At 65.0% G+C, this 55,259-nt stretch carries 56 protein-coding genes and 1 tRNA gene (2 of these 57 only partly in view); 29 read left to right on the forward strand and 28 right to left on the reverse strand.

All coding sequences use genetic code 11. The annotated features are described in order from the left end of the window. A protein-coding gene (gene nadB / locus ACUXVH_RS16745) for an L-aspartate oxidase (RefSeq protein ID WP_011059787.1) crosses the window boundary here: on the forward strand, nt 1-150 show its 3' end. Its footprint begins 1,467 nt before the window's first position; only the last 150 of its 1,617 coding nucleotides appear in the window; the start codon falls outside the window, past its left edge; it ends in the stop codon at nt 148-150. Here the strand turns inward: nadB and ACUXVH_RS16750 are convergent. Beyond that, complete coding sequence (locus tag ACUXVH_RS16750) at nt 119-571, reverse strand: protein YgfX (protein WP_065364400.1); 453 nt, start codon at nt 569-571, stop codon at nt 119-121. The genes nadB and ACUXVH_RS16750 overlap by 32 nt on opposite strands. Further along, the gene (locus tag ACUXVH_RS16755; protein WP_011059785.1) at nt 555-809 is read right to left on the reverse strand and encodes an FAD assembly factor SdhE; all 255 of its coding nucleotides are present in this window, start codon (nt 807-809) and stop codon (nt 555-557) included. Before ACUXVH_RS16755 ends, ACUXVH_RS16750 begins: the two co-directional genes overlap by 17 nt. A gap of 149 nt (nt 810-958) precedes the next feature. Between ACUXVH_RS16755 and ygfZ the strand changes: the two genes are divergently transcribed. Next, nucleotides 959-1,900 carry a CAF17-like 4Fe-4S cluster assembly/insertion protein YgfZ gene (gene ygfZ, locus ACUXVH_RS16760; protein ID WP_065364401.1) on the forward strand — a complete coding sequence of 314 codons (942 nt, stop codon included), beginning with the start codon at nt 959-961 and terminating at the stop codon, nt 1,898-1,900. 37 nt (nt 1,901-1,937) lie between these two features. Continuing rightward, on the forward strand, nt 1,938-2,759 hold the full coding sequence (locus ACUXVH_RS16765; protein ID WP_011059783.1) for an HDOD domain-containing protein: 822 nt from the start codon (nt 1,938-1,940) through the stop codon (nt 2,757-2,759). 7 nt (nt 2,760-2,766) lie between these two features. On the opposite strand, the gene ACUXVH_RS16770 is transcribed toward ACUXVH_RS16765, so the two are convergent. Both ACUXVH_RS16770 and ACUXVH_RS16775 read right to left on the reverse strand, forming a co-directional pair. Continuing rightward, nucleotides 2,767-4,152: a sensor histidine kinase gene (locus ACUXVH_RS16770; protein WP_065364402.1), complete on the reverse strand. Its 1,386-nt coding sequence runs from the start codon at nt 4,150-4,152 to the stop codon at nt 2,767-2,769. After that, on the reverse strand, nt 4,145-4,816 hold the full coding sequence (locus ACUXVH_RS16775) for a response regulator (RefSeq protein WP_011059781.1): 672 nt from the start codon (nt 4,814-4,816) through the stop codon (nt 4,145-4,147). Before ACUXVH_RS16775 ends, ACUXVH_RS16770 begins: the two co-directional genes overlap by 8 nt. 236 nt (nt 4,817-5,052) lie before the next feature. Here ACUXVH_RS16775 and ACUXVH_RS16780 point away from each other — a divergent pair, with 236 nt between their 5' ends. From ACUXVH_RS16780 to ACUXVH_RS16800, 5 genes are all read left to right on the forward strand, one after another. Beyond that, complete coding sequence (locus tag ACUXVH_RS16780) at nt 5,053-6,345, forward strand: OprD family porin (RefSeq protein ID WP_015634513.1); 1,293 nt, start codon at nt 5,053-5,055, stop codon at nt 6,343-6,345. A 79-nt stretch (nt 6,346-6,424) separates the two neighbouring features. Continuing rightward, nucleotides 6,425-7,411: a Bug family tripartite tricarboxylate transporter substrate binding protein gene (locus ACUXVH_RS16785; protein ID WP_011059779.1), complete on the forward strand. Its 987-nt coding sequence runs from the start codon at nt 6,425-6,427 to the stop codon at nt 7,409-7,411. A 58-nt stretch (nt 7,412-7,469) separates the two neighbouring features. Further along, nucleotides 7,470-7,928 carry a tripartite tricarboxylate transporter TctB family protein gene (locus tag ACUXVH_RS16790; RefSeq protein WP_065364403.1) on the forward strand — a complete coding sequence of 153 codons (459 nt, stop codon included), beginning with the start codon at nt 7,470-7,472 and terminating at the stop codon, nt 7,926-7,928. Nucleotide 7,929: 1 nt separating this feature from the next. After that, entirely contained in the window at nt 7,930-9,444 is a 1,515-nt protein-coding gene (locus tag ACUXVH_RS16795) for a tripartite tricarboxylate transporter permease (protein ID WP_011059777.1), read from the forward strand. Continuing rightward, on the forward strand, nt 9,437-10,468 hold the full coding sequence (locus ACUXVH_RS16800; RefSeq protein ID WP_053149547.1) for an AbrB family transcriptional regulator: 1,032 nt from the start codon (nt 9,437-9,439) through the stop codon (nt 10,466-10,468). The genes ACUXVH_RS16795 and ACUXVH_RS16800 overlap by 8 nt, the downstream gene beginning before the upstream one ends. Before the next feature lie 154 nt (nt 10,469-10,622). Here the strand turns inward: ACUXVH_RS16800 and ung are convergent, their stop codons facing one another. Further along, nucleotides 10,623-11,315 carry a uracil-DNA glycosylase gene (gene ung / locus ACUXVH_RS16805; protein WP_041120579.1) on the reverse strand — a complete coding sequence of 231 codons (693 nt, stop codon included), beginning with the start codon at nt 11,313-11,315 and terminating at the stop codon, nt 10,623-10,625. Between the two features lie 132 nt (nt 11,316-11,447). Between ung and ACUXVH_RS16810 the strand changes: the two genes are divergently transcribed. Next, nucleotides 11,448-12,560 (forward strand): enoyl-CoA hydratase/isomerase family protein, encoded by a 1,113-nt coding sequence (locus ACUXVH_RS16810; RefSeq protein ID WP_041116463.1) that lies wholly within the window; start codon nt 11,448-11,450, stop codon nt 12,558-12,560. 104 nt (nt 12,561-12,664) lie between these two features. Here the strand turns inward: ACUXVH_RS16810 and ACUXVH_RS16815 are convergent, their stop codons facing one another. Both ACUXVH_RS16815 and ACUXVH_RS16820 read right to left on the reverse strand, forming a co-directional pair. Further along, on the reverse strand, nt 12,665-13,060 hold the full coding sequence (locus ACUXVH_RS16815; protein WP_065364737.1) for a hypothetical protein: 396 nt from the start codon (nt 13,058-13,060) through the stop codon (nt 12,665-12,667). A 274-nt stretch (nt 13,061-13,334) separates the two neighbouring features. Then, nucleotides 13,335-13,544, reverse strand: a complete 210-nt coding sequence (locus ACUXVH_RS16820) for a hypothetical protein (RefSeq protein ID WP_227454106.1) — start codon at nt 13,542-13,544, stop codon at nt 13,335-13,337. A gap of 339 nt (nt 13,545-13,883) precedes the next feature. On the opposite strand from ACUXVH_RS16820, the gene ACUXVH_RS16825 reads away from it, so the two are divergent. The 5 genes from ACUXVH_RS16825 (at nt 13,884) to ACUXVH_RS16845 (ending at nt 17,743) form a co-directional block, all read left to right on the forward strand. Then, nucleotides 13,884-15,371 carry a sensor domain-containing diguanylate cyclase gene (locus tag ACUXVH_RS16825; RefSeq protein WP_065364404.1) on the forward strand — a complete coding sequence of 496 codons (1,488 nt, stop codon included), beginning with the start codon at nt 13,884-13,886 and terminating at the stop codon, nt 15,369-15,371. Next, nucleotides 15,364-15,582 carry a cysteine-rich CWC family protein gene (locus tag ACUXVH_RS16830; RefSeq protein ID WP_065364405.1) on the forward strand — a complete coding sequence of 73 codons (219 nt, stop codon included), beginning with the start codon at nt 15,364-15,366 and terminating at the stop codon, nt 15,580-15,582. Before ACUXVH_RS16825 ends, ACUXVH_RS16830 begins: the two co-directional genes overlap by 8 nt. 29 nt (nt 15,583-15,611) lie before the next feature. Next, complete coding sequence (locus tag ACUXVH_RS16835) at nt 15,612-16,304, forward strand: pseudouridine synthase (RefSeq protein ID WP_011059770.1); 693 nt, start codon at nt 15,612-15,614, stop codon at nt 16,302-16,304. Between the two features lie 325 nt (nt 16,305-16,629). Next, nucleotides 16,630-17,514 carry an alpha/beta fold hydrolase gene (locus ACUXVH_RS16840; RefSeq protein ID WP_015634505.1) on the forward strand — a complete coding sequence of 295 codons (885 nt, stop codon included), beginning with the start codon at nt 16,630-16,632 and terminating at the stop codon, nt 17,512-17,514. 155 nt (nt 17,515-17,669) lie between these two features. Continuing rightward, nucleotides 17,670-17,743, forward strand: a tRNA-Gly gene (locus tag ACUXVH_RS16845). 106 nt (nt 17,744-17,849) lie between these two features. Here the strand turns inward: ACUXVH_RS16845 and ACUXVH_RS16850 are convergent. After that, entirely contained in the window at nt 17,850-18,278 is a 429-nt protein-coding gene (locus ACUXVH_RS16850) for an SMI1/KNR4 family protein (RefSeq protein ID WP_073698945.1), read from the reverse strand. Between the two features lie 272 nt (nt 18,279-18,550). On the opposite strand from ACUXVH_RS16850, the gene ACUXVH_RS16855 reads away from it, so the two are divergent. Further along, nucleotides 18,551-19,279 carry a class I SAM-dependent methyltransferase gene (locus ACUXVH_RS16855; protein WP_019096081.1) on the forward strand — a complete coding sequence of 243 codons (729 nt, stop codon included), beginning with the start codon at nt 18,551-18,553 and terminating at the stop codon, nt 19,277-19,279. 79 nt (nt 19,280-19,358) lie between these two features. Here the strand turns inward: ACUXVH_RS16855 and ACUXVH_RS16860 are convergent, their stop codons facing one another. Continuing rightward, nucleotides 19,359-21,134, reverse strand: coding sequence for a sensor domain-containing diguanylate cyclase (locus ACUXVH_RS16860; protein WP_053149541.1), 1,776 nt, complete (start codon nt 21,132-21,134; stop codon nt 19,359-19,361). 375 nt (nt 21,135-21,509) lie between these two features. On the opposite strand from ACUXVH_RS16860, the gene ACUXVH_RS16865 reads away from it, so the two are divergent. The 4 genes from ACUXVH_RS16865 (at nt 21,510) to ACUXVH_RS16880 (ending at nt 25,620) form a co-directional block, all read left to right on the forward strand. Next, a complete protein-coding gene (locus ACUXVH_RS16865; protein ID WP_065364407.1) occupies nt 21,510-23,048 on the forward strand; it encodes a DUF1800 domain-containing protein in 1,539 nt (512 codons plus the stop codon). Nucleotides 23,049-23,075: 27 nt separating this feature from the next. Further along, on the forward strand, nt 23,076-24,263 hold the full coding sequence (locus ACUXVH_RS16870) for a DUF1501 domain-containing protein (protein WP_065364408.1): 1,188 nt from the start codon (nt 23,076-23,078) through the stop codon (nt 24,261-24,263). A 476-nt stretch (nt 24,264-24,739) separates the two neighbouring features. Then, the gene (locus tag ACUXVH_RS16875; RefSeq protein WP_015634499.1) at nt 24,740-25,027 is read left to right on the forward strand and encodes a hypothetical protein; all 288 of its coding nucleotides are present in this window, start codon (nt 24,740-24,742) and stop codon (nt 25,025-25,027) included. Nucleotides 25,028-25,245: 218 nt separating this feature from the next. Continuing rightward, nucleotides 25,246-25,620 carry a hypothetical protein gene (locus tag ACUXVH_RS16880; RefSeq protein WP_015634498.1) on the forward strand — a complete coding sequence of 125 codons (375 nt, stop codon included), beginning with the start codon at nt 25,246-25,248 and terminating at the stop codon, nt 25,618-25,620. A 58-nt stretch (nt 25,621-25,678) separates the two neighbouring features. Here ACUXVH_RS16880 and ACUXVH_RS16885 read toward each other — a convergent pair whose 3' ends face one another. After that, the gene (locus ACUXVH_RS16885; protein ID WP_065364409.1) at nt 25,679-26,215 is read right to left on the reverse strand and encodes a GNAT family N-acetyltransferase; all 537 of its coding nucleotides are present in this window, start codon (nt 26,213-26,215) and stop codon (nt 25,679-25,681) included. Nucleotides 26,216-26,446: 231 nt separating this feature from the next. Between ACUXVH_RS16885 and ACUXVH_RS16890 the strand changes: the two genes are divergently transcribed. Then, nucleotides 26,447-28,603, forward strand: a complete 2,157-nt coding sequence (locus ACUXVH_RS16890) for a TonB-dependent receptor (protein ID WP_065364410.1) — start codon at nt 26,447-26,449, stop codon at nt 28,601-28,603. A 57-nt stretch (nt 28,604-28,660) separates the two neighbouring features. Here the strand turns inward: ACUXVH_RS16890 and ACUXVH_RS16895 are convergent, their stop codons facing one another. The 4 genes from ACUXVH_RS16895 to ACUXVH_RS16910 all read right to left on the reverse strand — a co-directional run bounded on the left by ACUXVH_RS16895 (nt 28,661) and on the right by ACUXVH_RS16910 (nt 34,045). Further along, nucleotides 28,661-29,671, reverse strand: coding sequence for an Ldh family oxidoreductase (locus tag ACUXVH_RS16895; protein ID WP_065364411.1), 1,011 nt, complete (start codon nt 29,669-29,671; stop codon nt 28,661-28,663). Between the two features lie 115 nt (nt 29,672-29,786). Next, on the reverse strand, nt 29,787-31,361 hold the full coding sequence (locus ACUXVH_RS16900) for an aldehyde dehydrogenase (NADP(+)) (RefSeq protein WP_065364412.1): 1,575 nt from the start codon (nt 31,359-31,361) through the stop codon (nt 29,787-29,789). A gap of 32 nt (nt 31,362-31,393) precedes the next feature. Next, the gene (locus tag ACUXVH_RS16905) at nt 31,394-32,965 is read right to left on the reverse strand and encodes an APC family permease (protein ID WP_065364413.1); all 1,572 of its coding nucleotides are present in this window, start codon (nt 32,963-32,965) and stop codon (nt 31,394-31,396) included. Nucleotides 32,966-33,124: 159 nt separating this feature from the next. Beyond that, nucleotides 33,125-34,045, reverse strand: a complete 921-nt coding sequence (locus ACUXVH_RS16910) for a dihydrodipicolinate synthase family protein (protein ID WP_065364414.1) — start codon at nt 34,043-34,045, stop codon at nt 33,125-33,127. Nucleotides 34,046-34,321: 276 nt separating this feature from the next. Here ACUXVH_RS16910 and ACUXVH_RS16915 point away from each other — a divergent pair, with 276 nt between their 5' ends. From ACUXVH_RS16915 to ACUXVH_RS16935, 5 genes are read left to right on the forward strand one after another with little or no spacing between them, the layout of a single operon-like run. Further along, a complete protein-coding gene (locus ACUXVH_RS16915) occupies nt 34,322-35,254 on the forward strand; it encodes a 4-hydroxyproline epimerase (RefSeq protein ID WP_065364415.1) in 933 nt (310 codons plus the stop codon). Continuing rightward, nucleotides 35,251-36,372 (forward strand): NAD(P)/FAD-dependent oxidoreductase, encoded by a 1,122-nt coding sequence (locus tag ACUXVH_RS16920; RefSeq protein WP_065364416.1) that lies wholly within the window; start codon nt 35,251-35,253, stop codon nt 36,370-36,372. The genes ACUXVH_RS16915 and ACUXVH_RS16920 overlap by 4 nt, the downstream gene beginning before the upstream one ends. Next, nucleotides 36,369-36,602, forward strand: coding sequence for a 2Fe-2S iron-sulfur cluster-binding protein (locus ACUXVH_RS16925; RefSeq protein ID WP_065364417.1), 234 nt, complete (start codon nt 36,369-36,371; stop codon nt 36,600-36,602). The genes ACUXVH_RS16920 and ACUXVH_RS16925 overlap by 4 nt, the downstream gene beginning before the upstream one ends. Then, nucleotides 36,599-37,888 (forward strand): NAD(P)/FAD-dependent oxidoreductase, encoded by a 1,290-nt coding sequence (locus ACUXVH_RS16930; protein WP_065364418.1) that lies wholly within the window; start codon nt 36,599-36,601, stop codon nt 37,886-37,888. Before ACUXVH_RS16925 ends, ACUXVH_RS16930 begins: the two co-directional genes overlap by 4 nt. A 59-nt stretch (nt 37,889-37,947) precedes the next feature. Further along, nucleotides 37,948-38,724 carry an AraC family transcriptional regulator gene (locus tag ACUXVH_RS16935; protein ID WP_011059750.1) on the forward strand — a complete coding sequence of 259 codons (777 nt, stop codon included), beginning with the start codon at nt 37,948-37,950 and terminating at the stop codon, nt 38,722-38,724. A 7-nt stretch (nt 38,725-38,731) separates the two neighbouring features. Here the strand turns inward: ACUXVH_RS16935 and ACUXVH_RS16940 are convergent, their stop codons facing one another. Then, nucleotides 38,732-39,505, reverse strand: coding sequence for a GNAT family N-acetyltransferase (locus tag ACUXVH_RS16940; protein WP_019096079.1), 774 nt, complete (start codon nt 39,503-39,505; stop codon nt 38,732-38,734). Nucleotides 39,506-39,706: 201 nt separating this feature from the next. Here ACUXVH_RS16940 and ACUXVH_RS16945 point away from each other — a divergent pair, with 201 nt between their 5' ends. Beyond that, nucleotides 39,707-40,117, forward strand: a complete 411-nt coding sequence (locus ACUXVH_RS16945; protein ID WP_065364419.1) for a low affinity iron permease family protein — start codon at nt 39,707-39,709, stop codon at nt 40,115-40,117. 38 nt (nt 40,118-40,155) lie between these two features. Here ACUXVH_RS16945 and ACUXVH_RS16950 read toward each other — a convergent pair whose 3' ends face one another. The 7 genes from ACUXVH_RS16950 to yiaY form a co-directional block, all read right to left on the reverse strand. Then, nucleotides 40,156-41,064 carry an SDR family oxidoreductase gene (locus ACUXVH_RS16950; protein WP_065364420.1) on the reverse strand — a complete coding sequence of 303 codons (909 nt, stop codon included), beginning with the start codon at nt 41,062-41,064 and terminating at the stop codon, nt 40,156-40,158. 43 nt (nt 41,065-41,107) lie between these two features. After that, complete coding sequence (locus tag ACUXVH_RS16955; protein ID WP_011059746.1) at nt 41,108-41,638, reverse strand: DUF4142 domain-containing protein; 531 nt, start codon at nt 41,636-41,638, stop codon at nt 41,108-41,110. Nucleotides 41,639-41,797: 159 nt separating this feature from the next. Next, entirely contained in the window at nt 41,798-43,147 is a 1,350-nt protein-coding gene (locus ACUXVH_RS16960) for a sensor domain-containing protein (protein ID WP_011059745.1), read from the reverse strand. 104 nt (nt 43,148-43,251) lie between these two features. Next, entirely contained in the window at nt 43,252-43,890 is a 639-nt protein-coding gene (locus ACUXVH_RS16965) for a LysE family translocator (RefSeq protein WP_065364421.1), read from the reverse strand. A gap of 239 nt (nt 43,891-44,129) precedes the next feature. After that, nucleotides 44,130-44,861 carry a hypothetical protein gene (locus ACUXVH_RS16970; protein WP_065364422.1) on the reverse strand — a complete coding sequence of 244 codons (732 nt, stop codon included), beginning with the start codon at nt 44,859-44,861 and terminating at the stop codon, nt 44,130-44,132. A gap of 25 nt (nt 44,862-44,886) precedes the next feature. Next, a complete protein-coding gene (locus tag ACUXVH_RS16975) occupies nt 44,887-45,624 on the reverse strand; it encodes a hypothetical protein (protein ID WP_019094815.1) in 738 nt (245 codons plus the stop codon). A gap of 158 nt (nt 45,625-45,782) precedes the next feature. After that, on the reverse strand, nt 45,783-46,931 hold the full coding sequence (gene yiaY, locus ACUXVH_RS16980; RefSeq protein ID WP_011059741.1) for an L-threonine dehydrogenase: 1,149 nt from the start codon (nt 46,929-46,931) through the stop codon (nt 45,783-45,785). A gap of 158 nt (nt 46,932-47,089) precedes the next feature. On the opposite strand from yiaY, the gene ACUXVH_RS16985 reads away from it, so the two are divergent. Next, on the forward strand, nt 47,090-48,109 hold the full coding sequence (locus tag ACUXVH_RS16985) for a DUF4917 family protein (protein ID WP_041752724.1): 1,020 nt from the start codon (nt 47,090-47,092) through the stop codon (nt 48,107-48,109). Nucleotides 48,110-48,218: 109 nt separating this feature from the next. On the opposite strand, the gene ACUXVH_RS16990 is transcribed toward ACUXVH_RS16985, so the two are convergent. Then, a complete protein-coding gene (locus ACUXVH_RS16990; protein ID WP_011059739.1) occupies nt 48,219-48,761 on the reverse strand; it encodes a helix-turn-helix domain-containing protein in 543 nt (180 codons plus the stop codon). A 161-nt stretch (nt 48,762-48,922) separates the two neighbouring features. Between ACUXVH_RS16990 and ACUXVH_RS16995 the strand changes: the two genes are divergently transcribed. Together ACUXVH_RS16995 and ACUXVH_RS17000 are read left to right on the forward strand one after the other, a co-directional pair. After that, a complete protein-coding gene (locus tag ACUXVH_RS16995) occupies nt 48,923-49,705 on the forward strand; it encodes an aldolase (RefSeq protein WP_011059738.1) in 783 nt (260 codons plus the stop codon). A 31-nt stretch (nt 49,706-49,736) separates the two neighbouring features. Beyond that, nucleotides 49,737-50,624: a dihydrodipicolinate synthase family protein gene (locus tag ACUXVH_RS17000; protein WP_015634478.1), complete on the forward strand. Its 888-nt coding sequence runs from the start codon at nt 49,737-49,739 to the stop codon at nt 50,622-50,624. 69 nt (nt 50,625-50,693) lie between these two features. Here the strand turns inward: ACUXVH_RS17000 and ACUXVH_RS17005 are convergent, their stop codons facing one another. The 5 genes from ACUXVH_RS17005 to ACUXVH_RS17025 all read right to left on the reverse strand — a co-directional run. Further along, a complete protein-coding gene (locus ACUXVH_RS17005) occupies nt 50,694-51,227 on the reverse strand; it encodes a hypothetical protein (protein ID WP_041116411.1) in 534 nt (177 codons plus the stop codon). After that, a complete protein-coding gene (locus tag ACUXVH_RS17010; protein WP_053156731.1) occupies nt 51,227-51,871 on the reverse strand; it encodes a hypothetical protein in 645 nt (214 codons plus the stop codon). The genes ACUXVH_RS17005 and ACUXVH_RS17010 overlap by 1 nt, the downstream gene beginning before the upstream one ends. Nucleotides 51,872-52,143: 272 nt before the next feature. Then, on the reverse strand, nt 52,144-52,482 hold the full coding sequence (locus ACUXVH_RS17015; RefSeq protein WP_011059734.1) for a YegP family protein: 339 nt from the start codon (nt 52,480-52,482) through the stop codon (nt 52,144-52,146). A 62-nt stretch (nt 52,483-52,544) separates the two neighbouring features. Continuing rightward, entirely contained in the window at nt 52,545-53,876 is a 1,332-nt protein-coding gene (locus ACUXVH_RS17020; protein ID WP_019094811.1) for an LLM class flavin-dependent oxidoreductase, read from the reverse strand. A gap of 13 nt (nt 53,877-53,889) precedes the next feature. Beyond that, on the reverse strand, nt 53,890-55,259 hold the 3' portion of the coding sequence (locus tag ACUXVH_RS17025; RefSeq protein ID WP_026020181.1) for an MFS transporter. 58 nt of this gene lie beyond the right edge of the window; 1,370 of the gene's 1,428 nt are visible here — the last part of the coding sequence; its start codon lies off the right edge, out of view; the stop codon is at nt 53,890-53,892.

Consider the following 55,259-nt stretch of genomic DNA (forward strand, 5'->3'; position numbering starts at 1 on the left):
CTGCGCAACCTGGCCCAGGTGGCCGAGCTGATGATTCTCTCGGCCATGGAGCGCAAGGAGAGCCGCGGCCTGCACTACACCCTGGACTACCCGCAGATGCTGCCCGAGGCCCGGGACACTATTCTGGTGCCGCCCACCTACGCCGGCTGAACTTGAGCCGCAGCCGCAGGCGTCGATGCTGGTCGGCGGCCTGCGCGTCCCGCGGTACACAGAGGGAGCGCACCCAGCGCTCCCCCCGCAGCCGAAAACGCAGCACCACGATCAATGGCAGCGCCAGGCTGTCGGGGCGCAACTGCACGGCCTGCCACCCCTCGGATCGACTCCACAGCTGCCAGCCGTCGGGCGAATGGCGCAACCCGGTGAAGGCCCGTGGATGGCTCAAGAGAACCTGCCGCGGCAACACCCAGCCGGCATGCAGCAGGCACAACCCTAGCCCCACGAACCTGGCGACAGACGGAAGATCCAGCAGGAAAAACGCGCCCAGGGCGAACGCCTGGGCCAGCAGGTAGGCCGCCAGCAGTTGCCGTGAGGCACGCCAGCGGCATTCGAACAACCTACTTGGGTTGGACACGGTCCAGAATCATGCGGACCATGCGCTGCAGCTCGGGGTCCTCGGACTCGCTGCGCTCCATGAACCAGCCAAACATGTCCTGATCCTCGCACTCCAGCAGCTTGCGATAGCACTCGCGGTCGGTCTCATTGAGATGCGGGTACACCTCCCTGACGAACGGCACCAGCAATACGTCCAGCTCAAGCATGCCGCGGCGGCTGTGCCAGTAGAGGCGATTCAGTTCAACATCTTCAACCATGGAGCGCTCCTCAAATAGAGCGCAAGTATACAGCCCGGGGAAGACGAGAACAGTCGGCTTTGGTCGATGGCCACCCATCCTTTGTGAACTATCCATTTCAGGGGCGCCCCCTTATGATGTGCTCCAGACTTTTTACCCTGCGATGAACCATGGCTGACTCCGCATTTTTCTGCCCCCTCTCCCACGAAGGCGTGCTCGCTGTCCGCGGGCCTGACGCCAGCAAATTCCTTCAGGGTCAGTTGACCTGCAACCTCAATTACCTCAGTGACAGCCAGTCCAGCCTCGGCGCCCGCTGCAATCAGAAAGGCCGCATGCAATCGAGCTTCCGCATCCTTCTGGAAGGCGACGGCTGCCTACTGGCCATGGCCCGCGAGCTGATCGAGCCGCAACTGGCGGACCTGAAGAAGTACGCGGTGTTCTCCAAGGCCAAGCTTGCCGACGAAAGCGCCAGTTGGGCGCGTTTCGGCCTGGCCGATGCCCAGGTCGCCCTGAGCGGTCTGGGCCTTGAGCTGCCCGAGGAAGACGGCTCCGTGGCCCGCGCCGATGGCCTGATCGCCTTGCGCGTATCCAGCCAGCGCGCCGAACTCTGGGTGCCGGCCGAGCGCGCCGCCAGCCTGCGCCAGCAACTGGCCGCGCAACTGCCCGAGGGCGAGCTGAACCAGTGGCTGCTGGGGCAAGTCCGCGCCGGCCTCGGCCAAGTCATGCCCGAGACCCGTGAACTGTTCATTCCACAGATGCTCAACCTGCAGGCCGTTGGCGGCGTCAGCTTCAAGAAAGGCTGCTACACCGGCCAGGAAATCGTCGCCCGCATGCAGTACCTAGGCAAGCTCAAGCGTCGCCTGTACCGCCTTGCCCTGCCTGGAGACGCCCTCCCCGCTCCAGGCACTGCGCTGTTCGCTCCCAGCCACAACAGCGCCATTGGCGAAGTGGTCCTGGCCGCCCGGGCGCAGCAGGGCGTGGAACTGCTGGCCGTGTTGCAGGCCGAAGCGGTGGAAGGGGGCGAACTGCACCTGGAAACACTCGAAGGGCCAACCCTGCAACTGCTGGACCTGCCGTACCAGCTGGATCGCGACCGCGAGATCCAGCGCTGATTGCCTGCCTTTTCTTGCAACACCCTAGAGAACTTACATGACTGAGCTGGCGCAAAAGGTCCAACAGGATTTGCTGGAGGCCATCGGCAACGATGACCTGGTTCTGCCAACCCTGCCGGAGGTGGCCCTGCAGATTCGCCAGGCAGCCGAAGACCCGGAAATCAGCGTAAGTACCCTGAGCAAGGTGATAGGCCGCGATACCGCGCTGTCGGCGCGGCTGATCAAGGTGGTCAACAGCCCTTTGCTAAGGGCGGCCCAGGAAGTCACCGACCTGCACACGGCAATCACCCGCCTGGGGGTCAACTACAGCAGCAACCTGGCCATCGGCCTGGTGATGGAGCAGATCTTCAACGCCCGCTCCGAAGTGGTGGAACAGAAAATGCGCGATGTCTGGCGCCGCAGCCTGGAGGTGGCCGGGGTCAGTTATGCGCTGTGCCGCAGCTACAGCCAGCTCAAGCCGGACCAGGCGGCCCTGGGCGGCCTGGTGCACCAGATTGGCGTGCTGCCGATTCTTACCTACGCCGAAGACCACTACGAACTGCTCTCCGACCCGGTCAGCCTCAATCACGTGATCGAGCGCATCCACCCGTTGCTGGGAGACAAGCTGCTGCGGGTCTGGGAGTTCCCCGAGCAACTGGTGGAGATCCCCGGGCAATACCTGGACTTCAGCCGCCAGTCGAGCCGGATCGACTACGTCGACCTGGTCCAGGTGGCGACCCTGTACTGCCACAAGGACACCGAGCACCCGCTGTCGCGGATCGACGCCTTCAGCGTGCCGGCCTTCAAGAAGCTGGGGATAGACCCGGACAACAAGGCCATGTGCCTGGACCTGGAAGAATCCCGCTCCATGCTCTATTGAGCATCCCCTAGCCGGCTGTAAAGCTCACCCGCACCTTCAACCCCGACGGCTCGCCATCGTGCAGGCTGATCTGTGCCAGGTGCGCGCGACAGATCTCACCGACGATCGCCAGCCCCAGGCCCGAACCCGCACCCTGCTGATTGCGCCGGTAGAAGCGCTCGAAGACCCGGTCACGGTCTTCCAGGGGAATGCCCGGCCCATCGTCCTCCACCTCCAGCACCCCGGGCGGTGACACCCGCAGCACCACATTGCCACCCGGCGGAGTATGAGCCAGGGCGTTGTCCACCAGGTTGCTGAGCAGTTCATTGAGCAGGGTCGGTTCGCCCCTGAGCCACACCGGTTCGTCGGCCTCCAGGGCCAGGGCCACGCCCCGGGCATGGGCCAGAGGCGCCATGGCCATGCCCAGTTCCCGGGCCAGCTGGCTGAGATCGAGCAACTGCGCCCCGCCCTCGGCGATCGCCCGGGCGCCGTTTTCCACCCGGGCCAGGGACAGCAACTGATTGGCCAGGTGGGTCAGGCGGTCGGTGCCCTGGGCAGCACTTTCCAGAGTGGCGCGCCAGGTACCCGGCTCACTCGCGCGCAAGCCCAGTTCCAGGCGGGCCTTGAGCGCAGCCAGCGGGGTGCGCAACTCATGGGCAGCCTCGGCGATGAACTGCGCCTGGCGCTCGAACTGCCCGCGCAGGCGCTCGGTGAAATGGTTCAAGGCGCGTACCAGCGGCCACAGTTCGCGCTGCACCGAGACCAGGGGCAGCGGCCGCAGGTCGTCCGGCTGGCGCTCTTCCACCGCCCCGCGCAGGCGTTCCAGGGGGCGCAAGGCCGCACTCACCGCAAACCACACCAGCACCAGGGCGCCGATGGCCAGCATGCCCAGGCGCAGCAGGGTATCGGCCATCAGGCTGCGGGCCATGGCCACCCGCGCCTCGTCGGTCTCCGCCACGCGGATTTCCGCCATGCCGTTCATGTTCGGCTCGCTGACCGCCTTGAGCAGGCTCACCACCCGTACGTTCTGGCCCTGGTAGCGGGCGTCGTAGAAGCGCGCCAGGGCCGGGTAATCATCGGTTCGCGGCGTGCCGGGCGGCGGCCCGGGCAGGTTCTCATAACCGGAAATCAGTGTCTGATGGATGTCGTTGACCTGGTAGTAGATGCGCCCGGCGCTGTCGTAGGCAAAGGTGTCCAGGGCCACATAGGGCACGTTGGCACTCAGGCTGCCATCGCGCTGGGACAAGCCGGCGGCGATGGTTCGCGCCGAAGCCAGCAAGGTCCGGTCATAGGCGGTATCGGCGGCCTCACGGCCGTTCCAGTAGGCGCTCAGGCCGCTGGCCAGCATCAGCACCACCAGCAGCAGTGCGAGGTTCCACAGCAAGCGCCAGCGCAGGCTGCTGGGCTTATGCATCGCGGCTTTCCAGCAGGTAGCCCAGGCCGCGGAAGGTGACGATGGCGACCGCATGGCCGTCGAGCTTCTTGCGCAGGCGGTGCACGTAGATCTCGATGGCGTCGGGGCTGGCCTCTTCGTCCAGGCCGAACACCTGGGAGGCCAGTTGCTCCTTGCTCATGACCCGGCCGGGGCGGGCGATCAAGGCTTCGAGCACCGCCTGTTCGCGGGAAGTCAGGGTCAGCAACTCCTCGCCCAGGGTGAAACGCCGGGTGTCCAGGTCATAGGCCAGCACTCCGCAACGCTGCTGGCGCTCGCCCCCCAGCACGCTGCGGCGCAACAGGGCCTTGACCCGGGCCTCCAGCTCGGTCAGCTCGAAGGGCTTGGCCAGGTAATCGTCAGCCCCCAGGTTCAGGCCGTGGACCCGGTCCTTGACGTCGCTGCGGGCGGTCAGCATCAGCACCGGCAGGTTCTTGCCGCGGGCCCGCAGGCGCGCCAGCACTTCGAAACCATCCATGCGCGGCAGGCCGACATCAAGGATCGCCACGGCGTATTCCTCGCTGCCCAGGGCCAGGTCGGCCGCCACCCCATCGTGCAGCACATCCACGGTCAGGCCGGTGCTCTTGAGCGCCTGGGCGATACTTTCGGCCAGTTGCAGATGGTCTTCCACGAGCAGGACTCGCATGGCTGTTTACCTCGTTTCAGGGGGGATCGACGCCGCTCTTTGGCGCGGAGTGTACCGCCGCAACCGCCGCTGTGAAGCCCGAAAGCCACGAAAGTGCACTGAAAGGTTAGCGAAAGGTTGGCCCTTTAGAGTCCCGCCACGGACAGTCTCGACTGCCCTGGCCGTGAAGGCCGCTGACCCGCAAAACGCCTCGAAGCGTTTTCGTCAAAATAAGAACAATAACGGAGTACTCCAGGATGCCATCCACGCACCCTCAGGCTGTCCAGCCCGCGCGTTTTTCCCGTCTGACCCCGACTGCTCTTGCCAGCGCCGCCACCCTTGCCGGTTTCGCGCCCTTGAGCCAGGCCGCCTTTATCGAAGACAGCAGCGCCACCTTCGAAACCCGCAACATGTACTTCAACCGCGACTTTCGCGACGGCACCAGCGCCCAGCAGTCCAAGCGCGACGAATGGGCCCAGGGGTTCATGCTCAACCTGCAGTCGGGCTACACCGAAGGTACCGTGGGCTTCGGCCTGGACGCCCTGGGCATGCTCGGGGTCAAGCTCGACTCCAGCCCCGACCGCACCGGTACCGGCCTGCTGCCGACCCACGATGACGGGCGCGCGGCCAACGAGTACTCCAAGCTCGGCCTGACCGGCAAGGTGAAGATTTCCGCCACCGAACTGAAAATCGGCAGCCTGATTCCGGAACTGCCGATCCTCAAGCCCAATGACGGGCGCATCCTGCCGCAGACCTTCGAGGGCGGCTTGCTGACCTCCAGGGAGATCAAGAACCTGACCTTCACCGGTGGTCGCCTGGACAAGGCCAAGGACCGCGATGACAGCAACTACGAGGATATCCGCCTCAACAACAAGAACAGCCGCTTCGCCGGCACCGTGGCCGGCAAGCACTTCAATTTCGGCGGCCTGGACTACAAGTTCACCGACAAGATCACCGGCAGCTACCACTTCGCCCAACTGGACGATGTCTACAACCAGCACTTTCTCGGCCTGGTAGCCTCCCAGCCCATGGGCCCGGGCACCTTCGGCACCGACCTGCGCCTGGCCATCAGCGACGACCAGGGCCAGGCCCGGGGCGGCAAGATCGACAACAAATCCCTCAACGGCCTGGTGAGCTACGCCCTCAACGGGCATAAACTCAGCGCCGGCTACCAGCACATGTCCGGCGACAGCGCTTTCCCCTACGTCGATGGCAGCGACCCATACCTGGTGAACTTCGTGCAGATCAACGACTTCGCCGGGGCCGAGGAGCGCTCCTGGCAAGCCCGTTACGACTTCGACTTCGCCAAGCTGGGAGTGCCCGGCCTGAGCTTCATGACCCGCTATCTCAGCGGCGACAACATTGCCCTGAAGAACGGCGACACCGGCAAAGAGTGGGAACGTAACACCGAGGTCAAATACGTAGTGCAAAGCGGCACCTTCAAGGACGTCGCCGTGCGCCTGCGCAACGCCACCTACCGTTCCAACTATTCGGCACGCGATGCGGATGAAGTACGCCTGCTGGTGAGCTACAGCGTAGCGCTGTGGTAAGCCCCCCCTATCACGCTCCTACGAAAAACGGGTCGGGGATGACCCGGACATACCTACAACAACTCCTGTGGAGACGCTCATGGACCTTTCACTGCGCAAACTCGCCCTCGCCGCCGGCTGCATGTTGTTCGCCGGCCAGTTGCTGGCAGCCTCCGCCGAGCCCAAGCGCCCGGAATGCATCGCCCCGGCCTCCCCTGGCGGCGGCTTCGACCTGACCTGCAAGCTGGCACAAAGCGCCCTGGTCAACGAGAAACTCCTCTCCAAGCCGATGCGCGTGACCTACATGCCCGGCGGTGTCGGGGCCGTAGCCTACAACGCGGTGGTGGCCCAGCGTCCGGCCGATGCCGGGACCCTGGTGGCCTGGTCCAGTGGTTCGCTGCTGAACCTGGCCCAGGGCAAGTTCGGCCGCTTCGATGAAAGCGCGGTGCGCTGGCTGGCGGCGGTGGGCACCAGCTACGGCGCCATCGCGGTGAAAAGCGATTCGCCCTACAAGAACCTCGACGATCTGGTCCAGGCCCTGAAGAAAGACCCGAGCAAAGTGGTAATCGGCTCCGGTGGCACCGTCGGCAGCCAGGACTGGATGCAGACCGCGCTGATCGCCAAGGCCGCCGGGATCAACCCGCGGGACCTGCGCTATGTCGCCCTGGAAGGCGGCGGCGAGATCGCCACTGCCCTGCTGGGCGGGCATATCCAGGTCGGCAGTACCGACATCTCCGACTCCATGCCGCATATCCTGGCCGGCGACATGCGCCTGCTGGCGGTGTTCTCCGAGCAGCGCCTGGACGAGCCGGAAATGAAAGACATCCCCACCGCCAAGGAGCAGGGCTACGACATCGTCTGGCCGGTGGTACGCGGCTTCTACCTCGGGCCTAAGGTCAGCGATGCGGAGTACGCCTGGTGGAAAGAGGCCTTCGACAAGCTGCTGGCCTCCGAAGAGTTCGCCAAGCTGCGCGACCAGCGCGAGCTGTTCCCCTTCGCCATGACCGGCCCGGAACTGGATACCTACGTGAAGAAACAGGTAGCCGACTACAAGACCCTGGCCAAAGAGTTCGGCCTGATCCAGTGACCGTCCCTTTCTGACGGCCCGGCCCTCGCGCATCGGGGGCCGGGCCCGGGAGTTAGCCATGCTCGTTCAACGTCTCTTCGCCGCGGTGTTGCTGCTGGCCTGTGCCGGCCTGGCACTGATGGCCTGGCCCTACCAGGCGGCCTTTTCCTACGAACCGGTGGGCCCGCGGGCCTTCCCCCTGCTGATGCTCGGGCTGATGGGCCTGGCCCTGCTGTACATGCTGTTTCGCCCGGCACCGATCAAGCACAGCGAAGAAGAACCGCCCCTGGACCGGCAGACCCTGACCAAGATCGCCCTCTGCGTGGCCTTGCTGCTGGTCTTCGCCGGGGCCTTCGAGCCCTTGGGTTTCATCGTCGCCAGCGTTCTCATCGGCGTGCCCATGGCCCGCCTGTACGGCGGCCGCTGGCTGCCCAGCCTGGTGATCATCTGCCTGCTCAGTGTCGGCCTCTACTGGCTGTTCGACCGGGTCATGGACGTCCCCCTGCCCCTCGGCCTGCTCGACGTTCTGGAGAATTGATATGGATACCCTCAGCTATCTGGGCCAGGGCTTCGGCGTTGCACTGACCCCCTACAACCTGGTCACCGCCCTGTCCGGCACCCTGATCGGCACCGTGGTCGGGCTGCTGCCGGGCCTGGGCCCGATCAACGGCGTGGCGCTGCTGATCCCCATCGCCTTCGCCCTGGGCCTGCCGCCGGAATCGGCGCTGATCCTCTTGGCGGCGGTGTACCTGGGCTGCGAATACGGCGGCCGGATCAGCTCGATCCTGCTGAACATTCCCGGCGAAGCCTCCACCGTGATGACCACCCTCGACGGCTACCCCATGGCACGCAAGGGCCTGGCCGGCGTGGCCCTGTCGTTGTCGGCCTGGAGTTCGTTCATCGGTGCCTTCATCGCCACCTGCGGCATGGTGCTGTTCGCCCCGCTGCTGGCCAAGTGGGCGATCGCCTTCGGCCCGGCGGAGTACTTCGTGCTGATGGTGTTCGCCATCGTCTGCCTGGGCGGCATGGCCGGCGACCGGCCGCTGAAGACCTTCATTGCCGCCTTGATCGGCCTGTTCCTGTCGGCGGTGGGCATCGACGCCAACAGCGGTGTGTACCGCTTCACCGGGGACAATATCCACCTCACCGACGGCATCCAGTTCGTGGTGCTGGTGCTGGGCCTGTTCTCCATCAGCGAGATTCTCCTGCTGCTGGAAAAGACCCATCGCGGCCAGGAAGCGGTGAAGGCCACCGGGCGCATGATGTTCAACTTCAAGGAAGCGGCCTCGGTGTTCGTGGTGAACATCCGCTGCGGCCTGCTGGGCTTCATCATGGGCGTGCTGCCCGGAGCCGGCGCGACCCTGGCCAGCGCTGTGGCCTACATGACCGAGAAACGCATCGCCGGTGCCAGCGGCACCTTTGGCCAGGGCGACAAGCGCGGCCTGGCAGCCCCGGAAACCGCCATCGGCGCCTCGGCCTGTGGCGCCCTGGTACCAATGCTGACCCTCGGCGTGCCCGGTTCCGGCACCACCGCGGTGATGATCGGCGCCCTGTCGCTGTACAACATCACCCCCGGCCCGCTGCTGTTCCAGCAACAGCCGGATATCGTCTGGGGCCTGATCGCCTCGCTGTTCATCGCCAACATCATGCTGGTGATCCTCAACATTCCGATGATCCGTATCTTCACCCGCATCCTTGCGGTGCCGAACTGGGCCCTGGTGCCGGTGATCGCCATCATTACCGGGATCGGCGTCTATGCGGTACACGCCACCACCTTCGACCTGTTCCTGATGGTGGGCATCGGCATCTTCGGCTACATCCTGCGCAAGCTGGACTTCCCGCTGTCGCCAGTGCTGCTGGGCTTCATCCTCGGTGGCCTGATGGAGCAGAACCTGCGCCGGGCGCTGTCGATTTCCAACGGCGCCATGGAGATCCTCTGGTCGAGCCCGATCACCGTCGGGGTCTGGGTGCTGACCGTGATCATGCTGCTGATGCCGCTGCTGCGTATCTGGCGCAAGCGCGCGGCCCAGCAACGTGCCGTGGCCGATGTCTGAATCCACTTGGAAACAGTGGTGGGGCACGCCCCTGGTGGGCCTGGCTGGCGGCTACCTCGCCAGCCAGATCGGCTGGCCGCTGCCGTGGATGGTCGGCTCGTTGCTGGCGATCATCCTGGTGCGCTGCCTGACGCCCTGGCAACTGGCGGAAATCCCCGGCGGGCGCAAATGCGGGCAATGGGTAGTGGGCATCGGCATCGGCCTGCACTTCACCCCGCAGGTGATGGAGCAGGTGCTGAGCCATTTCGGCCTGATCTTCTTCGGTGCCCTGGTCACCAGCCTGTCCAGCGTGGTCGGGGTCTGGCTCTTGCGGCGCACCGGCGAGGACCGGGCCACCGCGTTCTTCTCCAGCATGCCCGGCGGCTCCGGGGAGATGGTCAACCTCGGCGCGCGCAACGGCGCGGTGCTCAGCCGGGTAGCGGCCGGGCAGAGCCTGCGGGTACTGACGGTGGTGCTCTGTGTGCCGGCGGCGTTCAAGTACCTGCTGGGGGAAGGCACGCCCGCCCTGCATGCCGCTACGGTGGACTGGCGCTGGCTGGCCCTGCTGTTTCCGGCCGGTGCCATGCTGGCCTGGCTCTGGCAGCGCCTGCGCCAGCCCAACCCCTGGCTGTTCGGCCCCCTGCTGCTCAGCGCGACACTGAGCATCGCCTGGGACCTGCACATCGGCCTGCCCGACGGCGCTAGCCAGATGGGCCAGTGGCTGATTGGCAGCGGCCTGGGCTGCCACTTCAACCGCCAGTTCTTTCGCCGGGCCCCTTCGTTCATGGGCCGCACCCTGATCGGCACCGCCCTGACCATGCTGATCGCCGGCCTCGCAGCCCTAGGCCTGAGCGCCCTGACCCGCCTGGACCTGCGTTCGCTGACCCTCGGCATGATGCCCGGCGGCATTGCGGAAATGAGCCTGACGGCCGAGGTCCTGCAACTGTCGGTGCCATTGGTAACGGCGATGCAGGTCATGAGGTTGCTGTTCGTGCTGTTTCTCGCCGAGCCCCTGTTCCGCCACTGGAACAAAGGCCCCCTGTAGCCGCAGGCTGCGACAAGGTCCGCAGGACCTTCAGTGGCCGAACCACCGCTGCGTCCCCACGGGCCGTTCGCAGCCTGCGGCAGCGGCTACAGATATGCCTTGGTTCAAGTCGCGAGCGGGGTGGCCGCCAAGCAGCCTCCCCATCGAGCACTGGTTACAACGGCGGCAGGCGCCACTCGATCGGCGTCTCGCCGTTCTGCTCGAGGTATTTGTTGGTGCGGCTGAAGTGCCCGCAACCAAGAAACCCGCGATAGGCCGACAAGGGCGAAGGGTGCACCGAGGTCAGCACCAGGTGCTTGGTGGCGTCGATCAGCTTCTGCTTGCTCTGGGCATGGGCGCCCCACAGCAGGAACACCAGGTGCGGCTGATGCTCGCTGACCACTTCGATGATCCGGTCGGTGAAGAACTGCCAGCCCTTGCCCGCATGGGAAGCGGCGTTCGCCCGTTCCACGGTCATGGTGGTGTTGAGCATCAGCACGCCCTGGTCGGCCCAGCTCTGCAGGTAGCCATGGTTGGGGATGTCGATGTTCAGGTCGCGCTTGAGCTCTTTATAGATATTCACCAGCGACGGTGGCGCGGGCACCCCGGGCTGCACCGAGAAGCACAACCCATGGGCCTGACCCGGCCCGTGGTAGGGGTCCTGGCCGAGGATCACCACCTTGACCTTGTCAAGCGGCGTGGAGTTCAAGGCGTTGAAGATCATCGGCCCCGGCGGGTAGATTTCCTTGCCGGCGGCATGTTCCTGGCGCAGGAACTCCCGCAGTTCGCTCATGTAGGGCTGGTCGAATTCGGCACGCAGGGCCTCCTTCCAGCTCGGTTCGAGTTTGATACGATCGTCAGCAGTCATGGCCATGCCCGTGAAAAAACAATGGCCGCACCCTAGGAAAGCCCACTTCGCTTGTCAATTGATCTGACACAGAACCGGCACTTTCCCTTACAGCGATCATACTGACCGCTTAAATTTCCCATCGAGGTCACGATGAACCTGCACGTCGAAGAACTCACCGGCACCGATGGTGCACGCATCGCCATTGCCACCCTGGACGCGGAAAAATCCCTGAACGCCCTGTCCCTGCCCATGATCCAGCAGTTGAGCGAACACCTCGACACCTGGGCCAAGGACCCGCAGGTAGTGTGCGTGCTGTTGCGGGGCAACGGCGCCAAGGCTTTCTGCGCCGGCGGCGAAGTGCGCAGCCTGGCCCAGGCCTGCCTGGCCCATCCCGGCGAAGTGCCGCCGCTGGCCGGGCACTTCTTCGCCGCGGAATACCGCCTCGACTATCGCTTGCACACCTACCCCAAACCACTGATCTGCTGGGGCCACGGTTATGTCCTGGGTGGCGGCATGGGGCTGCTGCAAGGTGCTGGCATTCGTATCGTCACCCCCAGCAGCCGCCTGGCGATGCCGGAAATCAGCATTGGCCTGTACCCGGATGTGGGCGCCAGTTGGTTCCTGTCGCGCATGCCCGGCAAGCTCGGGCTGTTCCTGGGCCTTACCGGCGCCCATATGAACGGCCGCGACGCTCTGGACCTGAACCTTGCCGACCGTTTCCTGCTCGATGAGCAACAGGAAGCGCTGATCGAGGGCCTGCTGCAACTGAACTGGCAGGAACAGACCCCAAGGCAGCTCAACAGCCTGCTCAAGGCCCTGCAACAGGAAGCCCTGGAGCAGATGCCCGACGCTCAATGGCTGCCGCGCCGGCAACAGATCGACAGCTGGCTGGATGTCAGTGACGTGGCCTGTGCCTGGCGGGCTATCAGCCAATTGCACAACCACAGCGATGCCCTCTACAGCCGTGCAGCCAAGACCCTTGTCGAAGGCTGCCCGCTGACTGCACACCTGGTGTGGGAACAGATCCGCCGCGCCCGCTACCTGTCCCTGGCCGAGGTGTTCCAGATGGAGTACACCCTGAGCCTGAACTGCTGCCGGCATCCGGAATTTGCCGAAGGCGTGCGCGCGCGGCTGATCGACAAGGATCATCAGCCGCACTGGCACTGGGCGGATATCAACAGCGTGCCCGAGGCCGTGGTGGAGGCGCATTTCCACAAGGCCTGGGAAGGTCGCCATCCCCTGGCGGACCTGACGGATTACTAGATCGTCACAGGCTGCGCACTGCCCGAAGGGACCCGGCGACAGTGGACTCGGCGAAGGTCCTGCGGACCTTGTCGCAGCCTGCGGCAGCGGCTACAGGGTTCGGCTCAATGACCGCGGCCCCCATGGCCATGGTCGCCGCGCCCGTGATCGCCGCGCCCGCCATTGTCACGCCCGCCGTGGCCGCCCCAGTCCTGGTTGCTCCAGTTGTTCGGCCGGCCATGCCCACCCCAACCCTGGTTCGGATAAGGCCGGTATACCGCGCGCGGCGGCTGGTAGTAACGCGGGGCCGGTTGGTAATAGCGCGGCGCCGGCTGGTAGTAGCGCGGTGGGTAGTAACTGCGCCCCGTGGAATAGTAGGAAGACCCGCCACCGTAGTAATAGGCCGGCGCGGGAGCGCTGTAGACCTCCGAGCTGTAGTAGCCGGAGCCTCCACCGTAATAAGGGGCACACGCAGCAAGGCTCGAACCCAGTAAGGCAATCAGTAGAAGTCGACGATACATGGCGGCCTCCTGGACCGCGAAGAAGCCTCGCCAGCGACGCTGGCAGGCGGCAATCAGCAACAGGCTGACTGACGCAATATCTGACCGCGAAAAGCGCTTGTGGTGCGATTTGCGCAACACTTTGAAACAAGTGCTGCTGACGTCCTTTCCCGCGGTTTTCCACGCCCACGAAAAAGCGCTGCCTCAGGCAAAGGCAGCGCTGTGGGCAACGACTCTCGGCCCTTGGCCTCTTGTCATCCGAGGCGGTGGCCTGTTGTACGGGCCTTGGTGCCGGCTAGTGGTGCCAACGTCGGTAGCCGCCGTAGTAGTGCGGCCCGTAGCCCCCGTGATAGTAGGGCCGGTAATAGTAGTGAGGCCTGTAGCCGCCTCCATAGTAGGGGTAGCCACCGTAGTAATAGGGGCCTGGAACCGCATACACGTCAGTGCGGTAGTACCCCGGCTCGACGTAATAGGGCACACAGGCGGACAGACTCAAACCAAGCACAACACCGAGCAAGATTCGACGGAACATGGCGGCCTCCCGGACCGCGTGCAAGCCGTACCAGCGACGCTGGACGACGCCAATCGAAACGGCAGGACTGGCATTGCATAGGACCGCAAAAAGCCTTTGTGGTGCGCCGCGCAGCAGTGCCCCGATGGCTTCACCGACCAGTGGCGGGGCCTGCTCGGCGGCCTTGCAGGCTCCAGTTGCAACGAGCCCCCCGCTGGCCTTCCAGCGCCTGGCAAACGTATCGAAGTCGAGACAATTCAGGCGCGTGATGAACGAGTTATTTGCGCGCCGTGCCACTAGAATGCGTCATCGGGCCACTATCACGGAATCACCATGCCGCGCCGCTCTCCCCTGTATTCCCAGCGCTCGCTGGTTCTGGTCCTGATCGCCCTGCTGGGCAGCGGTTTTCTCGCCACCTCGCTGCTCAGCTACTACGCCTCGCGGGATTCGATCCGCGACAGCATCGTCAATACCGAACTGCCCCTGACCTCCGATACCGTGTACTCGGAAATCCAGAAGGACCTGGTGCGGCCGGTGCTGATCTCCTCGATGATGGCCCGCGATACCTTCATGCGCGACTGGGTGGTGGCCGGCGAGCGCGACCCGAGCCAGATGACCCGCTACCTCAACGAGGTCATGACCCACTACGACGCCTACACCGCGTTCTTCGTCTCCAACACCAGCCTCACCTACTACCAGGCCAAGGGCGTGCTGAAGAAGGTCAAGGCCGATGAGCCCCGGGACGCCTGGTACTTTCGCGTACGCGACATGAGCACGCCCTACGAGATCAACGTCGACCCGGACCTGGCCAACCAGGACAAGCTGACCTTCTTCATCAACTACAAGGTCTACGACTACCAGGACCGCTTCATCGGCGCCGCCGGGGTCGGCCTGACCGTGGATGCGGTGATCAAGCTGATCGACAAGTACCAGCAGCGTTACCAGCGCAGCGTGTACTTCGTCGACGCCTTCGGCCGCATCGTCCTCACCGGTGCCGACGGTGGCCCCCAGGGCGCCCGCAGCGGCCAGTCGCTGCATGAGCTGGACAGCCTCAAGGAGCTGCTGAGCCAATTGCCCAAGCCCCACAGCGGCAGCTATGAATACAATTCCCAGGGCCAGGGGCACTTTCTCAATGTGCGCTTCATTCCCGAGCTGAACTGGTACCTGTTCGTCGACAAACGCGAAGACGGCGCCCTCAACAGCATCCGCCAGTCGCTGTACCTGAACCTGCTGATCTGCCTGGTGATTACCGCCATCGTGCTGGTCCTGCTCAGCGCCGTGGTGCGCCGCTATCAGCGCAAGATCGAAGCCCAGGCCACCCTCGACAGCCTTACCCGTCTGCCCAACCGCCGCGGGTTCGACCTGCTGGCGGCCCAGGCCCTGCAAGAGGCCTGGCGCGACCTGACGCCGCTGTGCGCCGTGCTGCTGGACCTGGACCACTTCAAGCGCCTCAACGACACCTACGGCCACCTGGCCGGGGACCAGGTGCTCAGTGGCTTCGCCCGGGACCTGCAGGGCTGCCTGCGCCAGTCCGACATCGTCTGCCGCTGGGGCGGCGAAGAATTCATCGTCCTGCTCAAGGACACCGACAGCAGCGTGGCCCTGGGCATCGCCGAGAAGATCCGCCTGCTCACCGAACAGCAGCGCTATCACTATGAAGGGCAGCCGCTGCAACTGACCGTCAGCATCGGCTTGACCAGCCTGCAAGCCCAGGACACCCTGCACAGCCTGCTGTCCCGTGCCGACCACGCGATGTACCGTGCCAAGCACACCGGACGCAATCGAACCTGCGTGGAAATGCCTCACTCCAGCCATGAATGAACCTGAACTCTGCCCCGCCTGCGGTGCCCGCAACGACTGCACCCTGGCTGACCCGCGCCGCGCCGGCCAGGCCTGTTGGTGCTACAGCGTGGACATCGACCCGGCGATCATCGAAGCCCTGGCGCCGGAGCTGCGCAACCAGGCCTGCCTGTGCCCGCGCTGTGCCGGGATCGACGCGCAGCTGCGCGCCGCTACCCTGCCCCGTCCCTGAGCCCCTCCAGCCGATAGCCACCGATCACCATGCGCATTGACCGTTTTCTCAGCAACCTGCCCCGTTTCAACCGCCAGCAAGTGCGCGTGCTGCTGGTGCAACGACGCATTCGCATCGATGGGCAGCCGGTCAGCGACCCCAAGGCCGAGGTCCGCGAGTTCAGCCGGGTGGAGCTGGACGACGAAGTGCTGCAGGCCGGCAAGCCGGCGCGCTACTTCATGCTGCACAAGCCCATGGGCTGCGTCAGCGCCACCCGCGACCCCGAGCACAAGACCGTGCTCGAACTGATCCATGAGCCGGACCCGCAGGATCTGCATATCGCCGGGCGCCTGGACTACAACACCACCGGGCTGATGCTGATCACCAACGATGGCAACTGGTCGCGGCGCCTGACCCAGCCCCAGACCAAACTGCCCAAGCTCTATTACGTGGAAACCGAGCAGGAGATCGGCCCCGAGTACGTCGAGACTTTCGCCCATGGTCTGTATTTCGCCTTCGAGGACCTGACCACCCTGCCCGCTCAACTGCAGATCCTCGGCCCCCGCAGCGCCCGGCTGAGCATCGTCGAAGGGCGCTATCACCAGGTCAAGCGCATGTTCGGCCACTTCAACAACAAGGTGCTGCGCCTGCACCGCGAACGCATGGGCCCGCTGCTGCTGGACGAACGCCTGGCCCCCGGTGAATACCGTGCTCTGAGCGACGCCGAAATACGCCTGATCTGAGCGTTGCGCCGCGCCACACGACCGCTGGGCAGAAGCTGTCGAACAATTTGCCCAATGACCTTGCAGGTTCCCGGTTGCCCTGCTTGAATCTGTCCGTCGGCCGAATTGTGACCGACGAGTCACAACCACACATCTAAGAAACCCTTTGCCGGCCTGAGCCCTGCCTGCTCTGCCTTCCCCCCGGCAAATCGCCCGCCTATAACAACACCCGTCGACCTGCCTTACCGGATCGACATGGGCTCCGATTCCAGGCGTATGCCTACCTGTCACATTGCCCGTGCACACTCACGTTGCGCGCATACCCGCTTGCCAGGAGTCTTATGACATGAGGCCAGAAATCGCTGTGCTGGATATACAGGGTCAGTATCGGGTTTACACGGAGTTCTATCGCGCAGATGCCGCAGACAAGACCATCATTCTGGTCAACGGCTCACTGGCCACCACTGCGTCCTTTGCCCAGACCGTGAAGAACCTCCACCCGCAGTTCAATGTGGTGCTCTACGACCAGCCCTACGCGGGTCGCTCCAAGGCCCACAACAGGCACGAACGGATGCTCACCAAGGAAGTCGAGGGGCAGATCCTGCTGGAGTTGATCGAGCACTTCGCCGCCGAACATGTGCTGTCGTTTTCCTGGGGCGGCGCCGCCGCCCTGCAAGCGCTCTCCCAGCGCCCGCGACGCATCGAGAAGGCGGTGATCAGCTCGTTCTCGCCGGTGATCAACGAGCCGATGCGCGACTACCTGGAACGCGGTGTCGACTACCTCGGCAGCCGCGATGGCCATCGCGTCGGCGACCTGGTCAACAACACCATCGGCAAGCACCTGCCGTCGCTGTTCAAGCGTTTCAATTATCGCCACGTCAGCAGCCTGGCGGAACATGAGTACGGGCAGATGCACTTCCACATCAGCCATGTGCTCCATGGTGATCGCCAGTGCTACCTCAGGGCCGCACGCAACATCCAGGTCCCGGTGCTGTTCATCAACGGCGAATGGGACGAGTACACCTCAGCCAACGATGCCCGGCTGTTCGCCAACCATGTGCAGCAGTCGAGCTTCAGCACCATCCAGGCCACCGGGCACTTTCTCGACATGGAGCACAAGGCCGCCTGCCGCGACACTCGCCAGGCCCTGATGGGGTTCCTCAAACCGGGCCAATACGACAACCGTTCGCGTGCCCCGCATGTCCAGGAGCAGCATGTACGAGCCCTCTGAAAAGCCCTCCTCGCAAGCCGCCTGCATACCGTGACAACCCCGGTTTTCACGGTATGGGGCGGGCTGGCGATGAAGGTCAGCGGCGCGCAAGCGCAAGTCAGCTAAAGAAAAACTTCAAATCCACGGCCACATCTGGTACAAAGTCAGCCGTTCGAGCGGGTGTCGTATAATGGCATTACTCCAGCTTCCCAAGCTGATAACGAGGGTTCGATTCCCTTCACCCGCTCCACTTCCCCAATCTGCGTACCCACGCAGAAGCTCCAAGCAGTTTCCCAGTCGTTGAACCGCAACGATCTCTCCCTCCAGACCTGACCATTCAAGCCCAAGCCTTGTGCCTACCCGGGCCGATCGGTGCAGGCCAGAAAAGCTGCATAGCCATCGGCAACCACGGACGTGGCGCCAGTCTCATGGGACCAGAGCACCACCACCGGCTCACCGGCCTCCCCCAGCACGGCGTAATCGAAGCAGTAGTAGTCGCCCGTGCCGAACTGGGCGAACGGCAGCAGGTTGGAGAAACCCGCCGGGTCAGCGCAGACGTTGTCCTGCCAGGCCCGCCAGCCGCCTTCGAAATGGCGGACTATCGACTCCCAGGTCTTGCGCGGATCCCGGGCATCGAAGACCGGAAACACCTCCAGCGCCCCCAGGGCCTTGCCGTTGTGCTCCAGCAACCAGCGCGCGAACGAGCAGGGCAAGGTACGCCCCAATGCCATCTCTGCCGCGCGGATCGCCTCGATCGTCGTGCCTGTCACTCTCGCTTTGCCCATGATGCCTCTCTTGGGGTACGAATTCGGGGCCGGGGACACTCGGTGTTCCCGGCCGGCGATTGTGCCGATGAAGATCCTGGCGTGCAAAGCATCCGGCGATGGCCCGGCCCGCAAAACTGGCTAAGATATCCGACCTGTTTTGCTGCACCACCTGCCCGGCCATCGACGATACCTGCGTCGCGCCCTGCGAGGGAGAAGCCCCTCAGCTGTTTCAACTGCATGACATTCCCTGCCCACCAGGGCTGCACACGAACCTGATAGAGCCTCCCGACATGACTCAGAACATCTACGACGACCCGATTTTTTTCCAGGCCTACAGCCAGATGGGCCGCTCCCTCGGCGGCCTCGACGCCGCGCCGGAATGGCCGGCCCTGCAAGCCCTGCTGCCACCGATGAACGGCCTGCGGGTGCTGGACCTGGGCTGCGGCTATGGCTGGTTCAGCCGCTGGGCCAGCGAGCACGGTGCCCGCCAAGTAGTCGGCCTGGACGTTTCGCAGAAGATGCTGGCCACCGCCCGCGCCACCACCTCGGCACCCAACGTGCAGTATCAGCAAGAGGACCTGGAGCAACTGCGCCTGCCCGCCTGCAGCTTCGACCTGGCCTATAGCTCACTGGCCCTGCACTACATAAAGGATTTGCCCGGCCTGTTCGCCCAGGTCTATGCGGCCCTGGTACCGGGGGCGCGCCTGGTGTTCTCCATCGAGCACCCGATCTTCATGGCACCGCGCAACCCGGGCTGGCAGGTGGACGCGCAGGGCCGCCAGTCCTGGCCGGTGGACAGCTACCAGCAGGAAGGCGAGCGGGTGACCCACTGGCTGGCCGAAGGGGTGATCAAGCAACACCGTACCCTGGGCACGCTGCTCAACACGCTGATCGATACCGGCTTCAACCTGCGCCATGTGCAGGAGTGGGGCCCCACGGCGCAGCAGATCGAGGACCTTCCGGCGCTGGCAGAGGAGCGGGAGCGGCCGATGCTGTTGCTGGTGGCAGCGCAGCGGTGAGGAGGTGCGGCGCCCTCAAGGTTTTTTAACGCCCCTTCGGGCCGCTCGCAGCCTGCGACAGCGGCTACAGAAGCCGCAGTCAGTAGCCTTGCTGTAGTGGAAAGCGCTGGGCCGCGCTGCGGGCCAGGAATTTTTCCTGGACCATGGGCCGGGCCAGGAAATAACCCTGGGCCTCATCGCAGCCGAAGGTGCGCAGCATCTGCAGGCACTTGAAGCTTTCAATGCCCTCGGCCACGGTGCGGTAGCCCAGTTCCCGGGCCAGGGCGATGACCGAGCGGGTGATCTTCTGGTGCTGGGCACTGCTCTCAAGGTCGGTGACCATGGATTTGTCGAGCTTCACCACATTGGCCGGAATCTGATGCAGATAGGCGAAGTTACTGTAGCCGGTACCGAAATCGTCGATGGCCACATCCATGCCCAGGGCGCGGATCTTGCTCAACTGGTCCAGCACCCGCGGGTTGGAACGCAACCAGGCACCCTCGGTGATTTCCACTTCCAGGCGATGGGGTTCGATGCCGTGGCGGCGACAGGCCGCCTTGAGCACATCAGCGATGTCCTGGTCCTCGAAATCCTGGGGCGAGAGGTTGATCGACAGGCGCTGCACTTCACCGTCGCTCCAGGCCTGCAGCTTGCCGAGCACCGCATTGATCACCCAGTGGGTTACCCGGTGGATCAACGCATTGCGCTCCATCACCGGAATGAACTCCGCCGGTGAAATCGGCCCCAGCCAGGGGTGATCCCAGCGGATCAGCGCCTCGGCGCTGACCTGGGCGCCGTCGGGCAGGGCGAAACGCGGCTGGAACATCAGGTAGATCTGCCCACTGTCCAGGGCTTCGCTAATATCCGAGGCAAGGTTGAAGGCTCGCCGGTAGGCCTGGTCCCGCACCACGTCGTAAGGCGCCCAGGTGCTGCGGTTGAGGGTCGCCAGTTCCAGGGCGAACATGGCCTTGCGCAACACGTCGGGCACGGCGTCGCGGTCCGTGGAGAACTCCACCGTGCCCGCGCACACCCCGGGAATCATCGGCAGTTCCAGCCCTGGCGGCTGACGCCGCAGGCGCCGCACCAGGCCTTCCAGGAAGCGCTCGATCCCGGGAGCCGCCGGCAGCAGGAAGCCGAAGCGCTTGACCGATACGTGATACACCCGCACATGGCGCCCCAGGTAGGCGAGCAGTTGCTGGGCCAGGAACCGCACGATGGTCTCGAACGGCGCCAGGCCCATGGCCAGGGTCAGCTCGTGGGCCACGGTCATGTCCACCGCGTCCACCAGCACCAGCACGCGCCGTTCTCCCGGGTTCTCATCCGCCAGGTCGTACAGGTCGCTCTGAAATTGCTCACGGTTGGGCAGCCTGCTCACCGGGTCGCGCCGGGTCAGGCGCTGACGCTGCTCCACCTGCTCCATCACCAGGGATGCCAGGTCGCGCAGTTGCTGACGCTCGGCAGCGTTCAGGCGCTGGGGCTGGCGATCGATGACGCACAGGCTGCCGATCGCATGCCCGGTGGAGGTAATCAGCGGCGCGCCGGCATAAAAACCGATGCCCGGGTCTTGGGTCACCAGTGGGTTGGCGTGGAAACGCACATCCTGGCGGGCGTTTTCCACCTCGAATACATCACCGGACTTGATGGTATAGGCGCAGAACGATTGCTCGATGGGGGTCTGCTCGGGCGCAAAGCCCACCCGCGACTTGAACCACTGCCGATCACGGTCCACCAGGGTGATCAGGGCCGTGGGCACCTTGAAGTACTCTGCGGCCAGCCGGCAGATGCGGTCAAAACGCTCGCACCGGGCCGTATCCAGCAGTTCCAGGGCATACAGGGCAGCCAGGCGCTGCTCCTCGGCCAGCGCCTTATCGGGCATATTGCGCCTCGGGCAGGATCAACACACTCATCACCAATCTATCTCACCAACGCAGGGATGGAACGACACCCGGAAACCGGGTCGGGCCTTGAAGTAGTGGCACTACGACATCCATCGACAGCATGACGCAGTGACTAGTGCTTGCCAATTCCATCCGTCGGACGAACGGTCGACGGCAAGCCCCCCAACCCTGCGTTGAAACACTTGTCCTAGAGCATTGCCGACTGAAAGCCGGAACAACCCTCTGGTAGCCTGCGACGCTATACCGCTGTGCTGCCCAGGGAGCCGGGACAGGCTTCACGCCCTGCCCTGAACCTGGCGACGGACGGCGAAAATCCCCATCGGCCGCGACCTCTCACTTCGGACCAACCGCCCATGCCAAGGCTTTCCCCGTTGCCCCGCTGCCTGTACCTGTCGACTGCCCTGGCTGTGCTGCTGCCAATCCTGGCCCACGCCGCACAACCTCAAGCGCCCAGTGCCGCCGACATCGCCTGGCTGCGGCGTGACGGCTTCGACCTGGACGCGGCGCAACTCCAGCGCCTGCGCACCCTGGGGCGCAATGAGCTGCTGAGGGCGCAACTGGACGATCGCCTGCACGATCCGTTGCCACCGGCCATCGACACCCTGCTGCGCAGTTATCCGGCCCTGAACGATTCGCCCCGCTCCCTGCTGGAGGAGTTCCGGCAGCGCCAGGAACAGATCAAGGCAATGCCCGAGGGCGAAGCGCGCAACCAGGCGCAAAAAGACCTGCGCCAGTACGCCGCCCAACTGGCTGAACAGACCCAGTCCAGTGTGCTGTTGCAAGCTGTCTACGGCCCCAACCAGCTCAAGGAACAACTGGTGCTGTTCTGGCTCAACCATTTCAGCGTGTTCCAGGGCAAGGGCAGGGTGCGGCTGCTGACCGCCGATTACCTTGAAAACACCCTCCGCCCCCACGCCCTGGGCAAGTTCAAGGACCTGCTGCTGGCCACCCTGCAAAGCCCGGCCATGCTCGAATACCTGGACAACAGCAGTAACGCCAGGGGCAAGGTCAACGAGAACTACGCCCGTGAACTGATGGAACTGCACAGCCTGGGCGTCGACGCCGGCTACAGCCAGGAAGACGTGCAACAGCTGGCGCTGATCCTCACCGGAGCCGGGCTGGCGCCCCTGGACGGTCGCGAGCAGCGCTTTCCCCGCAACCTGCAGCCCCTGGTGGTGCAACAGGGCCTGTTCCAGTTCAACCCCAAACGTCACGACTTCAGCGACAAGCACCTGCTGGGCCATACCATCAAGGGCAGCGGGTATGACGAGATCACCCAGGCCGTGGACCTCATCACCCGGCAACCGGCCTGCGCGCGGTTCATCTCGCGCAAGCTGGCCCAGTACTTCGTCGCGGACGAGCCGCCGCCGGCGCTGGTGGCGCGCATGGCCAAGAGCTTCAGTGACAGCGATGGCGACATCGCCCAGGTCATGGCCACCCTGATGCAATCGCCGGAGCTGCTGCACGCGGCCGGCAGGAAATTCAAGGACCCGCAACAGTTCGTGGTCTCGGCGCTGCGCCTGACCTATGACGGCAAGCCCCTGGCCAACCCGCGACCACTGCTCAACTGGCTGAATCAGATGGGCCAGCCGCTGTTCGGGCGCATCACTCCCGACGGCTGGCCGCTGGTAGCCAGTGGCTGGTCGAGTTCCGGGCAGATGGCCAAGCGCTTTGAAATCGCCCGGGCCATGAGCTCGGGCAACAACCGGCTGTTCACCGCCGAGGGCAGCCAGGTCCCGGGGCCGGGGTTTCCCATGATCACCACGCCGATGTATTACCAGGCGATCGCCCCCTACCTCTCCAGCACCACCCGCAACGCCCTGGAGCAGGCCGTTTCCCCCCAGGAATGGAACACCTTCCTGCTGTCCTCGCCGGATTTCAACAATCGCTGAGAGCGCCCCACCTGACCAGGAGCCGTCATGAATCGTCGCCAATTGTTGATCGCAGCCGCCGCCCTGCCCAGCCTGACGTTTTATGCCCGGCTGTTCGCCGCACCGGCCTCGGCGCCGCGCACCCTGCTGGTGTTCCTGCGCGGCGGCTATGACTGCAATAACCTGCTGGTGCCCTACAGCAGCGACTTCTACTACGAGTCGCGCCCGACCCTGGCGATAGCCCGGCCCGATGGGCACAACCCACAGAGCGCCATCGCGCTGGACAGCCACTGGGGCCTGAACCCGCTGCTGCGCGATTCGCTGTACCCGCTGTGGCAGCGCCAGGAACTCGCCTTCGTGCCCTTTGCCGGCACCGACGACCTGTCCCGCAGCCACTTCCAGACCCAGGACACTATCGAGGCCGGCCAGCCGAGCCAGCAGCCCCGGCGCTACGACTCGGGGTTCCTCGCACGCCTGGCGCGGCAGGTGCCCGACAGCGCGCCTATCGCCTTTACCGACGCCCTGCCCCTGAGCTTCCAGGGCGGCCAGGAGATTCCCAACCTGTCCTTGCGCAGCGCCGGCAAGACGCCCTTCGATGAGCGCCAGGCAGCGATTCTGGCCTCCATGTACCAGCACACGCCCTATGCCGCCGCGGCCAGCGATGGACTGGCCCTGCGCCAGAAGGTCTCCCGGGACCTGCAGCAAGAGATGCTCGCGGCCAATCGCGGGGCCGCCAATGCACAGAGCTTCGCCGCCCAGACCCGGCGCATGGCCGGCCTGATGCGCGAGCAGTATCGCCTGGGCTTCGTCGATGTCGGCGGCTGGGATACCCACGTCAACCAGGGCAGCACCCAGGGCCAACTGGCCAGCAACCTGGCCAACCTCGGGCAAGGGCTGGCGGCCTATGCCGAGGCCATGGGCGAGCACTGGAAGGACAGCCTGGTGGTCGTGGTCTCCGAATTCGGCCGGACCTTTCGCGAGAACGGCGCCCGGGGCACCGACCACGGCCATGGCACGGTGTACTGGGTGTTGGGCGGCAGCATTCGCGGCGGGCGCCTGGCCGGCGAGCAAGTGACGGTGAACGCGCAAAGCCTGCTGCAGAACCGCGACTACCCGGTGCTCAACAACTACCGGGATCTGCTCGGCGGCCTGCTGGGCGCTACCTGGGGGCTTTCCCGCGCTCAGGTGCAGGCGGTGTTCCCCGGTTCCCGGCCCGCGACCCTGGGCCTGGTCTGATGCCGTTGCTGAAACGCCCGGATGCAGGCAAAAAAAGAGCGATCCCAGGGTCTGTACGAAAACTCGCCGAGCAAAGATCAGGCAAGGCAAAAACAGGCGAGGAAGCGGAGTTTAGGAACCTAAATGAGCATTCCGAGCCTGTTTTTAACGCAGTCTGATCGAAGCGCAGGTAGTTTTCGTACAGAGCCCACGATCGCTCTGCGGTTCGCAAACGGATGCACCGGGCCATTCGCCCCGGCAGACTCTTGGCAACCTGCCGTGAATCCGCTTGAAACCATTTGCCCCCTGTCACCGCCCGGCTCCTGCCCGGCGTGCCGATATTTTTACCAGTGCGCAACTGTCTGCTTGCTGAACCTGAAGCCAATCCCGCCATCGATGCTGTCCCCCCTCCTGCCCGAGCGCTTGCCAAGCCGGGGAAAAACCTGAAGCATTCGCAGCCCGCGCCCCTGGCGCCCCCCCACGGAAGGAGCCGTGCCTTGAAAACACTGCTGTTGCTGCTCTCCCTCATCCTGCTGATGGTGCTCAACCTCGGTTACTACACCGAGCTTGAAGAGGCTGAAACCCATACCCGCTGGTTTATCAAGACATCCCCGACCCTGCGCCTGGAATTCTTCAACATCCACGCCAATGACGGCGACTACCGGCGCGTGGAAAAGCTCACCGATGAACAGCGCCAGATGATCATCGACTATTGCAAATACCGCCTGGGCATCGACACCCAGGTCACCACCCAGGCCGATGTGGAGCGTTGCGCCAAGCTCTAGGGCCGCCCTGCCCCCCCTCTCTCCCAGCCTCCGACCAGGGCTACGACCGCGCTAAACAGCCCTGATGCGGTGCTCATTGGCCCCTGGGTACCGGAGCACCTGCGCCCGACACGGCTCCCAAAGTGCTATGGTGGCCGGCTGCCCTGCGTGCCAGGGCTCACTGGAGGAGCAATACGCTGAGCGCGTGGTCGCCACCTTGAGGAGGTCACTGAAGAGATATGTGTAACGCAAAAGATATCTATACCGCGGGTTGGGTCCTGGTGGTCATGGCCGGGCTGGTGTCCCTGGCGATCCAGGTCTACCTGGGCTATTTCAGGCTTGATGACATGGTCAAGCACCTGTCGCGCTGCCGGGTCATTGCCATCCGCATGCCGCTCCTGGGCAAGGACCCCCTTAGCCGTTTCTTCATGCTGCTGTGCATCGGCGCACTGTTCGCCATGCCCCACCTGTTCCTGCGCAACGGCGGCCTGAACGTGAAGGACTACAGGAAATTCCCCCTGGGCCTGAAGTGGCTGATCAATCTGTTCCAGTTCGCGGCCCTGGTGGCCGTCATTGCCTTCCTGGTGCTGTGGTGGGTCAGCCGCCACCTCTGACGGCAGGCATGGACCATACGGGGCGCCGCCAACGGCGCCCCACGCTTGCCCCCCCGCCTCAGCCAGCCGACCGTTGCTGGCAAAAATCCTCACGGGTCATTGCAAAGAAGCGGCAGGGCAAGCCTTCGAAATCGGCATTGTGGGTGAAGCGAAAACCGACCTTGCGCGCCACCGCCAACGACGCCTCGTTGTCGACATGGGCATCGGCGACTATGCGCTGCACCGCCGGGTCGGCAAACGCATGCTCGACGATCCGCCGCGCGGCCTCGCTGGCAAAACCCCGCCCCCAGGCCCGCCGCACCAGGCGCCAGCCCATTTCCAGCTCGGGGCCCACAGCATCGAAGGGAATGAAGGAAACCCAGCCCAGCAACTCATCCGGCGCGTCCTTGGCGAAGATCGCCCAATACCCGCAGCGCGAGCCGAAATCCTGGGTCATGCGCCCCTGTAAAAAGTCCCTGTGCCACTGCCCGCCATCCCAGGTCCCGGGGATGAAGCGCGTGACTTCGGGATCCTGATCCATACCCAGGCACGCCTGGAAGTGCTCAAGGGTACGGGGGCGCAGCAACAGGCGGGCGGTTTCGAAATGCAGGTTCATCCGTGAGCTTCCTGAAAGGGGGCGCTCATGAAACCGCAACGCCGGAAAAAAAAGAACCCTCCGGTTCAGCAACAGGCCACGGCCCCTTGGTAGCGGTCCTGAGGAGGGGCCGGCTATCGCGCATACAACGACGCATACACTTTTCGACATGATTGTTCAGATAGTTCTGATTGAATGACATAAATTCGCATATGAGAATCGCTTCCAAATAAAACGGAGGCTTTATCTGAAATGTCCAGTCCTGCCCGCCCACACCCATGGAAGTTGTGGTCCACATCCCTCGGTTTGATGGCCCTTAGCGAAGCCAGCCTCGGCGCCACCGAGCAATCCACCGAACGCCCATCCGACACGGCATCCGTCACCCTCGGCACCACCCACGTCAAGGGCGAACACAAGCCGGGATACAAGCGCGAAACATCGGATTCGGTGAAGTTCACCGCACCGCTGCGCGAAACCCCGAAGTCGGTGACCATCATCACCGAATCCCTGATGCAGGAGCGTGCGGTGTCGACCCTGGCCGATGCCCTGCGCACCACGCCGGGAATCACCTTCGGCGCGGGCGAAGGCGGCACGCCGCTGGGCGACCGGCCCTTCATCCGTGGTTTCGAAGCCAGCACCGACATCATGATCGACGGCATTCGCGATGTCGGGCGCATGACCCACGAAGCCTTCAACGTCGAGCAGATCGAGATCGTCAAGGGCCCGGGCTCGGCCTACGCGGGGCGCGGTTCCACCGGCGGCACCATCAACCTGGTCAGCAAAGTGCCGCAGCAGGAAACCTTCGCCGCCGGCAGCCTGACCCTGGGCACCGATCAACTGCGCCGCACCACCGTCGACCTCAACCAGTACCTGCCCGAACAGAACATGGCGCTGCGCCTGAACGCCATGAAGCATGAAGCCGATACCCCCGGGCGCGACGATGTGGAAGTCACCCGCTGGGGCCTGGCGCCGAGCTTTTCCTTCGGCCTGAACACCGATACCCGCGGCACCCTCAGCTACTACCACATGCAGAGCGACGACATTCCCGACCAGGGTGTTCCGGTATCGGCCATCAGCGGCAAGCCGGTCAAGGTTGACCGGGACAATTTCTACGGCTTCAGCAAACGCGACTTCCGCAAGACCTCGGCCGACCTGTTCACCCTGCAACTGGAACACGACTTCAATGACCAGCTGACCCTGCGCAACACCACACGCCAGGGGCGCAGCATGCAGGACTACATCATGAGCCGGCCGATTGCGACACCGGCCCAGGAGCGCAACAACCTCGCACAACGCACCGCTCGCCCACGTAACGTGGTCAATACCTCGCTGATCAACCAGACCGATATTTTCGGCAAGTTCGACACCGGCTCCATCGGCCACAGCTACAGCGCCGGCCTGGAATTCTCCCGGGAACGGATCGACGAGAAAAACCGCTATGGCAGCGCGGGCAGCGCCGACCTCGGTGACCTGAACTCCCCCAACCCCAAGGATCCCTTCACCCCGGTGCCACGCGGCGATGGCCAGCATCGCGTCACCAAGCACAACAACCGCGCTCTGTACGTGATGGACACCCTGGCCCTGCATGAACAGTGGGACCTGAACCTGGGGGCACGCTTCGACAACTACCACGTGCGCGATGACGCCCAGAGCAACCGCAGCAACCTCTGGACCTACCAGAGCGGCATCGTCTTCAAGCCGCTGCCGTACGGCAGCATCTACCTGTCCTACGGCACTTCGTTCAACCCATCGGGGGAAACCGCCGGGCAATCCGGGGGGGCCGACGGCGCCGCGGGCGGGCGGTTGAGCAACCTGGATCCGGAAAAGAGCCGCAGCATCGAGCTGGGCACCAAGTGGGACCTGCTGAACGAACGCCTGTCCCTGACCGCGGCCCTGTTCAAGACCGAGAAGACCAACGCCCGGACCTACGACCCGATCAGCAACGAGGTCACGCTGGACGGCGACGTCGAGGTGAAGGGGTTTGAAGTGGGAGCCACCGGCCATCTCACCGAGCAGTGGGAAGTGATGGCGGGCTACACCTACCTGGATGCCAAGACGGTCAAGTATGCGTCCGGAAAAAACACCAACTTCGATGGCAACCAGGCCAAGTTCATCGCCCCCAACAGCGGCTCGGTCTGGACCACCTACGCCCTCACCGACCGCTGGAAGGTCGGCGGCGGCGCCAACTATGTGGACAAGCGCTATACCAACGATGAAAACACCCGCAGCCTCGATTCCTACTGGCGCTACGACGCCATGCTCGCCTACCGGGTGAACAAGAACCTGGACCTGCAACTCAACGTGCTCAACCTCACCGACGAGACTTACTACGACGCCTCCCACGTGGGGATGTTCGCCACCGTCGCGCCGGGGCGCTCCGCCGAGCTGGCGGCCAACGTACGCTTCTGATGCCGTAAAGCCGGCTCCTGCACTCATCCGCAGGAGCCGTCTGCCGGTGAACAGGCCTCAGAGCAACCCGCGAATATCCTCCAGCAGCCCTCGGGGAATCTGCACTCCGTGCTCCAGGCTGCGGGCCCGGGCCGCAAAACGCCGCTGTGACGGCAGCCGTGCGCCCTGTCGGGCAATCGCCGCGAACAACCCTTCCGCCCGTTCCAGCCCCTGCGCATAGCCCTCCCCCAAAAACACCCTGGGATCGAACGCCAGCACCAGTTCCCCATGGCAGGGCGTAGCCCCCACGCCTCCATCGAAGGCCATGGACTCGGCACTGGTCAGGTCGCCGATCAGGGCACCGGCCAGCAACTCGATCATCGCCGCCAGGGCCGAACCCTTGTGCCCGCCGAACGTCTGCATGGCGCCCTGCAACGCCGCCTTGGCATCAGTGGTGGGCTGGCCATCGGCGTCGATGGCCCAGTGCTCGGGAATCGGCTTGCCCTGGCGTGCATGCAGTTCGATATCCCCCCGGGCAATGGCACTGGTGGCGAAGTCAAAGACAAAAGGCTGGCCCCCCGGGCGCGGCCAGGCAAAGGCCAGGGGGTTGGTGCCGAACACCGGATGACGCCCGCCCGCCGGGGCCACCCAGCTATGGCTGGGGTTCATCGCCATCCCCACAAGGCCGTAGTCGGCAATCGCCTCGACCTCCGGCCACAGCGCGGAAAAGTGGAAGCAGCGCTTGATCACCATGGCGGCGATGCCCTGGCTGCGGGCCTTTTCCGCAAGGATCGGCAAACCGGTATGAAAACCCAGCAGGGAGTAGCCGTAATGGGCATCCACCTCCAGCACCCCGGGAGAAACATGCCGCAGGCTGGGTTCGGCCCGGGGGTCTATCCGGCCCTCGCGCACCGAACGTACGCAGCCCAGCAGACGATACACCCCATGGGAGTGGCACTCGTCACGCTGGCCCTGGGTGATGACTTCGGCGATCGCCCGGGCATGGGCGTCGGACAGGCCGTGGCGAGTGAGGACCTGATAGGACAGGGCACAGACTTCATCCAGTGACAGGGTGATGTATTCAGACATGCAGGAACCTCTATGGCAGGTGGGGAACGCTCCTGTGGGAGAGTTTGCGGATAGGTAAGGCAAGAAGGATGAGCAGGCGCGCCGGCACTCCCGAGGAGAGCAGGCGCGCCTCGGGTCAGCCCGGGCCCTGGCCGTCGAGCAGCTGCGGCACTTGCAACGGATTGGCGCTGTGCAGTTCAGCCGGCAACAGCGACTCGGGCAGGTCCTGGTAGGACACCGGGCGCAGGAAGCGCTGGATCGCCAGGCTGCCCACGGAAGTGCTGCGGCTGTCGGAAGTGGCCGGGAACGGCCCGCCATGGACCATGGCATGGGCCACTTCGACACCGGTGCCGAAACCGTTGGCCAGCAGGCGCCCGGCCTTGCTCTCCAGCAGCGGCAGCAGCGCCCGCACCTGCGGCTGATCGCCCTCGCCCAGGTGAATGGCAATGGTCAGCTGGCCCTCCAGGCTGCGCAGTACCTGTTGCAGGACAGTCAAGTCGGCGCAGCGGACAATCAGCGAGGCCGGGCCAAAGATCTCCCCGCGCAACTCGGGGCACGCCATGAACGCCGCGGCCGAGGTGGCGAACAATGCCCCGCGCGCCTGCTGGCCCTGCCCTTCCGGGCCCTGGGCCAGGAGCTGCACCCGGGCATGCGCCGCGAGGCTGGCCACGCCTTGGCAGTAGCTGCGGTAAATGCCCGGCGTGAGCATGGTCTGCGCCGCCACGTGGCCGAGGGCCTCGGCGGCGGCCCGCTCAAAACGCTGCAACGCCGGCCCATCGACGGCCAGGATCAACCCCGGGTTGGTGCAGAACTGCCCGGCGCCCTGGGTCAGCGAGGCGACAAACGCCGGGGCGATCTGCTCGCCGCGCTCCTCAAGGGCATGGGGCAACAGCAGCACTGGATTGATCGAACTCATCTCCGCATACACCGGGATCGGCTCGGCGCGCGCTGCGGCGATCTGCATCAGGGCCATCCCGCCGCTGCGCGAGCCGGTGAAACCCACGGCCTTGATCCGCGAGTCCGCCACCAACCCCTGGCCGATATCCCGGCCACTGTCGAACAACAGTGAAAACACCCCTTCGGGCATTCCCTGCTGCCGTGCCGCCCGGGCGATGGCCTGGGCCACCAGCTCCGAGGTGCCGGGGTGGGCCGAGTGCGCCTTGACGATCACCGGGCAGCCCGCCGCCAGGGCCGATGCGGTATCGCCGCCAGCCACGGAAAAGGCCAAAGGAAAGTTCGACGCACCGAACACCACCACCGGCCCCAGACCAATCTGCCGCAAGCGCAGGTCGACCCTGGGCAAAGGCTGGCGCCCGGGCTGCGCCGGGTCGATCCGCACCCCGAGAAACCCGCCCTTGCGCACCACCGCGGCAAACAGCCGCAACTGGCCAACAGTGCGCCCGCGCTCGCCTTCCAGGCGGGCACGGGGCAGGCCGGTTTCCAGCAGGCAACGCTCGATCAGTTCATCCCCCAGCTCAAGAATCTGGCTGGCGATACTCTCCAGAAACGCCGCCCGCCGCTCCAGCGGCAACAGCCGATAAGGCTCGAACGCCGCCTGGGCCAGGGCACAGGCACGCTCCAGGTCGGCCGGTGCGGCCCCGCCAAAAGCCGGTTGCAGCACCTGGCCGGTGGCCGCGTTCAGCCCATGGATATGCCCGTGGGTGCCCAAGGTAGCTTGCTGGCCGATCAGCATCTGTCCAGTAACAGTCATGGTTTGCCTCGTCTGCTTGAAAGTGGGCACCCTCATTCCACCTCATCGCCGTCCAGCACCAGCTTGGCGCCGGGCACGCCGGTGTTGGCGCCCCAGTAGTAGATACACAGGGCCATGAGGGTGACGGTCAGGGTGTCGAAGGGGTGAGCCAGGGCGCCGATGCCGCCGAAGCTGCCCAGGTAGGAAATGACGATGGTCAGGGCATAGAACGCGATCAGCCACAGGGACGAACGCACCTGTTCGCCAAGGCTCAAGTGATCGGTGGGCACCAGGCGCTTGCACAACAGGTAGATCACGAACATCAGGATCTGCAGCCCCAGCAGCCAGGACACCGTGCCCCAGCCCGACCAGTAGACGATCAGCGCCGCGATCACGAAGGACACCGGCCCCAGCAGGGTAAAACCACGCACGCGGAACGGCCGCGCCAACTCCGGCGCGCTCTTGCGCAAGGCCGCGACACTGATGGGCGCCACTGCATAGCTCAGTACCAGGGCTGCCGAGACCACATTGATCAGGGCTTCCCAGGAAGGGAACGGCAAGGTCCAGAACACCGACAGGCCGAAGGTCAGCCACAGCGCCGGACGCGGAATGCCGGACTCTTCGTCGATGCGGGTGAAGATCTTGAAAAAGGTCCCGGTGCGGGCCCAGCCGTAGACCACCCGCGGTGTGGCATTCATGTAGATGTTGCCGCAGCCGCTGGGGGAGATCACCGCGTCGGCTACCACCAGGTAGGCCAGCCAGCCGACCCCGAGCGTCAGGGCGATATCGCGGTACGGCAGAGAGAACTCCTTGCTGATGCCGCTCCAGCCGTTGGCCAGCATTTCCGTGGGAATACTGCCCAGGAACGCCAGTTGCAGCAGGCCATAGATCAGGGTCGAGAGCAGCACCGAAAGGATCAGGGCAATGGGAATGGTGCGCTGCGGATTGCGCACTTCGCTGGCCACGGAAATGATCGGGGTCAGCCCCAGGTAGGCAAAGATGATGCCCCCCGCCGAGACCGCCATCTCGATCCCCGAGAGACCGAACGGCGCAAAGCCCTGGACATGGAAGTTATCGGGCTTGAAGAAGGTGAACAGCACCCCGATCACCAGCAGCGGCACGATGAACTTGAACAGGCTGATGAAGTTGTTGGATTTGGCGAAGGTCTTGACGCTGTAGTAGTTGAGCCAGAAGAACAGGCACAACAGGGCGAACTGCACCAGCCAGCCGATGATCGTCGGGTTGCTCGAGCCCTCGTGGGTCAGCGCCGGGAACCAGGCCGCGGCGTACTGCCGGGCCGCCACCACTTCAATCGCCACCAGGCTGGAAAAGGCGATCAGGGTGATGAACCCCATCAGGTAGCCCAGCAGCGGCCCGTGGGAAAACACCGGATAGCGCACTACCCCGCCGGCCCGGGGCAGGGCTGCCCCCAGCTCGCAGTAGACGATGCCCAGCAGCAGTACGGCAAAGCCGCCCAGCAGCCAGGAAAAGATCCCCGCCGGCCCGGCAATCGCCGAAACGTGGCTGGCAGCGAACAGCCAGCCGGAACCGAAAATCGCACCCAGACCGATAAAGGTCAGGTCCACCAGAGAGAGTTGTTTCTTGAATTTGCCTTTGCCTGACATGGGGCTGCGCCTGTTTTGGATTATTGGAATGGGCAGATGGAATGTCACGTCGGCGGGGCCGTCCGACGCTTGCAGCACTGCACCCGGGCTGTGCCTCGTGGCCTCCCGGAGCTGTTGTTTGGAAGCGGGCGCCCTTCACCCTGGGCGCCCGTGAACGCCTTACAAGCCGACGTTGGGCAGGCTCGGGCGCGTGGCCAGGGCCTTGGCGACAATCGCCTTGACCTCGGCCAGGGTCTCGCCTTGCAGTGGCAAGCGCGGCGGCCGGGTAATGGACGAACCACGCCCTACCAGTTCCTCGCAGAGCTTGATGCACTGCACCAGGTCCGGACGGGCATCCAGGTGCAGCAGCGGCATGAACCAGCGGTACAGGGCCAGGGCTTCCTCGAAGCGCTTTTCCTTGGCCAGGCGGAACAGCGTCTCGCCCTCCTTGGGGAAGGCCACGGACATCCCGGAGACCCAGCCCTCGGCGCCCACCGCAACGCTTTCCACCACCACGTCATCGAGCCCGGCGAACAGCACGAAGCGGTCGCCGACGGCATTGCGCAGGTCGATGAAGCGCCGGGTATCGCCGGAGGAATCCTTGAAGCAGACGATGTTCTCGCAGTCCTGCAGGGCGATCAGTACGTCGGGGGTGACGTCGTTCTTGTAGATGGGCGGGTTGTTGTAGACCATCACCGGCAGGTCGGTGCCGGTGGCCACGGCGCGAAAATGCGCGGCGGTCTCATGGGGCTTGGCCGAGTACACCAGGGCGGGCATCACCATCACCCCGTCGGCCCCGGCCCTGGCGGCCTCGCGCACAGTGTTGCGGGCAAACTCGGTGGTGAATTCGGCCACCCCGGCAATCACCGGCACCCGGCCGCCGGCGGCGTCCTTGGCCACTTCGATCACCGCGAGTTTTTCCGCGGTGGTCAACGAGGTGTTCTCCCCCACGGTGCCGCACACCACCAGCCCCGAGACGCCATCGTCCACCAGGCTGCGCATGACCTTGTGGGTGGCTTGCAGGTTCAGGGAAAAATCGGCGTTGAACTGAGTGGTCACTGCGGGGAACACACCGCTCCACTGGATGGTTTTACGGCTCATGGTCTTGTCCTTGTATGAGGTCGGCCGGGCCGACAGGCGTTGGATACGAAATCCAGAGTCGCCTTTTATCCCCGTCGCAGCTTGAGACTTTTCACCCCCGAAGGAGACGAAATCGGCACACTTGCCCGGCGCTCGCGGCTCACCGGCATGTTCCTCGCACACCGCCTCTACAGCCGAACGGACTGTGCCGATTTCGTCATCCACGACAGCGAAAACCCACAAGCGGCAGCGCCCCTGCCAAGGCCACTCTGTAGCTCTTTGCCCTCAGGTGCCCTCATGAAAAAAATAACCGTGATCGACTCCCACACCGGGGGTGAACCCACCCGCCTGGTCATCGACGGCTTTCCCGACCTGGGCCGTGGCTCCATGGCCGAACGCTTGCAGATCCTGGAGCGCGAGCACGACCAGTGGCGCCGGGCCTGCGTCCTCGAACCCAGGGGCAGCGACGTGCTGGTGGGGGCCCTGCTGTGCCAGCCGCAGGCCAGCGACGCCTGTGCCGGAGTGATCTTCTTCAACAACAGCGGCTACCTGGGCATGTGCGGCCACGGCACCATTGGCCTGGTGCGCTCGCTGTATCACCTGGGGCGCATCGACCAGGGCGTGCACCGTATCGAAACCCCGGTGGGCACCGTCGAGGCCACCCTGCACGAGGACCTGTCGGTGAGCGTGCGCAACGTCCCCGCCTACCGCTACCGCACCCAGGTGATGCTGCAACTGCCCGGCCACGGCAAGGTGCACGGCGACATCGCCTGGGGCGGCAACTGGTTCTTCCTGATCAGCGACCACGGCCAGCGCATTGCCCTGGACAATGTCGAAGCCCTGACCCACTACACCTGGGACGTGCGCCAGGCCCTCGAAGCCGCCGGCATCACCGGCGCCGAGGGCGGGGTCATCGACCACATCGAACTGTTCGCCGACGACCCGCAGGCCGACAGCCGCAACTTCGTGCTCTGCCCCGGCAAGGCCTACGACCGTTCGCCCTGCGGCACCGGCACCAGCGCCAAGCTGGCGTGCCTGGCGGCGGACGGCAAGCTCGCCCCGGGCCAGGCCTGGCGCCAGGCCAGTGTCATCGGCAGCCAGTTCAGCGCCCACTATGAGAAGGTCGGCGAGCAACTGATTCCGATCCTTCGCGGCAATGCCCACATCAGCGCCGAAGCCACTCTGCTGCTGGACGACAGCGATCCGTTCGCCTGGGGCATCGGCTCGTGACGCCGGTGGCCGAGGCCGAGGTGATAGTGGTGGGCGCTGGCATCATCGGTGCCGCCTGCGCCCATGAGCTGGCCCGGCGCGGCCTGCGGGTGCAGGTGCTCGACGATGGTCGTGGCGGTGCCACCGGGGCCGGCATGGGCCATCTGGTGGTGATGGACGACAACCCGGCGGAACTGGCCTTGAGTCACTACTCCCTCGGCCTCTGGCGGCAGCTGCGCGAACGCCTGCCCGAGGCCTGCGCCTACCGGAACTGCGGCACCTTGTGGTTGGCCGCCGACCACCACGAGAGGGACCTGGCGCGGGCCAAGCAGCAGGCCCTGGCCGACCACGGCATCAGCGGCGAGCTGCTGGACAGCACCCGGCTGGCGAGCCTGGAACCGATGTTGCGCAAAGGCCTGGCCGGTGCGCTGAAGATCCCCGGCGACGCGATCCTCTACGCCCCGGCCACTGCCCACTGGCTGCTCGGCAACGCTTCGCTGATCAGGCGCCAGGCAGCCCGGGTGCGCAGCGTCGCCGGGGACCAGGTGGAGCTCGCCGACGGTCGCGTGCTGAGGGCACAACGGGTGCTGCTGGCCAACGGCTTCGCTGCCCGGGAACTGTTGCCGGCCCTGCCCCTGCGCCCGAAGAAGGGCCATCTGCTGATCAGCGACCGCTACCCGCAACAGGTCGGCCACCAACTGGTGGAGCTGGGTTACGCCGCCAGCGCCCACGCCAGCCACGGCACCTCGGTGGCGTTCAATGTCCAGCCGCGGCCCACCGGCCAGTTGCTGATCGGCTCGTCCCGACAGTTCGACACCCTCGATCCGGCCATCGAACCCAGCGTACTGGCGCCCATGCTGCGGCGCGCCGTGGACTACCTGCCGGCGCTCGCCGAGCTCAACGGCATCCGCGCCTGGACCGGCTTTCGCGCCGCCACGCCGGATGGCCTGCCGATCCTCGGCGAACACCCGCGGCAACCGGGCCTGTGGCTGGCGGTCGGGCATGAAGGCCTGGGAGTCACCACCGCCCCCGGCAGCGCGCGACTGCTGGTGGACCTGATGCTGGGCGAATGCCCGGCGCTCGACCCGCGCCCCTATCTGCCCGGGCGCTTCGCCGCCCTGACTGGAGACTTGCCATGATCATCTACCTGGACCAGCAGGCCCTGCAGGTGGCCGACGGCCTCAGCGTGGGCGCCGCCGTGGCCGGCAGTGCCGACCCGCGCACCCGCACCTCCTGCGGTGGCCAGCCGCGGACCATGTTCTGCGGCATGGGCATCTGCCAGGAATGCCGGATGACCATCGATGGCCGCCGCCAGCTGGCCTGCCAGACCCTGTGCCGGGACGGCATGCAGGTGGAGCGCAGCCAATGACCGCCAGCCACCTGCAGTGCCAGATCCTCATCGTCGGCAGCGGCCCGGCGGGGCTGGCCGCCGCCCAGGCCGCCAGCCACAGCGCCAGCTCGATCCTGATCGTCGATGACAACCCGCGCCCCGGCGGCCAGATCTGGCGTCACGGCCCCCAGCATCCGCCCAGCGCCGCCCAGGCCGAGCACTTCAAGGTGCTGCAGCACCCGGCGGTGCGCTACCTCAGTGCCACCCGCATCATCTCGACCCTGGGCACCCACAGCCTGTTGCTCGAAGATGCCCGGCAGGCCTGGCACGTGGAATTCGAACAACTGATCCTGTGCTGTGGCGCCCAGGAACTGCTGCTGCCCTTCCCCGGCTGGACCCTGCCCGGGGTGACCGGGGCCGGCGGCCTGCAAGCGCTGCTCAAGAACGGCCTGGCGGTGGCAGGAAAGACCCTGGTGATCGCCGGCAGCGGTCCCTTGCTGCTGGCCAGCGCCGCCACCGCGCGCCGCGCCGGCGGCCGGGTGGTGCGGGTGCTGGAACAGGCCCCGGCGGCCTCGCTGCTGGGCTTTGCCGCCCAGTTGTGGCGCTGGCCGAACAAGCTGGCCCAGGCCCTGAGCCTGGCCACCCCGAGCTATCGCTGCAACGCCCACGTGGTCGAGGCGCTGGGCGAGCAGCACCTGCAGGCCGTGCGCATCCGCCAGGGCCGGCGCACCCTGGAAATCCCCTGCGACTACCTGGCCTGCGGCTTCGGCCTGGTGCCCAATGTGCGCCTGGCCAACCACCTGGGCTGCCGCCTGGAACAGGGCGCCATCGCGGTCGATCAGCAACAGCGCAGCAGCCTGCCCCAGGTCCTGGCCGCCGGCGAGTGCACGGGCATCGGTGGCAGCGAACTGGCGCTGATCGAAGGCCGGATCGCCGGCTGTGTGGCCAGCGGGCAGGCAGACCGGGCCGCCGAACTGATCCAGCAGCGCCGTCACTGGCAGCATTTTGCCGAGCGCCTGCTGCGGCATTTCGAGCTGCAACCGCAGGTCCTGCAACTGGCCCGAGCTGATACTCTGCTGTGCCGGTGCGAGGATGTGCCCTACGCCGCCGTGGCCGCAGCCCCCGACTGGGCCCAGGCCAAGCTGCAGAGCCGCTGCGGCATGGGCGCCTGCCAGGGCCGGGTCTGTGCCAGCGCGGCCCACCGCCTGTTCGGCTGGGCACCCATCCCGCCACGGGCACCCCTGGTGCCGGCGCGGATCGCCACGCTGCTGCTCGACAGCCAGCAGGCACGCCCCGGCGCCGACAATGCAACCGGCGGCCCCTGAACCCCTTGGCTTTATCGACCCAGATCCATCCCCCAAGCCCCCATAGAGAGAGGCAGACGATGATCGATGGCGCACAGCTGCACCACTTGCCCCGGGCCATCGCCGCCCATGCACCCCGGGACCTCAATGGCCTGCTGGCCAATATGGCGCCGATCACCCCGCTGCTGGACTGCATCCCCAGCGCGGTGTTCTTCATCAAGGACCTGCAGGCCCGCTACCGAGTGGCGAACCTGACCCTGGCCCAGCGCTGCGGTTTCAAGAATGTGCGGCCCCTGCTGGGCAAGACCTCCGCCGAAGTCTTCCCGGCGGTGCTCGGCCCGGTCTACACCGAGCAGGACCAGCGCGTGCTACGCCAGGGCATCACCATCAAGGGCCAGCTGGAACTGCATCTGTATGGCAGCCGCGAGCCCGGCTGGTGCCTGACCCACAAACTGCCGCTGTACGGGCGTGACGGGCAGATCATCGGCATGGCCGGGATCTCCCTGGACCTGCAGGCCGCCCATGACACCCATCCGGCCTATGAACGCCTGGCAGCGGTGGACCGGCATATCCGCGAGCACTACAGCGAGGCCATCCGCCTGGACGACCTGACCCGCATCGCCAGCCTGTCCACTGCCCAGCTGGAGCGCTACTGCAAGCGCATCTTCCACCTCACGCCACGGCAGATGATCCACAAGGTCCGCCTGGAACACGCTTCGCAGTTGCTGCTCACCGAAGAACCCATCACCGAGGTGGCGCTGCAATGCGGCTACACCGACCACAGCGCCTTCAGCCGCCAGTTCAAGGCCCTGACCGGGCTCAGCCCGCGCCAGTTCCGGCAGAACGCTGCCCGCTAGGGCGGGCTCATTCCTGGCAGAAGGTGCGGTAGTCGAACAGCGGTTCGAAGCCGGCCTTGCGGTAGATCGACAGGCCATCGAGGGAGGCTTCCAGCACGCAGGTCCTGGCGCCCCTGGCCCGGGCGAACGCCAGCACCGCTTGAATCAGCGCCGTGGCATAGCCCTGGCCCTGGCAATCCTGCACGGTGCCGATGTCATCCAGGCGCGCCAGCCCCGGCAGCAGCGAGAGGGTCAGGGCACTCACCGGGCGCTCCTCGACATACAGGGTGAAATGGCTCAGGGCCCGGCCCGCCGACAGCGCCGCTCGATGCCGGGCCAGGTACTGCTCGATCCCCCCCTCGCCGGACTCGAATGCACTCTGCACGGGCTGCGCCCAATCCTCCAGGCGCAGGTCGCTACAGCGCACCTGGGCCTGCGCCGCAAGCGCTTGCCGGGGCTCATGGCGCGTCAGATCGAGCACCATGCAGGTGGTCTTGTCCGCCGCCAGCAGATGCTGCTGGTGCAATTGCCCGCTGACCCGGGGCACCAGCGCCTCGGGCACCACCACACAGAACGGCATGCCCGTGCGCTGCAGGAACGCCACGCCTTCGGCCAACGCCCCCGGCTCGTCGACGGCGCAGACATTCATCATCAACAGGTTCAGGCTGCTGGCTTCGACCCCGGTGCAATAGGCACTCAGGCCACTGCCGAAACGTCGATAGAACTGGGAGATGGAAACGAAGAAATAGTCTTGCGCCTGGTGATACAGGTCGATGACCGAAGCACCGGTACTGGCCGACATAAGCTGCCTCCTTGAGCGTCGTGGCGCCCCATGGGGCACCTGGCCCGGGCCACGTTAAGCCCAGCGCCCCGACAGCTCCAGCACAATCCTGTTTTATTGTGCGAAGGAGTGTTGTGAGGTGTAAGCGGGCACTGGAAAAAAGCACTTTCGCCGGAGCCCTGCTGTCACACCTTCAGACACCTCCCCATAAGGAACACGGCCATGAAGTTCTCGAAGATCTCGCAAGCGCTGTCGATGTGGGCCGGCAGCCCGAAAACCTTTCTCGGCGCGCTGTTGCTGATTCTGATCTGGGGGCTCAGCGGGCCGGTGTTTCACTTCAACGACACCTGGCAGTTGATCATCAATACCTCCACCACCATCATCACCTTCCTCATGGTGTTCCTGATCCAGAACACCCAGAACCGCGACAACGACATTCTGCACTTGAAGATCGACGAGCTGCTGCGGGCCACCAAGGCGGCCCACAACGCCATGCTCAACCTGGACGGGCTGGACCTCAAGCAGCTGGAGCAGATGCGCCGCGAATACCGCGAGATCGGCCAGGGCGTCGATTCCGAGCTGTCCGTCAGCACCTCCAGCCAGCAGGACAAGACCGATCTCAACCAGTGCTGAGATCGGCTCGGCGAAGGCAGGCCCCTGCGCCGATCATCCTAGGGCAGAGGGTTGCCGCCGGTGACCCCGAACACTTCGCCGGTGATGTAGCTCGATTCCTGCGACGCCAATAGCACGTACAGGGGAGCGCATTCGGCCGGCTGCCCCGGACGCTTCATGGGGGTTTGCAGGCCGAACTGCGGGATCTTTTCCCGAGGCTGGCCACCACTGGGTTGCAGTACGGTCCAGATCGGCCCCGGCGCCACGGCGTTGACCCGGATCCCCCGCCCGATCACCTGTTTGGCCAGGGCCTTGGTGAAAGCCACGATCGCCGCCTTGGTGGTGGCGTAATCCAGGAGGCTGGCCGAAGGCTGGTAGGACTGGATCGACGCGGTGTTGATCACCGTGGTGCCAGCCGGCATCAGCGGCAAGGCCGCCTGACAGATCCAGAACAAGGCATACACGTTGGTCTTCAAGGTGGCGTCGAACTGAGCGGTGCTGATGTCGGCGATGTCCTCCTGCGCCACCTGCTTGCCCGCCACGTTGACCAGGATGTCCAGCCCACCCAGTTGCTCATGGGCACGGCGCACCAGGTCGCGGCAGAAACGTTCGTCGCTGATATCGCCGGGAAGCGCAACGGCCTTGCGCCCGGCGGCCTTGATCAGCTCTATCACCTGGCGGGCGTCGCGCTCCTCCTCGGGCAGGTAGTTGATGGCGACGTCCGCGCCTTCACGGGCATAGGCAATGGCCGCCGCGCGGCCGATACCCGAATCGCCGCCGGTGATCAGGGCCTTGCGCCCCAGCAACCGGCCAAAACCGTGATAGCTGTGCTCGCCGTGGTCGGGACGGGGAATCATGTCCTGGTCGATGCCCGGCGCCGTTTGCGGCTGGTCGGGAAATTCCGGCTGGGGGTACTGGGTCAGGGGATCCTGCATCGCGTACTGATTGGATACGGGTTGAGTCGACATGGTGCTCTCCAACTAAAGGGCAAGGATGGGGCAACGGCGGGGCTCAACCGTCCAGCCGGTCGGACCGGCGCCCGGCCTGCAGGGCCTTGGCCATCTGCAGGTGGTTTTCCAGCTTGGGCAGGGTCTCTTCGGCAAATGCCTTGAGCTCCGGCACCTCGCTGGTCTGCGCCTGCTGCTGGATCTGCTCGATGGCTTCTTCGGTGGCCTTGACCTGGCTGGCGGCGTAGGCGCGGTCGAAGTCCTCGCCCTCGGCTTCAGGTACGCGGGGCATCAGGCGCTTGGCCTGGTCCATCACCTGTTCCCGGGGGGCGACCGGCAAGTCCAGCTGCTTGGCGATCTTGGCCAGGTGCTGGTTGGCGGTGGTGCGGTCGTTGATCACTTGGATGGTGTATTCCTTGACCGCCTTGGATGAGGTCTGCTGGTGGGCCAGGCGGCTGGCTTCGATATCGGCCATGCCCTTGGCCGAGGCGTCGTCGATGAAATCCGCGGGGGACTGGGCCAGGGCGCTGGTGGCGCCAAGGCCCAGGAGCAGTGCCAGTCCGGCACCGCGCATGACTGTGGCCATGGGGTTCATGAGGTGGCTCTCCGCTTGCAAATTGATCTGCCGGAAGCCATGGCTCCCGTCTGCATAGGGAAAGGTGGGGGGCGCAAAGGTTTAGAAAAACCCTCGCTTGCACGACGAACGGTGAACCCCGGCACGGCCGGGCCAGGGCTTCATCCGGTGCTTGCCGGCTCAGGCGTTGGAGCGGCTTTTCTGTGCCCGCTTGACCGCGTACATGGCTTCGTCGGCGTGCTTGAACAGCTGTTTTTCCTCCAGGCCATGCTCGGGATACAGGCCGATGCCGATGCTCGGCAGGATGTTCAACGAGTGGCCGTCCAGGCGCAGCGGCTCGCCCAGCGTCCGCCGGATCTTCTCCGCTACCCGCTGGGCGTCCTCGCTGTGCTGCACGCTCTCCAGCAGGATCACGAACTCGTCGCCGCCGATCCGCGCCACGGTGTCGGTTTCCCGCACGCAGCCCTTGAGCCGGTTGGCCACCGCTTGCAGCAGCATGTCCCCCACCGCGTGCCCGCAGGTGTCGTTGACCTCCTTGAACTTGTCCAGGTCGACATACAGCAGGGCCATGCGCCCCGACTCGCGCCGGGCCCGGGCCAGGGCTGAACGCAGGCGCTCGCGCAGCAGTTCGCGGTTGGGCAGGTGAGTCAATTGATCGTATTCGGCCATGTAGTGCAGGCGTGCATGCAGCTGCTTGCGTTCGATGGCCGCGGCCAGCTGCGCGCTGACGTACTGCAAGAGTTCCTGGTCCTGTTCGCTGTAGCTTTCGGTGCCCGGGGCGCTCTTGACCATCAGCACGCCGATGGTGCCCTTTTGCGAATTCAGCGGTACGCCCAGCCAGCAGCGCGAACCCTGGATAGCCGCGAACTCGCTCCAGAGCACCCGGTTCACCGGGCACTCCGGCGCCAGCAGCAAGGGCTGGCCGCATTGCAGCACCTCGACGCAGAAGCGTTCGATCAAGGTGCCCGGCAGTTCCGGGCTGCCCTCGCAGTCATCGACGTGATAGGGAAAACTCAGGCTGGCGCTGCGCTCGTCGTAGAGCGCCAGGGAACAGTTCAGCGCCGGCAGCCATTCGCCGATGATCCGATGCACATGCCGGAACAGCACCAGCAGGTCTTCGGTGGCATGGGCCGCCTCGGAAATCGCGTACAGCGCCGCCTGCCGGGATTCCGCCTGCTTGCGCTCGGTGATGTCGCGGGCCACGGCGATGCGCAACTGATCCACTTCCGACCAGCGCGCCGACCAGAGAATATGCGCCACCCGCCCGTCCTTGCGCACGTAGCGGTTCTCGAAATTCGGCTTGGGCACCCCGCCCATGATTTCCCGGGCGGCCTGCAAGGTACGTTCACGATCGGCCGGGTGCACCAGCTCGATCATCGGGCGGCCGATCAGCTCGTCGGCGGTGTAGCCGAAGACCCGCTCACAAGCGGCGCTGACGAACACGAAGCGACCCTCGACATCCACGGCGCACACGGCGTCCAGGAGCAGGTCGATGAAACTGGCCAGAGGCGCGGAGTTCTTGGTTGCCATCAGAGAAAGCTACTACCCATGAAAAATGCACTGAGTACCCATCCCTTGAGCCCGGTCGCAGGCCGAAGCCTGCAACTGCACACCGTCGCAACCCGCGCGGCGCGTCACGCCTTGTTGCCGACCAACCCCGGCACTGCGTGCAGCAGGGCATTGATCGCGAAACCGATGAACATCACCCCGCAGACCCGGGTGATCGCCAGCTCGTGGCGCTGGTACCAATTGCGTACCTTACGCGCGCCGACGATGCCGATGAGGATAGCGTATGCGCCAAGGCCGCCAAGGAAACTCAGGGCAATCAGCCCCGGCAGCATCGACCAGGTCAACAGCTCCGCGCGGCTGGAGAGCAGCGCGGTGAAGGTTGCCACCGCCACCGGATAAGCCTTGGGATTGGTCAGGCCGAACAGGATCCCGTGCCAGAACGGGTTGCGCGCCGGGCCCTGGGGTTCGTCGCCATCGCGCGGTTTACTGCGGATGGCCCGCAGGCCGAGCCAGAACAGGTACAGGCCGCTGAGCACGCCGAGGATATTGAACGCATCGCTGCCGATCTCCCGGGCCCCGACAATGGCGATCAGCGCCGTGCTGCACCAGACCACGTCGCCCAGCATGTGCCCGCAAAGAAACCCGACCCCCGCCTGCCGCCCGCGGGCCGCGCCGATGCCGAACACCGCCAGCACTCCGGGCCCGGGGGTGATCGCATAAATGAAACCCGAGGCGATAACGGCCAGCAACAGCGATGAGGTCATCAGCAAGACTCCAGGACGATGCGCCTGACAAAAACGCCAGGCACAGGGGGAATGTGGCGGATTCTGCACGATCAAGGCACCTTGCCACCAGCCGCTTTCGTCAGCTGCCCCTGTGGAACAGTCTCTCAATCGGCGGAGTAAAAGCGCATTCCCGGGTAAGGATGATCGCGCCAGGCCAGCAATCGCGAGGCCAGATCGCTGACGGCCAGGCTCAGGTGGTTGAGCCCCTTGAGCATGGTTCACGCTCCCGTCAAGGTTTTCGCCAAGGGATAGCGCTGGCCGTCGTAGTGCAAGGTGACACGGCTGTCCCTGGGCGCCAGGTCGCGGCTTTCGCAACCGGCCGGCCCCTTGAAATGCTCGGTGTCGACGATTCGCGTACGCACCAGCAGGTCGGCATGGCCGTTGCGCTGGCCGTTGCCCAGTTCCAGGGTCCGGTGCAGGGTCCGGCTGCGCCCGACACACTCACCGCCCCGGCCGAGCTCAGCGCGGCGCTCATCCACCACCAGCCCTTCGAGCCTCGGCGGAAGGCCCTTGCCATCACGCACGAACAGGGTCAGCACGGTTTTCTCATGAGGGTGGGTGCTTGAGGCGCGGCGGTAGGTGGCCCGCAGGCCAAAGGCCCGCTCCTCCTCGCTCAACTGGTAACGCCCGGTATCGATCTGCAACCCCTGCAAGGCCAAGCCATCGGAACGCCGGGCCAGGTCATTGTTGTAGCTGGCCACGGCCCAGCCGCTGTCGTCGAGCAGCAGCGCCACATCCAGGTTGTAGCGAGGTACCTTGGCGTTTTCGGCCCCTTGCACCGGCGTTGCTCGAACCCCGATGTTGATGCCGTCTTCCGCCGGCCAGGGTTTGCAGACATGGAGTTCTCCCGGGGAATTGGGGCTGTTGTCGCACTCGGCCAGCGCCATCGTCGCCACGCCCAGCAACGCGCACAGCACCAGCCCACGGGTCGATTGTTCAAGCAGGTTCATCAAGCTTCCTTATCGCTCGCCGGTATCAGATGCCACTGAAGCCATTGGGCAGGACGTAGCGTTGGCCATCGTAGTGCAGGGTGCTGACCACCGGTTTGGCGGCCACGGAGGTGGACTGGCATTCTTCCCCGACTTTTTTGCTCTGGGTACTGACGCTGACCGAACGCACGATCAGGTCGGCGTAACCGTGGCTGCGGGTCTTGGCGATATCCAGGGTGCGCGTGGTTTTAGTGCCCTCGCCGGCGCACTGGCCATCCCATTCGCCGTTGTAGGAATGGGCCACGAACTTCTCCAGCACCGGGCGCAGGGTACTGCCCTCGCGCACGTAGAGGCTGAGCCAGGTCTGATTGAAGGGGTTGACCCTGGAGGAACCCTCGAACGCGGCCCGGACCCCGAACGCTCGAACCTGAGGCGTCAGTTGGAAGCGCCCGGTATCGAGCTTCACGCTCTCCAGGCGAACGGCGTCGGAGACAAAGGCGGCAGGCTGCTCATAGCTGGCCAGGGCCTGTCCGCTGCTGCGGTCCAGCACTGCCAGTTGCAGGTTGTAGGTGCCGTCATCGGTGCCGGTGTCGCTGGGGTCCGGAACCTGCTCGGACAGCAGGCTGATGCTCTGGTCGGCAAAGGCCGGCCAGTCCTTGCACAGGGAAAAGCCCGGGACTTCGGCATTGCGTGGCGGCGGCAGGCACTGGGCGGCGGCGGATGTGGCACCGGCCAGCAGGGCCAGGCTGCCCAGAAGCGGGGCCAGGGAAGAGCAACGGATCATTCACGACTCCTTGTGACAGGCGGATAGAGCGCCATTTCAGGTCGCACTATCCTCCGCGGCGCGGGCGCTTTCAACGCCGGGAGCAGTTGCTCGGGAGTCTGTGGTGCCGGGCGTGCGGATGAACCCTTCGCAGGCTTGCCAGCGAAGGGTTCCGTCCCTCAGAACGCGTTGCGGAAAATCTCCTCGATCTGCCGCTGATCCGCCGGACGCGGGTTGGTCAGGCCGCAGGCATCCTTGAGGGCATTGGCCGCCAATAGCGGAATGTCCTGCAACTTGGCGCCCAACTCGCGCAAACCGGCGGGAATCTCCACATCACGGGCCAGGGTGCGGATCGCCGCGATGGCCGCCTGGGCGCCCTCTTCCGGGCTGAAACCGCGAATGTCCGCTCCCAGCGCGTGGGCCACATCGGTCAGGCGCTGGGCGCATACCGTGGCGTTGAAGCTCTGCACATGGGGCAACAGCACCGCGTTGCACACGCCATGGGGCAGGTCGTAGAAGCCGCCCAGCTGGTGGGCCATGGCGTGCACGAAACCCAGGGACGCATTGTTGAATGCCATGCCGGCGAGGAACTGCGCATAGGCCATGTTCTCCCGTGCCAGCAGATCGTTGCCGTCGTGCACCGCCTGGCGCAGGTTGGCGCTGATCATTTCCACGGCCTTCAGGGCGCAGGCGTCGGTGATGGGGTTGGCGGCGGTGGACACATAGGCTTCCACCGCGTGGGTCAAGGCATCCATGCCGGTGGCGGCGGTCAGGCCCTTGGGCATCGCCACCATCAGTGCCGGATCGTTCACCGACAGCAATGGTGTGACGTTGCGGTCGACGATGGCCATTTTCACATGGCGCGATTCGTCGGTGATGATGCAGAAACGGGTCATTTCGCTGGCAGTGCCGGCGGTGGTGTTGATGGCGATCAAGGGCAGTTGCGGCTTGGCCGACTGGTCGACGCCTTCGTAATCGCGGATCTGCCCGCCATTGGTGGCACACAGGGCAATGCCCTTGGCGCAGTCATGGGGCGATCCGCCGCCCAGGGAGATGACGAAATCGCACTGTGCCTGCTGCAATTGCGCCAGGCCCTGCTCGACGTTGGCAATGCTCGGGTTGGGCTTGGCACCGTCGAAGATCACCGAATCGATGTCCTGCATGGCCAGCTTCTCGGCCACCATGCTGGCCACGCCAGCCTTGGCCAGGCCCGTGTCAGTGACGATCAGCGCCTTGCGAAATCCATAGTTGCGGATGGCGCTCATGGCCTCGTCGAGACAGCCGATGCCCATGATGTTCACGGCTGGAATGAAAAAGGTGCTGCTCATCAGAAGGTCTCCCGGCGAATGCCGATTTCACGGTGTCGATGCAATGTTTGCCAAACAGGATCGACCGATCGGTCACCGGCGTTGTTGATCTGGCTCAAGGGTCGGTCGTGATAAAGTCGCCAGCCGAAATACCTCCAGCCTTGAGACCGATGACCGCGATGATGGATTTCCAGGAATTTGATGCCGAACTTGAAGACTGGAACGCCCTGGGTGCCAGCACACCGTTCAGTGGCCTGCTGATCGGCAACGGCGCCAGCCGTGCCGTGTGGGAAGACTTTGCCTACGACTCACTGTTCGAAAACGCTCGCACAGTGGAAGAAAAACCCCTCAGCCAGTCCGAGCTCAGCGTATTCGAGGCCCTGCAGACCCGCAGTTTCGAGCAGGTACTGGGCGCCCTGAAAACCACCAGCCGAGTCAACAAGGCCCTGGCAGTCAGCTCGGCGGCGCCGCGCAATCGCTACTACGCCATCAAGGAAGCGCTGATCAACACCGTGCACGCGGTGCACATTCCCTGGCGCCTGGTCCAGGAGCAGAGCCTGGCGGCGATCAACCAGGAACTGCGGCGCTATCCCACGGTGTTCACCAGCAACTATGACCTGCTCAACTACTGGGCCGTGCAACAGGACAGCCAAGGCATCGACGACCTGTTCCACGGTGCCGATCCGGCCTTCGAACTGGGCAGCGCCCCTAGCGCCCCGACCCGCATTCTCTACCTGCATGGCGGCCTGCACCTGGTGCGCAACCTGGACGGCAGCGCACGCAAGCTGACTTCCACCGAAGGCACCCTGCTGGGCAGCTTCGCCATCAACAACACCCTCAAGACCCTGGACGACGTGCCGCTGTTCGTCAGCGAGGGGCCGCTGGCGGACAAGCTCAAGACCATCCGCAGCTCGGATTACCTGTCGTTCTGCTACCAGCAGTTGCTGGATCACAGCGGCGCGCTGTGCATCTTCGGCCACAACCTGGGGCCCCAGGACAGCCACCTGGTCCAGGCGATCCGCCAGTCGGCGACCCAGACCCTGGCGATCTCCATCTACCCGCGCAGCGCGGCGTTCATCCAGCACCAGAAACGCCACTACGCCAAGCTGTTCGAAGGCCTGGACCTGAGTCTGCGTTTCTTCGACTCCAAGACCCACGCCCTGGGCAACCCGGCCCTGTCGGTGCCCGTGGAGCGCTGAGCACTCCCGCCCTGTAGGAGCTGGCTTGCCAGCGAAGATGTCCGCCGGGGCGATGCATGTCTTGGTGCTCATTCGCCAACCAGCCGGCTCCTGGCGGCGCTGAACGCCTTCAGTCCTCGCTGCTGTGCACCACCACCAGCAACTGCGCCTGCTCGTCCCCCACGGAACGGATGCGGTGGGGTTTCTGCGCATTGAAGTGCAGTGCATCGCCACGGTTGAGAATCACCCGCTCGTTCATGAAATCCACTTCCACCTGGCCTTCGTGGACGAACAGGAACTCCTCCCCCAGGTGTTCCTTGAAGGTCTTGTCACTGAATTCCCGGGCCGGGTAGATGATGAACGGCAGCAGGTTGCGCTCGCTGACCTGATGGGCCAGCACCGCATATCCCGGCGTCTGCCCATTGGCCGCCAGTGACTGGCGCTGGTCGCTGCGCACCAGGCTGTAGCTGTCGAGGCTGATGCTGTCCTCGGCGAACAGTTCCTCGACCTTGACGTTCAGCGCCTTGGCCAGCTTCAACGCGGCAGCGATCGACGGCGTGTTCAGCCCGCGCTCGACTTTCGACAGATAGCTCTTGGTCATCCCGGATTTCTCGGCCAGGGCTTCCAGGGTCACGCCCAGTTTTTTTCTCAGTAATTTCAAACGGATAGACATGTAGAGCGGTTAATCCATCTAGAAAACAACGATTGGCGCTTGCCAATGACACAAAGTGTCATATAGCCTCTTAAGTGTCATCTCGATTCACCAAGCGCCGTCGCAAGCAGCAGGTGAAGCGCAGATCCGACGTCCATTGCACTTCTCAAAGGACCTTCGACATGGCCAAGACATTAGCATTGCCCAAAGACCAACTGGTCAAGCAAGCCCTGACCCAGATGCAAAATACCCTGGCGGATAATACGTGGACCGACCGACAAAAGCTGGCCCTGACCTGCCGCATTCTGTTCGAGAACGGCCACGACTCGGGCCTCGCCGGGCAGATCACCGCCCGCGGCCCGCAACCCGGCACCTACTACACCCAGCAACTGGGCCTGGGCTTCGATGAAATCAGCGCCAGCAACCTGCTGCTGGTCAACGAAGACCTGGAGGTCCTCGAAGGCCACGGCATGCCTAACCCGGCCAACCGCTTCCACAGTTGGGTGTACCGCGCCCGGCCGGACGTGAACTGCATCATCCACACCCACCCGACCCACGTCGCCGCGCTGTCGATGATCGAAGTGCCGCTTGCGGTGTCGCACATGGACCTCTGCCCACTGTACGAGGACTGCGCCTTTCTCGAAGCCTGGCCAGGGGTGCCGGTGGGCAACGAAGAAGGCGAAATCATCTCCGCCGCCCTGGGCGACAAGCGCGCGATCCTGCTTTCCCACCACGGCCAGCTGTCCACCGGCGCGAGCATCGAGGAAGCCTGCGTGATCGCTCAACTGATCGAGCGTGCGGCCAAGCTGCAACTGCTGGCCATGGCCGCCGGCACCATCAAGCCGATCCTCCCGGAGCTGGGCCGCGAAGCCCACGACTGGATTTCCAAGCCCAAGCGCCACAGCGCCGCCTTCAACTACTACGCTCGGCAAAACCTGAAAAAACACGCCGACTGCCTGAACTGATCCACCCCTTATGCCTTGCAGGAGTTGCACCATGCCTACTACCCAGATCCACGGCATCATCGGCTACACCGTCACCCCCTTCGGCCCCAACGGCGAAGGCCTGGACCTGGACGCCCTCGGGCGTTCCATCGACCGCATGATCGACGCGGGCGTCCACGCCATCGCCCCCCTGGGCAGCACCGGCGAAGGCGCCTACCTGAGCGACGCCGAATGGGACCAGGTCAGCGAGTTCAGCATCCGCCACGTGGCCAAGCGTGTGCCGACCATCGTCAGCGTCTCCGACCTGACCACCGCCAAGGCCATCCGCCGCGCGCGTTTTGCCGAAGCCAAGGGCGCCGACGTGGTGATGGTGCTGCCCGCCTCCTACTGGAAGCTCAGCGAAGCCGAGATCCTCGCTCACTACCAGGCCATCGGCGCCAGCATCGGCGTGCCGATCATGCTCTACAACAACCCGGCCACCAGCGGCACCGACATGTCGGTGGAACTGATCCTGAAGATCTTCCACGCCGTGGAAAACGTCACCCTGGTCAAGGAAAGCACCGGCGACATCCAGCGCATGCACAAGCTGCAACTGCTGGGCGAAGGCCAGGTACCGTTCTACAACGGCTGCAACCCGCTGGCCCTGGAAGCTTTCGCTGCCGGTGCCAGTGGCTGGTGCACAGCGGCGGCGAACCTGATCCCGCAGCTCAATCTCGACCTCTATCAGGCCGTGCTGAGCAACGACCTGGCTCGCGCCCGGGCGCTGTTCTACCGCCAGTTGCCGCTGCTGGACTTCATCCTCAAGGGCGGTTTGCCGGCCACGGTCAAGGCCGGGCTGGAACTCGCCGGGCTGCCCACCGGCGAGCCGCGCAAGCCGGTATTCGCGCTGAACGAGGGCGGTCGCCAACAGTTGCAGACGCTGCTGCAGAGCCTGGGTTGATTTCCTGAAAAAAAAGCCCGGACAGCTGACACCGTCCGGGCTTTGGCATGGGCCGCGTCCAAGCGTGGCTCAGTGACTGTCCAGCGCCACCGGGGCCTGGGCCTTGAACTGCGGGTCCTGCAGCATCTGCGCAATGAAGTCGTCGGTGATGCGCCGCACATGCTGGTATTGGCCGCCATCAGTGTTGGCCCAACCACGCCAGGAGCGGGTCTGGTTGCTGACCCGATACTTGGCCACCTCCTGGTCACCGCGGCTGACATGGAACATCACCTGGCTGTCCCAAGTGGTCCGGCCCGGTACGATAAACAAGGTCATGGCACTGAGCAGCCCCATGGGAATGTTCTGCCAGCCAAAGTAATCACTGTTGGCCATCACGATCACGTTGTAGCCATCGGCACTGAACCCCGGCTGCACCTGCTCGAAGGTGCCGCGACGACGCAGTTCGTCACGGATCAGGCCGGCAGGGATGGCCCCCATCACACTGACGCTGATCGCCGGTAGCCGCTGCTGATAATCCACCTCGGCCGGCTTGAGACTGTGGCTGGTCTGGCAACCGCCAAGCCCCAGCATCAGCACCATCAAAAACCACAATTGATTACGCATTAGAGATCCCCCGACAGCATGGCCTTGAGCATCGACGCCTTGGGCCCCTGCTCCCTGACGATCAACGACGTGACCTCCTCCATCTTCTCCAGATCGACCCGTTGCAGGTCCGGCACCTGCGGGTATTTGGCGCGCACCAGGGCGGCGTCGCGCTCCAGGTGGTCGCTGTGCAGAAACACGCACTTGGCCCCCGACGCCGACAGGCAGCCGGCGCGAAAATCACCCAGGTAATAAGCCTTGCCGGCTTCCAGTTCCAACGGGATGGAGAAGTCTTCGCGGCTCCAGGCGGTGGCGTTGCCGCGGTCGAAATGCAGGTTGTAGATCTCGTAGCGCCCGGGTTTGAGCGGCATCACGAACAGGCTGCCGATGCCGTGCCAGGTCTCGCGCACATCCCGTGGCGTGCGGCCGTAGATCTGGTTGTACAAGCGCGCCGAGGCGAACCCGTCACCGCCGCGCGGGCGAATCAGCAGCATTTGTTCGTTGGCGGTGTGCACCGCCTTCGGCCAGATGCCGACCACCCCCACCACATAGGCCACCCCCGACTGCGAGTCGGGGCGCATGCTCTCGGCAACTTTCGTGGAAGACAGGCTGTAGCAACCGCTCAACGCCAGCAGCGCGGCGAGTAATACGAGAGGGCGAATCATGAGGTCGCAGATCCCTTGGACAATGATTGATAACGTCAACCAGAGTGCCAGGCCTGCCGAGCGCCCGGTGACGGGCGCGGAGGATAAGGCAAATGATGGCATTGCGCCATAACTCCGTCGCCAATCGGCTGGCGGCCTGCCAGATCACAATACGCTGCCCTCGCCCGGCCTCCAGGCAAATGCCAGGTGCTTGTGAAAACCCGCTGGCAGCACAAAGCCCGAACGCTGCCTGGGTTCGGGCCTGGTGCTGTCGAGGGTGTGTGGAGCCGGGCCTAAACGGACGTCAGGTCCTTGATGTTGTGGCTGGGGCCGTTGGCCTTGACGCTGGCGATGCCCTTTTCCCGGGCCGCTTCCGAGGAATAGGTTTCACTGTTGCCGATGATCTGGTGGTTGGCCGCCTTGAGGTTGAAATAGGGTTTGCCATCCTTGGCGCTCTTGCGCTCGTAGCGCTCTTCCAGGGGACTGTTGGCCTGCACCGAGGCGATGCCGTTCTCGGCTGCGGCGCGGGTGGTGTACTGCTCGCTGCTGAGAATGACCTCGGCATTGGCCGCCTTGAGCACGAAGCGAAACTGGCCGTTGCTGCTTTTCTTCAACTCATACCATCCGGACATGCTGTAGCTCCTGGGTTGATCGTTGGGCGTTGCGCCTTGAGAGTAAAGACTCTTTCAGCCATTCAGCCATTGCCCCGGTGGCTGAAGAAACGGTTTTCCACCCGCGCCAGCCCCAGGTGTTCACGCAGGCTGTGGCCGGTGTAGCGCTGGCGAAACAGACCCCGGCGCTGCAGCTCGGGGGTGATCAGTTGCACGAAATCGTCGATGGCCCCCGGCAGATGGGTGAACAGCACATTGAAACCGTCGGCGGCGTATTCCTGGTACCAGGTAGCCAGCTCATCGACGATCTGCCCCGGCGTGCCCACCAGTACCTTGTGCCCGCTGGCCGACAGGCTGCGCAGCAGTTGCGCCAGGCTCGGCCGCTCCCGGCGGATCAGTTCCTGCACCAGGTGCCGGCGGCTTTTATGCCGCTCGGTGGGGGCGGCATCGTCCAGCAACGGCACCTGCGCATGCAGGGGCAGATGCGACAGGTCGATACCCAGGTCCAGCAGGTAGGACAGGGCCTTGAGCTGTGCCTGGGGGTCCTGCAGTTCCTGCAATTGCTGGTACTTCTCCTCGGCTTCGTTGAGGGTGCGGCCCACCGTGGGGGCGATGCCGGGGAAGATTTTCAACTGCCCGGCATGACGCCCGTAAGCGGGAAGCCGTTCCTTGAGTTCGCGATAGAAAGCCTTGGCCTGCTGCAGGTCGGTCTGGGCGGTGAACACCAGCTCGGCGCAGCGCGCCGCCAGCTCACAGCCCGGCCCGGACGACCCGGCCTGGGCGATCACCGGCCAGCCCTGCAATGGCCGCGGTGCATTCAACGGCCCCTGTACCTGGAAGTGCCGCCCCCGGTGCTGCAACAGGTGCATGCGCTCCGGGCGCAGCCACTGGCCGCTGGCCTTATCCCGGGGAAAGGCGTCGTCGGCCCAGCTGTCCCACAGCCCGCTGGCCACACTGAAGAACTCCTCGGCCCGGGCGTACCGCTCGGCGTGGCTCAGGGGTTCGGGGTGGTTGAAGTTCTCGCCGCCGACCAGCCCGGTTACCAGGTTCCAGCCAGCCCGGCCCTCACTCAGGTGGTCCAGGGAGGCGAACTTGCGCGCCAGGTTGTAGGGCTCGTTGTAGGAGGTGCTGGCGGTGGCGATCAGGCCGATATGCCGGGTCACCACCGCCAGGGCCGGCAGCAGGGTCAGCGGGTCCCAGCGCAGGCTGTAGGAACTGCGGGCCAGTACCCGCGGGTCCAGGTCCCCCACCGCCACGTTGTCGTTGAGAAACAGGGCGTCGAAACAGCCCCGCTCCAGGGTTTGCGCGTAGTGCCGGTAGCGCTGGAAATTCAACGAGGCGTCGGCATCCGCCTGGGGATGGCGCCAACTGCCGCCATGGGCGCCGGAGCCGGAGAGAAAGGCCCCCAGCCCCATCTGCCCGCCGCGCTCAGCCACGGCTGGTGCCCTCCTCGGCCGTCGGCACCGGCGCCGGGGCCGTGCGCAAGAGCAGGCTCACCGAGGCCCAGACCAGCAGCGTGACCACCGCCAGAAAGCCCATCACCGCGCGGTAACCATTGAGAAAGGCGCCCTGGGCATCGTCCAGCGGCGTGGCGGAAAAGTGATGGAACAGCCCCACCCCCACCGCCAGCCCGACACCGCCACCGACGTTGTGCAAGGTCATCAGCGAGCCCATGGCCACCGAGCCCACTTCCTGGGGCACCGAGGAAATCCCCAGCACCGTGGACGGCCCGAGAATGCTGGCCCACCCCAGGCCCATGACGACAAAGGCGCCCAGCAGATAAGGCAGCGAAGTCTGGCCATCGAAACCGGCCTGCAACAACGCCGACAGCACGAACAGCAGCAGCCCGGTCTTGATCAGCAGCGCCGGCCCCTTGCGATCCACCAGGCGCCCCACCAGCGGTGACAGCAGCGCCACCCCCAGGGTGGTGGGCAGCAACAGCAGGCCGCTGGCCTGCACCGTTTCGCCGCGGATCTGCGCCAGGTACAGCGGCATGACGAAAAACGCCACGCAGTAGAACAGCGCCAGGCCGAAACTGGCCGCCACCCCGGCAACGAAACGCCGGTTGGCGAACAGCTTGAGGTCGATGATCGGCGCGGCCACCCGCCGCTCCACCGCCAGGAATGCGCCCAGGGCCAGCACCGCCAGCGCCACCAGGGCCAGGGTCAGGGGTGAGCCCCAGCCCCAGCTGCCGCCCTGGACGATCACCAGCACCAGGCTCGGCAGGCCGATCAGCAACAGCAGCGCACCCCAACCATCCAGGCGCGCCCCGGTCTCGGCCGAACGCGACTCCTTCACGCTGAAGCTGCAAATGCCCAGGCTCAGCAGTACGAAGGGCACGTTGATGAGAAAGATCCACTGCCAGCCGAAGGCACTGGTTATCAGCCCGCCCAACACCGGGCCGACCGCCAGCCCCACTCCATTGACCCCGAACAGCACCCCGAAGGCCCGCCCCTGCTCGGCGGTCTCGAAGGTGCTGGAGACAATCGCCCCCGAGGCGGTATAGAGCACCGCGCATGCCAGCCCCTGGGCCACCCGCGCGCCGATCAGGGTATCGATCTGCCCCGCCAGCCCGGCCGCCAGGGAGGCCAGGCCGAACACCGTCAGGCCGATGAACAGCACCCGCTTGCGCCCATGCAGGTCGGCCAGGCGCCCCACCAGCACCATGAAGCTCGACAGGGCCAGGATGAAGCCGTTGATCACCCATTGCAGGGCGTCCACCGAGGCCCCGAGGTCGGCCTGCAGGGCCGGTAACGCGGTGTTGACGATGGTGAAATCCACACAGCCGAGAAAACTGG

It is taken from the genome of Pseudomonas sp. 8(2025) (assembly GCF_052665325.1).

Coding starts and splice junctions, on each gene's coding strand:
- yiaY (WP_011059741.1), bottom strand. CDS start 46,931: ATGAGCAGCACCTTTTTCATTCCAGCCGTGAACATCATGGGCATCGGC.
- ACUXVH_RS16880 (WP_015634498.1), top strand. CDS start 25,246: ATGTGTAACGCAAAAGATATCTATACCGCGGGTTGGGTCCTGGTGGTC.
- ACUXVH_RS17010 (WP_053156731.1), bottom strand. CDS start 51,871: ATGATTCGCCCTCTCGTATTACTCGCCGCGCTGCTGGCGTTGAGCGGT.
- ACUXVH_RS16765 (WP_011059783.1), top strand. CDS start 1,938: ATGACTGAGCTGGCGCAAAAGGTCCAACAGGATTTGCTGGAGGCCATC.
- ACUXVH_RS16890 (WP_065364410.1), top strand. CDS start 26,447: ATGTCCAGTCCTGCCCGCCCACACCCATGGAAGTTGTGGTCCACATCC.
- ACUXVH_RS16900 (WP_065364412.1), bottom strand. CDS start 31,361: ATGACTGTTACTGGACAGATGCTGATCGGCCAGCAAGCTACCTTGGGC.
- ACUXVH_RS16955 (WP_011059746.1), bottom strand. CDS start 41,638: ATGAACCCCATGGCCACAGTCATGCGCGGTGCCGGACTGGCACTGCTC.
- ACUXVH_RS16990 (WP_011059739.1), bottom strand. CDS start 48,761: ATGTCTATCCGTTTGAAATTACTGAGAAAAAAACTGGGCGTGACCCTG.
- ACUXVH_RS16810 (WP_041116463.1), top strand. CDS start 11,448: ATGAACCTGCACGTCGAAGAACTCACCGGCACCGATGGTGCACGCATC.
- ACUXVH_RS16975 (WP_019094815.1), bottom strand. CDS start 45,624: ATGATCCGTTGCTCTTCCCTGGCCCCGCTTCTGGGCAGCCTGGCCCTG.
- ACUXVH_RS16860 (WP_053149541.1), bottom strand. CDS start 21,134: ATGCCCGATAAGGCGCTGGCCGAGGAGCAGCGCCTGGCTGCCCTGTAT.
- ACUXVH_RS17005 (WP_041116411.1), bottom strand. CDS start 51,227: ATGCGTAATCAATTGTGGTTTTTGATGGTGCTGATGCTGGGGCTTGGC.
- ACUXVH_RS16930 (WP_065364418.1), top strand. CDS start 36,599: ATGACCGCCAGCCACCTGCAGTGCCAGATCCTCATCGTCGGCAGCGGC.
- ACUXVH_RS16835 (WP_011059770.1), top strand. CDS start 15,612: ATGCGCATTGACCGTTTTCTCAGCAACCTGCCCCGTTTCAACCGCCAG.
- ACUXVH_RS16850 (WP_073698945.1), bottom strand. CDS start 18,278: ATGGGCAAAGCGAGAGTGACAGGCACGACGATCGAGGCGATCCGCGCG.
- ACUXVH_RS16965 (WP_065364421.1), bottom strand. CDS start 43,890: ATGACCTCATCGCTGTTGCTGGCCGTTATCGCCTCGGGTTTCATTTAT.
- ACUXVH_RS16780 (WP_015634513.1), top strand. CDS start 5,053: ATGCCATCCACGCACCCTCAGGCTGTCCAGCCCGCGCGTTTTTCCCGT.
- ACUXVH_RS17015 (WP_011059734.1), bottom strand. CDS start 52,482: ATGTCCGGATGGTATGAGTTGAAGAAAAGCAGCAACGGCCAGTTTCGC.
- ACUXVH_RS16795 (WP_011059777.1), top strand. CDS start 7,930: ATGGATACCCTCAGCTATCTGGGCCAGGGCTTCGGCGTTGCACTGACC.
- ygfZ (WP_065364401.1), top strand. CDS start 959: ATGGCTGACTCCGCATTTTTCTGCCCCCTCTCCCACGAAGGCGTGCTC.
- ACUXVH_RS16770 (WP_065364402.1), bottom strand. CDS start 4,152: ATGCATAAGCCCAGCAGCCTGCGCTGGCGCTTGCTGTGGAACCTCGCA.
- ACUXVH_RS16905 (WP_065364413.1), bottom strand. CDS start 32,965: ATGTCAGGCAAAGGCAAATTCAAGAAACAACTCTCTCTGGTGGACCTG.
- ACUXVH_RS16945 (WP_065364419.1), top strand. CDS start 39,707: ATGAAGTTCTCGAAGATCTCGCAAGCGCTGTCGATGTGGGCCGGCAGC.
- ACUXVH_RS16825 (WP_065364404.1), top strand. CDS start 13,884: ATGCCGCGCCGCTCTCCCCTGTATTCCCAGCGCTCGCTGGTTCTGGTC.
- ACUXVH_RS16895 (WP_065364411.1), bottom strand. CDS start 29,671: ATGTCTGAATACATCACCCTGTCACTGGATGAAGTCTGTGCCCTGTCC.
- ACUXVH_RS16815 (WP_065364737.1), bottom strand. CDS start 13,060: ATGTATCGTCGACTTCTACTGATTGCCTTACTGGGTTCGAGCCTTGCT.
- ACUXVH_RS16935 (WP_011059750.1), top strand. CDS start 37,948: ATGATCGATGGCGCACAGCTGCACCACTTGCCCCGGGCCATCGCCGCC.
- ACUXVH_RS16865 (WP_065364407.1), top strand. CDS start 21,510: ATGCCAAGGCTTTCCCCGTTGCCCCGCTGCCTGTACCTGTCGACTGCC.
- ACUXVH_RS16925 (WP_065364417.1), top strand. CDS start 36,369: ATGATCATCTACCTGGACCAGCAGGCCCTGCAGGTGGCCGACGGCCTC.
- ACUXVH_RS16970 (WP_065364422.1), bottom strand. CDS start 44,861: ATGAACCTGCTTGAACAATCGACCCGTGGGCTGGTGCTGTGCGCGTTG.
- ACUXVH_RS16995 (WP_011059738.1), top strand. CDS start 48,923: ATGGCCAAGACATTAGCATTGCCCAAAGACCAACTGGTCAAGCAAGCC.
- ACUXVH_RS16910 (WP_065364414.1), bottom strand. CDS start 34,045: ATGAGCCGTAAAACCATCCAGTGGAGCGGTGTGTTCCCCGCAGTGACC.
- ACUXVH_RS16960 (WP_011059745.1), bottom strand. CDS start 43,147: ATGGCAACCAAGAACTCCGCGCCTCTGGCCAGTTTCATCGACCTGCTC.
- ACUXVH_RS16940 (WP_019096079.1), bottom strand. CDS start 39,505: ATGTCGGCCAGTACCGGTGCTTCGGTCATCGACCTGTATCACCAGGCG.
- ACUXVH_RS16950 (WP_065364420.1), bottom strand. CDS start 41,064: ATGTCGACTCAACCCGTATCCAATCAGTACGCGATGCAGGATCCCCTG.
- ACUXVH_RS16830 (WP_065364405.1), top strand. CDS start 15,364: ATGAATGAACCTGAACTCTGCCCCGCCTGCGGTGCCCGCAACGACTGC.
- ACUXVH_RS16885 (WP_065364409.1), bottom strand. CDS start 26,215: ATGAACCTGCATTTCGAAACCGCCCGCCTGTTGCTGCGCCCCCGTACC.
- ACUXVH_RS16915 (WP_065364415.1), top strand. CDS start 34,322: ATGAAAAAAATAACCGTGATCGACTCCCACACCGGGGGTGAACCCACC.
- ACUXVH_RS16855 (WP_019096081.1), top strand. CDS start 18,551: ATGACTCAGAACATCTACGACGACCCGATTTTTTTCCAGGCCTACAGC.
- ACUXVH_RS16985 (WP_041752724.1), top strand. CDS start 47,090: ATGATGGATTTCCAGGAATTTGATGCCGAACTTGAAGACTGGAACGCC.
- ACUXVH_RS17020 (WP_019094811.1), bottom strand. CDS start 53,876: ATGGGGCTGGGGGCCTTTCTCTCCGGCTCCGGCGCCCATGGCGGCAGT.
- ACUXVH_RS16775 (WP_011059781.1), bottom strand. CDS start 4,816: ATGCGAGTCCTGCTCGTGGAAGACCATCTGCAACTGGCCGAAAGTATC.
- ACUXVH_RS16870 (WP_065364408.1), top strand. CDS start 23,076: ATGAATCGTCGCCAATTGTTGATCGCAGCCGCCGCCCTGCCCAGCCTG.
- ACUXVH_RS16790 (WP_065364403.1), top strand. CDS start 7,470: ATGCTCGTTCAACGTCTCTTCGCCGCGGTGTTGCTGCTGGCCTGTGCC.
- ACUXVH_RS16755 (WP_011059785.1), bottom strand. CDS start 809: ATGGTTGAAGATGTTGAACTGAATCGCCTCTACTGGCACAGCCGCCGC.
- ACUXVH_RS16840 (WP_015634505.1), top strand. CDS start 16,630: ATGAGGCCAGAAATCGCTGTGCTGGATATACAGGGTCAGTATCGGGTT.
- ACUXVH_RS17000 (WP_015634478.1), top strand. CDS start 49,737: ATGCCTACTACCCAGATCCACGGCATCATCGGCTACACCGTCACCCCC.
- ACUXVH_RS16785 (WP_011059779.1), top strand. CDS start 6,425: ATGGACCTTTCACTGCGCAAACTCGCCCTCGCCGCCGGCTGCATGTTG.
- ung (WP_041120579.1), bottom strand. CDS start 11,315: ATGACTGCTGACGATCGTATCAAACTCGAACCGAGCTGGAAGGAGGCC.
- ACUXVH_RS16800 (WP_053149547.1), top strand. CDS start 9,437: ATGTCTGAATCCACTTGGAAACAGTGGTGGGGCACGCCCCTGGTGGGC.